Annotated in this window: 51 protein-coding genes (2 of these 51 running past the window's edge); 28 read left to right on the top strand and 23 right to left on the bottom strand. The window is 62.1% G+C overall.

Annotated elements, in window-relative coordinates; genetic code table 11:
• The 7 genes from A6D6_RS04110 to A6D6_RS04080 all read left to right on the top strand — a co-directional run.
• Positions 1 to 1,799, top strand: part of the annotated coding region (locus tag A6D6_RS04110; RefSeq protein WP_159660013.1) for a T6SS effector BTH_I2691 family protein (this coding region is incomplete at its 5' end). 1,482 nt of the annotated region lie to the left of the window's left edge; 1,799 of its 3,281 annotated nt are in view.
• Positions 1,799 to 2,953, top strand: a complete 1,155-nt coding sequence (locus tag A6D6_RS04105; protein ID WP_159660012.1) for a DUF6708 domain-containing protein — start codon at positions 1,799 to 1,801, stop codon at positions 2,951 to 2,953. The genes A6D6_RS04110 and A6D6_RS04105, both read left to right, overlap by 1 nt.
• 338 nt (positions 2,954 to 3,291) lie before the next feature.
• Positions 3,292 to 4,296 (top strand): IS110 family RNA-guided transposase, encoded by a 1,005-nt coding sequence (locus A6D6_RS04100; protein ID WP_236563970.1) that lies wholly within the window; start codon positions 3,292 to 3,294, stop codon positions 4,294 to 4,296.
• Between the two features lie 54 nt (positions 4,297 to 4,350).
• Positions 4,351 to 5,148: a hypothetical protein gene (locus tag A6D6_RS04095; RefSeq protein WP_159660011.1), complete on the top strand. Its 798-nt coding sequence runs from the start codon at positions 4,351 to 4,353 to the stop codon at positions 5,146 to 5,148.
• A complete protein-coding gene (locus A6D6_RS04090) occupies positions 5,148 to 6,245 on the top strand; it encodes a DUF6708 domain-containing protein (protein WP_159660010.1) in 1,098 nt (365 codons plus the stop codon). Before A6D6_RS04095 ends, A6D6_RS04090 begins: the two co-directional genes overlap by 1 nt.
• A gap of 196 nt (positions 6,246 to 6,441) precedes the next feature.
• Positions 6,442 to 6,981, top strand: coding sequence for a hypothetical protein (locus tag A6D6_RS04085; protein ID WP_159660009.1), 540 nt, complete (start codon positions 6,442 to 6,444; stop codon positions 6,979 to 6,981).
• A gap of 71 nt (positions 6,982 to 7,052) precedes the next feature.
• On the top strand, positions 7,053 to 7,751 hold the full coding sequence (locus A6D6_RS04080; RefSeq protein ID WP_133491655.1) for a DUF3592 domain-containing protein: 699 nt from the start codon (positions 7,053 to 7,055) through the stop codon (positions 7,749 to 7,751).
• Between the two features lie 25 nt (positions 7,752 to 7,776).
• On the opposite strand, the gene A6D6_RS04075 is transcribed toward A6D6_RS04080, so the two are convergent.
• The 7 genes from A6D6_RS04075 to A6D6_RS04045 form a co-directional block, all read right to left on the bottom strand.
• Positions 7,777 to 8,754 (bottom strand): zinc-binding dehydrogenase, encoded by a 978-nt coding sequence (locus A6D6_RS04075; protein ID WP_236563972.1) that lies wholly within the window; start codon positions 8,752 to 8,754, stop codon positions 7,777 to 7,779.
• A 79-nt stretch (positions 8,755 to 8,833) separates the two neighbouring features.
• Positions 8,834 to 10,150: a TRAP transporter large permease gene (locus tag A6D6_RS04070; protein ID WP_055099848.1), complete on the bottom strand. Its 1,317-nt coding sequence runs from the start codon at positions 10,148 to 10,150 to the stop codon at positions 8,834 to 8,836.
• A 21-nt stretch (positions 10,151 to 10,171) separates the two neighbouring features.
• The gene (locus A6D6_RS04065; RefSeq protein ID WP_133491657.1) at positions 10,172 to 10,687 is read right to left on the bottom strand and encodes a TRAP transporter small permease; all 516 of its coding nucleotides are present in this window, start codon (positions 10,685 to 10,687) and stop codon (positions 10,172 to 10,174) included.
• A gap of 46 nt (positions 10,688 to 10,733) precedes the next feature.
• The gene (dctP, locus tag A6D6_RS04060; protein WP_236563969.1) at positions 10,734 to 11,831 is read right to left on the bottom strand and encodes a TRAP transporter substrate-binding protein DctP; all 1,098 of its coding nucleotides are present in this window, start codon (positions 11,829 to 11,831) and stop codon (positions 10,734 to 10,736) included.
• 79 nt (positions 11,832 to 11,910) lie between these two features.
• Entirely contained in the window at positions 11,911 to 12,717 is an 807-nt protein-coding gene (locus tag A6D6_RS04055) for a 3-hydroxybutyrate dehydrogenase (RefSeq protein WP_133491658.1), read from the bottom strand.
• Positions 12,701 to 14,227 carry a class I adenylate-forming enzyme family protein gene (locus tag A6D6_RS04050; protein ID WP_159660008.1) on the bottom strand — a complete coding sequence of 509 codons (1,527 nt, stop codon included), beginning with the start codon at positions 14,225 to 14,227 and terminating at the stop codon, positions 12,701 to 12,703. The genes A6D6_RS04055 and A6D6_RS04050 overlap by 17 nt, the downstream gene beginning before the upstream one ends.
• A 6-nt stretch (positions 14,228 to 14,233) precedes the next feature.
• On the bottom strand, positions 14,234 to 15,418 hold the full coding sequence (locus tag A6D6_RS04045) for an acetyl-CoA acetyltransferase (protein WP_133491660.1): 1,185 nt from the start codon (positions 15,416 to 15,418) through the stop codon (positions 14,234 to 14,236).
• A 179-nt stretch (positions 15,419 to 15,597) separates the two neighbouring features.
• Between A6D6_RS04045 and A6D6_RS04040 the strand changes: the two genes are divergently transcribed.
• Together A6D6_RS04040 and A6D6_RS04035 are read left to right on the top strand one after the other, a co-directional pair.
• Entirely contained in the window at positions 15,598 to 16,161 is a 564-nt protein-coding gene (locus A6D6_RS04040; RefSeq protein ID WP_022993955.1) for a LuxR C-terminal-related transcriptional regulator, read from the top strand.
• 89 nt (positions 16,162 to 16,250) lie between these two features.
• On the top strand, positions 16,251 to 16,607 hold the full coding sequence (locus A6D6_RS04035; RefSeq protein WP_133491661.1) for a DUF1428 domain-containing protein: 357 nt from the start codon (positions 16,251 to 16,253) through the stop codon (positions 16,605 to 16,607).
• On the opposite strand, the gene A6D6_RS04030 is transcribed toward A6D6_RS04035, so the two are convergent.
• Positions 16,604 to 18,235, bottom strand: a complete 1,632-nt coding sequence (locus A6D6_RS04030) for a Na/Pi cotransporter family protein (RefSeq protein WP_159660007.1) — start codon at positions 18,233 to 18,235, stop codon at positions 16,604 to 16,606. The two genes, A6D6_RS04035 and A6D6_RS04030, sit on opposite strands and share 4 nt — an antisense overlap.
• Positions 18,236 to 18,602: 367 nt before the next feature.
• Between A6D6_RS04030 and A6D6_RS04025 the strand changes: the two genes are divergently transcribed.
• From A6D6_RS04025 to yihG, 4 genes are all read left to right on the top strand, one after another.
• Positions 18,603 to 19,190 carry a YqiA/YcfP family alpha/beta fold hydrolase gene (locus A6D6_RS04025; protein WP_159660006.1) on the top strand — a complete coding sequence of 196 codons (588 nt, stop codon included), beginning with the start codon at positions 18,603 to 18,605 and terminating at the stop codon, positions 19,188 to 19,190.
• A 160-nt stretch (positions 19,191 to 19,350) separates the two neighbouring features.
• Entirely contained in the window at positions 19,351 to 21,237 is a 1,887-nt protein-coding gene (gene parE / locus A6D6_RS04020; protein WP_133491664.1) for a DNA topoisomerase IV subunit B, read from the top strand.
• A gap of 208 nt (positions 21,238 to 21,445) precedes the next feature.
• On the top strand, positions 21,446 to 23,683 hold the full coding sequence (gene parC, locus A6D6_RS04015) for a DNA topoisomerase IV subunit A (RefSeq protein ID WP_159660005.1): 2,238 nt from the start codon (positions 21,446 to 21,448) through the stop codon (positions 23,681 to 23,683).
• A gap of 70 nt (positions 23,684 to 23,753) precedes the next feature.
• Positions 23,754 to 24,674 carry a 1-acylglycerol-3-phosphate O-acyltransferase, YihG family gene (gene yihG, locus A6D6_RS04010; RefSeq protein WP_133491665.1) on the top strand — a complete coding sequence of 307 codons (921 nt, stop codon included), beginning with the start codon at positions 23,754 to 23,756 and terminating at the stop codon, positions 24,672 to 24,674.
• Between the two features lie 163 nt (positions 24,675 to 24,837).
• Here yihG and A6D6_RS04005 read toward each other — a convergent pair whose 3' ends face one another.
• The gene (locus tag A6D6_RS04005; RefSeq protein ID WP_159660004.1) at positions 24,838 to 25,578 is read right to left on the bottom strand and encodes a TIGR04219 family outer membrane beta-barrel protein; all 741 of its coding nucleotides are present in this window, start codon (positions 25,576 to 25,578) and stop codon (positions 24,838 to 24,840) included.
• Positions 25,579 to 25,733: 155 nt separating this feature from the next.
• On the opposite strand from A6D6_RS04005, the gene A6D6_RS04000 reads away from it, so the two are divergent.
• The 3 genes from A6D6_RS04000 to A6D6_RS03990 all read left to right on the top strand — a co-directional run bounded on the left by A6D6_RS04000 (position 25,734) and on the right by A6D6_RS03990 (position 29,608).
• On the top strand, positions 25,734 to 26,270 hold the full coding sequence (locus A6D6_RS04000) for a DUF2058 domain-containing protein (RefSeq protein ID WP_133491667.1): 537 nt from the start codon (positions 25,734 to 25,736) through the stop codon (positions 26,268 to 26,270).
• Positions 26,271 to 26,365: 95 nt separating this feature from the next.
• Positions 26,366 to 27,133, top strand: coding sequence for a helix-turn-helix transcriptional regulator (locus A6D6_RS03995; RefSeq protein WP_159660003.1), 768 nt, complete (start codon positions 26,366 to 26,368; stop codon positions 27,131 to 27,133).
• Between the two features lie 87 nt (positions 27,134 to 27,220).
• Positions 27,221 to 29,608 (top strand): penicillin acylase family protein, encoded by a 2,388-nt coding sequence (locus A6D6_RS03990; protein WP_159660002.1) that lies wholly within the window; start codon positions 27,221 to 27,223, stop codon positions 29,606 to 29,608.
• Positions 29,609 to 29,653: 45 nt separating this feature from the next.
• Here the strand turns inward: A6D6_RS03990 and dapA are convergent, their stop codons facing one another.
• A complete protein-coding gene (gene dapA / locus A6D6_RS03985; protein ID WP_133491670.1) occupies positions 29,654 to 30,532 on the bottom strand; it encodes a 4-hydroxy-tetrahydrodipicolinate synthase in 879 nt (292 codons plus the stop codon).
• Positions 30,533 to 30,894: 362 nt separating this feature from the next.
• Between dapA and A6D6_RS03980 the strand changes: the two genes are divergently transcribed.
• Positions 30,895 to 31,323: a MarR family winged helix-turn-helix transcriptional regulator gene (locus A6D6_RS03980; protein WP_159660001.1), complete on the top strand. Its 429-nt coding sequence runs from the start codon at positions 30,895 to 30,897 to the stop codon at positions 31,321 to 31,323.
• A gap of 143 nt (positions 31,324 to 31,466) precedes the next feature.
• Positions 31,467 to 32,429 (top strand): alpha/beta fold hydrolase, encoded by a 963-nt coding sequence (locus tag A6D6_RS03975; protein ID WP_133491672.1) that lies wholly within the window; start codon positions 31,467 to 31,469, stop codon positions 32,427 to 32,429.
• Here A6D6_RS03975 and epmA read toward each other — a convergent pair.
• Positions 32,361 to 33,299 (bottom strand): EF-P lysine aminoacylase EpmA, encoded by a 939-nt coding sequence (epmA, locus tag A6D6_RS03970; RefSeq protein ID WP_159660000.1) that lies wholly within the window; start codon positions 33,297 to 33,299, stop codon positions 32,361 to 32,363. The genes A6D6_RS03975 and epmA overlap by 69 nt on opposite strands.
• A 34-nt stretch (positions 33,300 to 33,333) precedes the next feature.
• Positions 33,334 to 33,903 (bottom strand): elongation factor P, encoded by a 570-nt coding sequence (gene efp, locus A6D6_RS03965; RefSeq protein ID WP_022993939.1) that lies wholly within the window; start codon positions 33,901 to 33,903, stop codon positions 33,334 to 33,336.
• Positions 33,904 to 33,934: 31 nt separating this feature from the next.
• On the opposite strand from efp, the gene epmB reads away from it, so the two are divergent.
• The 3 genes from epmB (at position 33,935) to A6D6_RS03950 (ending at position 38,318) form a co-directional block, all read left to right on the top strand.
• Positions 33,935 to 34,963, top strand: coding sequence for an EF-P beta-lysylation protein EpmB (gene epmB, locus A6D6_RS03960; protein WP_159659999.1), 1,029 nt, complete (start codon positions 33,935 to 33,937; stop codon positions 34,961 to 34,963).
• A 244-nt stretch (positions 34,964 to 35,207) separates the two neighbouring features.
• The gene (locus tag A6D6_RS03955) at positions 35,208 to 36,146 is read left to right on the top strand and encodes a cyclic-di-GMP receptor FimW-related protein (protein WP_159659998.1); all 939 of its coding nucleotides are present in this window, start codon (positions 35,208 to 35,210) and stop codon (positions 36,144 to 36,146) included.
• A gap of 93 nt (positions 36,147 to 36,239) precedes the next feature.
• The gene (locus tag A6D6_RS03950) at positions 36,240 to 38,318 is read left to right on the top strand and encodes an EAL domain-containing protein (RefSeq protein ID WP_159659997.1); all 2,079 of its coding nucleotides are present in this window, start codon (positions 36,240 to 36,242) and stop codon (positions 38,316 to 38,318) included.
• A gap of 130 nt (positions 38,319 to 38,448) precedes the next feature.
• On the opposite strand, the gene A6D6_RS03945 is transcribed toward A6D6_RS03950, so the two are convergent.
• Positions 38,449 to 39,345, bottom strand: coding sequence for an ATP-binding protein (locus tag A6D6_RS03945; protein ID WP_159659996.1), 897 nt, complete (start codon positions 39,343 to 39,345; stop codon positions 38,449 to 38,451).
• Positions 39,346 to 39,513: 168 nt separating this feature from the next.
• On the opposite strand from A6D6_RS03945, the gene A6D6_RS03940 reads away from it, so the two are divergent.
• Positions 39,514 to 39,870, top strand: a complete 357-nt coding sequence (locus A6D6_RS03940; RefSeq protein WP_133491678.1) for a DUF6694 family lipoprotein — start codon at positions 39,514 to 39,516, stop codon at positions 39,868 to 39,870.
• Here the strand turns inward: A6D6_RS03940 and A6D6_RS03935 are convergent.
• From A6D6_RS03935 to A6D6_RS03920, 4 genes are read right to left on the bottom strand one after another with little or no spacing between them, the layout of a single operon-like run.
• Positions 39,844 to 40,500 (bottom strand): glutathione S-transferase family protein, encoded by a 657-nt coding sequence (locus tag A6D6_RS03935; RefSeq protein ID WP_133491679.1) that lies wholly within the window; start codon positions 40,498 to 40,500, stop codon positions 39,844 to 39,846. The genes A6D6_RS03940 and A6D6_RS03935 overlap by 27 nt on opposite strands.
• Positions 40,497 to 41,675, bottom strand: coding sequence for a CaiB/BaiF CoA transferase family protein (locus A6D6_RS03930; RefSeq protein WP_236563968.1), 1,179 nt, complete (start codon positions 41,673 to 41,675; stop codon positions 40,497 to 40,499). The genes A6D6_RS03935 and A6D6_RS03930 overlap by 4 nt, the downstream gene beginning before the upstream one ends.
• 22 nt (positions 41,676 to 41,697) lie before the next feature.
• Positions 41,698 to 42,486, bottom strand: a complete 789-nt coding sequence (locus tag A6D6_RS03925; RefSeq protein WP_133491680.1) for an enoyl-CoA hydratase-related protein — start codon at positions 42,484 to 42,486, stop codon at positions 41,698 to 41,700.
• Between the two features lie 36 nt (positions 42,487 to 42,522).
• Positions 42,523 to 44,064 carry an acetyl-CoA acetyltransferase gene (locus A6D6_RS03920; RefSeq protein ID WP_159659995.1) on the bottom strand — a complete coding sequence of 514 codons (1,542 nt, stop codon included), beginning with the start codon at positions 44,062 to 44,064 and terminating at the stop codon, positions 42,523 to 42,525.
• A 280-nt stretch (positions 44,065 to 44,344) separates the two neighbouring features.
• Between A6D6_RS03920 and A6D6_RS03915 the strand changes: the two genes are divergently transcribed.
• From A6D6_RS03915 to A6D6_RS03895, 5 genes are all read left to right on the top strand, one after another.
• A complete protein-coding gene (locus tag A6D6_RS03915) occupies positions 44,345 to 45,757 on the top strand; it encodes a sigma-54 interaction domain-containing protein (protein WP_159659994.1) in 1,413 nt (470 codons plus the stop codon).
• Between the two features lie 219 nt (positions 45,758 to 45,976).
• The gene (locus A6D6_RS03910) at positions 45,977 to 47,062 is read left to right on the top strand and encodes a TRAP transporter substrate-binding protein (RefSeq protein WP_159659993.1); all 1,086 of its coding nucleotides are present in this window, start codon (positions 45,977 to 45,979) and stop codon (positions 47,060 to 47,062) included.
• An 89-nt stretch (positions 47,063 to 47,151) separates the two neighbouring features.
• On the top strand, positions 47,152 to 47,760 hold the full coding sequence (locus A6D6_RS03905; RefSeq protein ID WP_159659992.1) for a TRAP transporter small permease subunit: 609 nt from the start codon (positions 47,152 to 47,154) through the stop codon (positions 47,758 to 47,760).
• 18 nt (positions 47,761 to 47,778) lie between these two features.
• Positions 47,779 to 49,149, top strand: coding sequence for a TRAP transporter large permease (locus A6D6_RS03900; RefSeq protein ID WP_133491685.1), 1,371 nt, complete (start codon positions 47,779 to 47,781; stop codon positions 49,147 to 49,149).
• Between the two features lie 125 nt (positions 49,150 to 49,274).
• Positions 49,275 to 51,272 carry an acetoacetate--CoA ligase gene (locus tag A6D6_RS03895; protein ID WP_159659991.1) on the top strand — a complete coding sequence of 666 codons (1,998 nt, stop codon included), beginning with the start codon at positions 49,275 to 49,277 and terminating at the stop codon, positions 51,270 to 51,272.
• A gap of 261 nt (positions 51,273 to 51,533) precedes the next feature.
• Here the strand turns inward: A6D6_RS03895 and A6D6_RS03890 are convergent, their stop codons facing one another.
• Positions 51,534 to 52,448, bottom strand: a complete 915-nt coding sequence (locus A6D6_RS03890) for a LysR family transcriptional regulator (RefSeq protein ID WP_159659990.1) — start codon at positions 52,446 to 52,448, stop codon at positions 51,534 to 51,536.
• Positions 52,449 to 52,584: 136 nt separating this feature from the next.
• On the opposite strand from A6D6_RS03890, the gene A6D6_RS03885 reads away from it, so the two are divergent.
• A complete protein-coding gene (locus A6D6_RS03885; protein ID WP_159659989.1) occupies positions 52,585 to 53,574 on the top strand; it encodes an aldo/keto reductase in 990 nt (329 codons plus the stop codon).
• A gap of 82 nt (positions 53,575 to 53,656) precedes the next feature.
• On the opposite strand, the gene A6D6_RS03880 is transcribed toward A6D6_RS03885, so the two are convergent.
• From A6D6_RS03880 to A6D6_RS03860, 5 genes are all read right to left on the bottom strand, one after another.
• Positions 53,657 to 54,655 carry a LysR family transcriptional regulator gene (locus A6D6_RS03880; protein ID WP_159659988.1) on the bottom strand — a complete coding sequence of 333 codons (999 nt, stop codon included), beginning with the start codon at positions 54,653 to 54,655 and terminating at the stop codon, positions 53,657 to 53,659.
• Between the two features lie 4 nt (positions 54,656 to 54,659).
• Positions 54,660 to 55,457, bottom strand: coding sequence for an enoyl-CoA hydratase (locus A6D6_RS03875; protein ID WP_159659987.1), 798 nt, complete (start codon positions 55,455 to 55,457; stop codon positions 54,660 to 54,662).
• A 29-nt stretch (positions 55,458 to 55,486) separates the two neighbouring features.
• Complete coding sequence (locus tag A6D6_RS03870; protein WP_133491691.1) at positions 55,487 to 55,948, bottom strand: OsmC family protein; 462 nt, start codon at positions 55,946 to 55,948, stop codon at positions 55,487 to 55,489.
• 173 nt (positions 55,949 to 56,121) lie between these two features.
• On the bottom strand, positions 56,122 to 56,607 hold the full coding sequence (locus tag A6D6_RS03865) for a hypothetical protein (RefSeq protein ID WP_133491692.1): 486 nt from the start codon (positions 56,605 to 56,607) through the stop codon (positions 56,122 to 56,124).
• On the bottom strand, positions 56,604 to 56,642 hold the 3' portion of the coding sequence (locus A6D6_RS03860) for an ElaB/YgaM/YqjD family protein (protein WP_133491693.1). 231 nt of this gene lie beyond the right edge of the window; the window shows 39 of its 270 coding nt (coding positions 232-270); its start codon lies beyond the right edge, outside the window — the gene reads right to left on this strand; its stop codon occupies positions 56,604 to 56,606. The genes A6D6_RS03865 and A6D6_RS03860 overlap by 4 nt, the downstream gene beginning before the upstream one ends.

The following is a 56,642-nucleotide window of genomic DNA, read 5'->3' as shown; positions in this document are numbered from 1 at the left end:
TGCATGAGGGGTATGCCGGGAAGAAGGCGGAAGGTTTGGTGGGGCAGAATGTCCGTGCCTGGGAGGCCGCCCACGGCAGTATGGACGTGCGCCTGCACCAATTGGACGCGAGAGAGCGACAACTGCGGCGTGTCCACGGTGACCGTGTTTATGAAGAGAGGTATGCGGACCAAATCGCTCAAAGCAGGCAGCTTATCCTGCAGCGCCGACAGGAAACCGAAGAACAGGCCCAGGACCGCGAATATACCCTCGAGCGCCAGGCGGCCTATAAAGCGGAGTTCGAGCAGGACTATCTGTCCCGGCTGGATACCGACGCGATGGATCAGGTGCAAACCGCTTTTGCCCAGCACAGCCAGGACGCGGAAACGGAGATGGAAAACCGTGCTCCGGAACAGATTGCGGTACTGCAAAGCGATTATCTGCAAGGCGCCCTGCACGCCTATGATCCGGATGAGGACAATCCGGACAGCGGTCTGCGCTTTGCCGCCCAGACCGGATTGTGTGTCCATGGCCTGACCGGTTGTATGAGTGGGCGGCAGCTTCTGGATGACTGGTGGGCAGCCCGGACGGTGACGGCAGAGAACCTGGCGTTGCGCAGCTACGCCTTCAACCAGACCCCGGTACAACAGTCAGTACAGGCACTGTTGACCAACCCGCCGGATCCGGAGACGGCCTCCTTTGACCCGGTGACTCCGGTTAAGGATCTATTGGGTTACTTTGAGCGATTGGACAGCGCGGCGACGGCGATGGAAGGCCAGGTCGCTTTAGGGGCAGCGCTGGCGTGGCAAGTGAGCCTGGGGCAGTCGCTATTGCGTGCCAACTCGCCGAACGTAGCCGACAAGGCCATGGCGAAGGGGCTGGGTGCCCTGATGCGGTCCACCATCGGCAAAGAAGCGATGAAGCTGCAAGAGGAACAACTGGCCTACAAGGCCAAGGCTGGGAAGTTCGGTGACACCCGGAAGGGACAACGCCGGCAACAGCAGACCGCGATGTCCTCACGGCAGCTTCAGCGCAGCGTTCAAGGCAATGTGGATGAGGCCATGCTCAAGCAGATGGCCGACAGCAAACACAGCAACTTCTACCAAACCCGGCTCTATGGTGGACTGCTGTTCCTGGAAGCCATCGGGTTCTTCATGAAAGCCCGCCAGGAAGGTCCTGAAGCCAACGCCTGGGATCTGGCCGCCTCGGGCCTGGTGGCGACGGCTGCCGGCACCCGGCTTCTGGCCGCTGGCGCGGAGCTGGCCGCCACCAGCTTCAATGAAGTGTCGAGTACCGCTCTGGCGAGCAGATTGGTTCATGGTGGGTTGCGGTTGGCGTCCGGTACTCTGGCGGCGGTGGCCGGTGGGGTTTGGGTGGGGATGGATGCTGTCGAAGCCAAACAAGCCATTCAAAACAGAGAGGTCGTAGCCTTTGCTTACATCGGGCGGGCAGTCGCAGGTGCTGCTTTGATTGCTGGTGAAGGTGGTATGGCTATGGCGGCCTCCAAGCCATTCTGGGAAGCCATGGTCAAGAAAGCAACGGCGCGAGGTTGGACCCAGGCTGTAGGTTACTTCAGCATGGGGGCTAATGTTTCGGCGAAACTGGCTTCCAAGCAAGCCCAGCTGATACTCGGCCGCGTTTTGAAAATTGGTGGGCCGGTAGTGTTTGGCGCCACCATTGCCATTGAGGTGCTAAGCCCGGATGCGTTGGAGGCGTGGTGCGACAAGAGCGTGTACCGGAAGGGAAATCGGGATGGCTATGATGATCAGGAAGAAGAAATGACAGAGCTGTTAGTCGCCATTGAATTGGTGACACGCTGATGTATTTGGTTGAGTGGATGCATTGGCAAGGCCAAATCGCCGAAGAAGGCAGCTGGCTATCTCAAAAAGGGAAGCTGCCAGGGTTTACCACCCAAGAAGTGTCGGATGACAACAAACGAGCGAACAAGGAGAGGAAAGAACGGCAAAGCGATACTCCGCGTCTTCGCAGCCCCGTATACGCCTATAACGACACCTACCTGGAGATGCGGGCGGGGTGCATGGAATATGCGCGGGGATTGATTACGGTAATTTCAATTTTTACTTGGTTTTTGGCGATCAGTTTTGCATCCATGACATCAATATCGGTGTCTAGACTGATCGATGGATCGAGCCGTATTCTTTTTGACCTTAGCGCGATGCTTGTCACTGGTAGTCTCGTCCTTCTTTTCCTGTGGGGGTACAAGAAATATGGCCTCCAAATCACCCGTTTCGAAATGCTGACCCAGCGCCGTCTGTTGATCCGCTTTAACCGTAAAACCCGGCAAGTTTATCTCCATCGCCCGAAGTATGCGGGCGGTATCGTGACATTACCCTGGGACGAGGCGCAAGGCATATACGATCTGGGCGGCAGCCGTTTTCCGATTCTACTACTCTGGCCCTCCCGGCCGAATCGACCGCAAATGGAGGGAGTGCACGTCGGCAAAGCCTGCGCCACCAGTGAACCCATGCGTGACGAATGGGAGTTCATTCGCCGCTACATGGAGGAAGGGCCGGAAGGTTTGCCTCAGCCGCGTATCCGCAGTAAATGGCCCCTGCCCTGGCACGCCTTCGAACCCGTTTTCGGTGGAATGCTGGGGCTGTTGTTGGGGCGACGGGAAGGGAAACCGTCTTCGGGTTCTGCTCTGGATACGCAGCAAATCGGCAAACGGCTCCTGGGCCGGCTGTTGATGTTGGTGATCATCAGCCCCGCCCTTCTGACGCTGGGACTGGCCAACTGGCTCTCCCAACTGCTGTGCTGGGAGCCTCGCTGGCCCAAGGTCATCCGCGAAGCCGGCCAACCCGGCAAACCTATTCCCAAACTGACTACGGCGGAAGACTATGATCCGGAAACCTGCCGCCGTTTGTATTTGAATGCGGACCTGTGGGTGCCCAAGGACCACGATTCGGACGCGTCCGCCGAAGATGAGAAATCCGGCTCTCAGTGGTTGCCTTGACATCAAGCGTGGTTATGGGGAAGGCGAAAATGGTTGGTCGTCAATCACGGTTTTTGGTGTGAGCCCTTATGGGAAGCTATCGGGGCAAGATCTTGTCTTTTGCTTTTTTCGAAGAAAGCCCTTGGAGGATGGCAAAAGACAAGACCTCGTATCTTGAACAAGCCCCGTCAATTCAGGAAGCTACTCCTGATGATACGGCCGAGCCGGCTGAGGCTGACAAGACTTTAGGCGCGATAGCCTGTGGGTCAGATAAGTCCGTCGGCTCGTTATCTCGTTCATCCATTTCGAAGGTAACTTAGGCCGGGCCGCCAGCCCAGAGCCTGGATGCGAGGAAGTACATGATGAATGAGCACGCCGTTGGCATTGATGTATCCAAGAAGAAACTCGATATCTGCGTCGCCAGCGGCGACAAGATCAAAACGAAAGTCCTTAGGAACACACCCGCCGGTCATGCGGAGCTTGATGATTGGTTGAAGCAAAGGGGGCTTCCTTTAACAACACCTATTGTACTGGAAGGCACAGGGCCCTACAGCGAAGCCGTCGCAATAGTGTTAGCTGATGCAAACTGGGCAGTTAGTGTTGTCAATCCAGCTCGTATTACAGGCTTTGCTCAAAGCGAGCTCAGCCGTAATAAAACAGATAAGGTGGACGCCAAGCTCATCGCCAGATTCGCCCAAAGGGCTAAGCTTGAGCTTTGGGAGCCGCCAAGCATCGCGGTCCGGGAGTTGCGCGCTTTAGTCGACCGATTGCAGGCGTTAATGGACATGCGCCAGCAAGAGTTAAATCGGCTGGAAGCTCTGGGTCAAGGCACGCCGTCCAGTGTTCAAAACATGGTAAAAGAGCACGTTGACTGGCTGAACGTACAGATCAAACGACTCCAGTCTGACATCGACGACCATATCGACGGCAACCCAGAGCTGAAGCATGACGCCGATTTGATGCAAAGCATCCCGGGTATCGGCCGGCGGGCTTCGGCCCAGTTCCTGGCCTACATTGGCGATGTGCGGCGCTTCAAGAGCGCCAAAGCTCTGGCCGCATTTGTGGGTGTGACACCGAGGCAGAAGCAATCTGGCACGTCAGTTAAGGGCCGAACTGTGATTTCCCGAGCGGGGCATCGGGCCGCAAGAAAGTCGCTTTATATGCCAGGGTTAGTCGCCAAGCGCTACAACCCAGTGATCGTAGCAATGTCGAAAAGACTTGAGCAAAAGGGCATGAGACCAAAGGCCATCGTCGGTGCCAGCATGCGGCGCCTAGTTCATATGATCTATGGCGTAATCAAGTCAGGAACACCGTTTCAAGCTGATATTCCATTGGCAGGGCTTGAAGTTCAAGAGGGTATCTGACCCTAGTGGTGCAATCCAGTCGCGCGTACCGCGCCCGGGTTGGTCGAAAAACTGGTGCGACAATCCGAACCCCCTGTGGGTGCGGCAAGAAGCGCCCAGGCCGGGCTGGACAGCTTCATCACTCAGCCGAAGGCCAGTGAAGTACGTTATGGGCGCGCCCTGTCGGTACTGATCGCCGCCGAGGCATTGATGCTGTTGTTCAAGGCACAAAGCCTGGGCTCTGGAGACCAGCGGGTTTACATGGAGGCCATGGCCGGGGTGATGGCGGGTGCGGCTTGTGGGGCGGAGCTGCTGGCCAGTTCCGCCGAAGCGGCGGCCCAGCGTGCCGGGCCCGGCGCCCAGGGTGCCCGCATCCTGCAAGGCAGCCGCAAGCTGTGGGCGGCATCGTTGGGTACCGTGGGTGGGGTAGTCTTGGCGGTGTACGATTTTGGGGATTTCTGGGATGCCAGAGGGCAAGGTCAGGGTACGCTGGCAACTGCCTATCTTGCCCGAGGGCTTGCTGGTATTGGCTTGGGTGGCGCGAGTTCTTTACTGGCCGTTGCCAGCGCCGGACCATTCTTTGAGCATTTGGCGAAGACGTCCACAAATAAACGAGCACAGGCCTTTGCTAAGGCAGGCGCACGCCTCGCAACATGGCTCAGCGCAGAGGGCGCTCAAAAATGGCTGACGCGTGTCTTGGTGGGCAGCAATACGGCGTTTTGGGTGGCCACAGGGGTGTGGTATCTGGTGACGCCGGATGCCCTGGAGGCTTGGTGCGATAAGAGTGCCTTTCGGAAGAACGATGGCGAAGGCTTTGATGATCTGAGCACAGAGCTTTCCGAGTTATGGCAAGCCGTCGCCGAGGTGGCCTGATGTACTTTTTTGAATGGATGGCGTGGTGGGGAGGGACTCTGGATGAAAAGGGCAAAGCTAAGGTTTTTGGCAAAGAGTTCATGGAGGAACGCCTCCAAGACTTTAAAGAATTGTTGGAAGAGGAGCGCCCACCTCTGGATCAGCCGGTCAGCGATAGCCCCCGAAGCAGGGGGCCGGTGTACGCATTCAATGATGCGTTCCTGGAAATGCGTTGCGGGTCCCTGGAACATTATCGGGGGCTGCTTACGCCATTGGCCTTGACCCTCTTCCTGTTCGGTTTCGGTGGGGCTTATGGTGCAATTGATTTGCTGCTTAGAGGTCCCAACCACAATGGGTTTATAGATTATCTTGTCGGCGTGATTGGCGTGGGCGGCTTAACTGCCGGGCTTTGGTACTGCTTCTTCAAATTCAAATTCTACATCCCCATCCGCTGGGAGTTGTTCACCCATCGCCGTTTACTGATCCGCTTCAACCGAAAAACTCGGCAGGTGTATTTGCACCGCCCCAAATACGCGGGTGGTGTGACCACCATGTCGTGGGACAAGATTGTCGCCGCTCCAGAGGGAGTGGGTATGCCCCTTTTGCTGTTCTGGCATCCTCTGGATACCGGTTTGCCGTTTGCCACCTACACCGCCGTCGGTAAACGAGCAGGCACCGCCCAGGACCTGCTCGACGAATGGGAATTCATCCGCCGCTACATGGAAGACGGCCCCGAGTCCGTGCCCAAACCCCGGGTGCGGAGTAAAATCCCCTGGCCCTGGTACAGCCTGGAACCCCAATTCGAAGGGCTGTGGCCGATTCTGCGTCATGGTGATTGGAAGCTGTGGTTGGGTAAGCTGCTGATGAGTCCCGCCTTTCTGATTTTGGGTGCCGGTCATTGGGTTTCTCAGTTGCTGTGCTGGGAACCTCGCTGGCCGAAGATCATTCGTGAAGCAGGCCAACCCGGCAAACCTATCCCCAAGCTGACCACAGCGGAAGATTACGACCCGGAGACCTGTCGTCGTTTGTATTTGAATGCGGACTTGTGGGTGCCCAAGGACCATGATCCGGACGCGCCTGCCAAGGAAGAAGAATCCGGCTCTCAGTGGCTGCCGTGATGTGGTTTTTTTTATTGGACGACGAGGGAAATGCTCTGGTCTTCGCTCGTATCCTGGGTGGACTATCGGGCGGCTTTTTTTCCGATGGGCGATCAATTCTCGTTTTTCTGGTAAAAAGACCATGGGCGTCGACCGGCGCCCACCGCCGCCCTGTGTTTAAATAAGGCGCATGATGTCCACCAAAGGAAGGGAGTTCATGCTCAGGACTTCCCCGAAATGCGCCGCCTGCAACAAAAAAGTGACCACCGATAAAGTCGTCGCCAGCGAGAACGGCCGCCTCTTCTGCTGTCAGGCACATCACGACTGGTTCTTTGCGGGACCGGATAAGCCGCCTCTGGATCCACGAAAAGCGCCTGGTGTATATCGGCGAACTCCGGCCCTGGTCACATGGGGGCTCCTGGTGGTTTTTCTGGTGTGCCTGGGAGTGTTTCTTTGGGATGGTATTAATCTTTGGCTTGGCAAGCCGGTGGATGAGGTTCTCTTTGCCGTGATGGGCGTCTCGCTTTTGGGCGCGGCCATTTTATACGGGTTTATTTGCCGTTGGCTGCGTGCGTTTGAAGTGGTGATGGCGCATCGTGAGCCGGGTATGAGTGACAGGGATTTTGCCGGTCATCTGGAAAGGCTGTATCGCAAGAAGCAGTTGAGTAAGCGGGAATTGCTCTGGGGTGCCCGGCAGATAGCGAGCCCGGAGCTGGCGGCGGTGGTGAGGAAAATTCGCTCCGGGGAGATACGCTGAGGGCGGAGCACGGTGGATATGAGAGGACGGGAATTGAGGAAAGGATGGCGCAGTGCGGGTGCGATTGAATCATGACCGTTCGTGGGCTCTTCAAATACTTTTTTGCGGCTTTTGGCTTCGCCGCGATTGTTATGGCGGTCGTGTTGTATCTGGATACGGCCTCTTTCATGAAGGAGGCGGTATCAGGGCAAGGAGTGCTAGAGAACGTTCGTGAGCGGCGTGTGGACGAAAAGACCGTATGCGAATGGGTAGTGCGATTCCATACGGAAGAAGGGCGCCTGATTGAGTTCTCCACCAAGTCGGGGACGCGTTGTTCTGGAGCGCGGATTGGCGATACTGTGCCGATCCTGTATTCGTCGGCCAGGCCTGAAGAGGCCCGTATTGATAATTTCTTTGCGCTCTGGGGCGGTTCGATAATCGGTGGACTGATCGGGCCGGTATTCCTTTTGATCGGCGGTATCTGGATTGCGGCCGGGCGGCGCAAGCGACGCCGGGTGTCTGTGCTGAAGCGTGAAGGGCGGCGGATCGAGACCGAGCTGGAGCGCGTGGAGCATGTGACTTCGGTGAAGGTGCAGTATCGCCATCCTTATCGGGTGGTGACGCGGGGACGCGATCCGTTGAGCGGGGAGAGCCGCCGTTTTCTCAGCGATTACTTATGGTACGACCCTGCCCCTTATTTGCAGGACGTGAACGTGCCGGTGTTTGTCGGGCGTGACGACCCTCGCCGCTATCACATGGATTTGTCGTTTCTGCCCGGGTCTCCGAAATAGCCGCGCCCGAGCCTGCCCTGAATGATCAAGGCGTGACCTGGAGGATGACCTTGCCCAGGTGATCATTGCCGGAGACAAGTTCTTGTGCCGCTCTAACTTCCGTCCAGGGCAGCACCCGGTCGATACGAGGCTTCAGCTTGCCTTCGGCCAGGGCGTTGTCCAGATCCTCACGCATTGCCTCGACGATGCGGACCTTCTCTTCCAGACTGCGGGTGCGGAACGTCACGCCAATGATTTCCACTCGTTTGAAGGCCAGGGCTTCCAGGTCCAGGGTGCCTTCGGCGCCGCCGAGACGTCCCACGCCGATGAGGCGCGCCTGAAGCGCCGCGGCTTTGATGTGGTCCGCCAGATAGGGGCCGCCCACATGGTCGACGATGATGTCCGCGCCTTGCCCGTCGCTGGCGTCGAGTATCCGCTCAGCGAATTTTTCGGACCCGGTGTTGATGACCGCGTCCGCGCCGAGTGTTTTGAGCAGAGCGTCTTCCCGGTGAGTGCGGACGCCGGCGATGATCCGCCCGGCGCCCAGATAGCGCGCAATCTGGATCGCCATCTGACCGACCCCCGAGTTGGCGGCATTGATGAACACGGCGTCGCCGCCGCGAAGTCGCCCGGCGGTACGAAGCGCGTTGTGTTCGGTCATCAGGGCGACGATGGCGCCGGCGCCTTCCTCGAAGGTCCATGGGGCCGGTAGAGGAACGGGGAATCGTGCATCGATGGCGATGTACTCCGCCAGCCCGCCGCCCACCATGGTCATCACCCGGTCGCCAACGCTGAATCCGCTATCCTCATCGGCTTCGACAACGGTGCCGGCGGCATCCAGACCCACCACGGCGGGGGCGCCGGCGGCTCCGGGAGCGGCATGGGTGCCAGCCAGAACCGCCAGATCGGCGCGGTTCACCGAAGCGGCCTGGACCCGGATCAGCACCTGTCCCCTGGCCCGGGAAGGGGGCTCGATGTCACCTTGACGGATGGCCGGTGTCGCGCCGGAACGATCGATGATCATGGCTTTCACGGCATCTCTCCTATGCACGAACGCCTGTGCATGAACGCTGTTGTTTATTCGACCCCCAATGATCCGACCTTCAGCCGAGCATGTTGGCGGGCAGCCAGGTGACAATGACCGGAAAGAAGAAAATCAGCAAGGTGGTGACCGCTTCCATGATCATGAACCAGCCGGCGCCGCGGAACACGTCCACCAGCGGGGTGTCGCGGTCGATGCCGGCGGTGACATAGACGTTCAGGCCCACCGGCGGGGTGATCAGGCCGATCTCGCACATTTTCACCGCCAGAATACCGAACCAGAGCGGATCGAAACCGAGTGACTGCACCGTGGGGAACAGAATCGGCAGTGTGATTACCAGCATCGAGAACGCGTCCAGGAACATGCCCAGCGGCAGATAGATCAACAGCAGTAAACCGATGATCAGCAGCGGCGGCAGATCCACGGTGGTGACGGCCTCGACGATGTATTGCGGCGCGCCCACCAGGGTGAGGAAGTAGCTGAAGATGCCGGCGCCTAGCATGGTCATGAGGATCATCACCGTGGTGCTGATCGAGGAGCGGAAGCTGTCCTTCAGGTTGCCGCCGAGGTTGGCGCGGGCCTGGCGTGAGCACAGCAGCATCACGAAGGCGGCGAAAGCACCGATCGCGCCGGCTTCGGTGGGGGTGACGAAGCCCAGATAAATGCCGCCGAGCACGACCACGAACAGCACGATCACCTGCCAGGCATCGCCCAGGGAGGCAAAGCGTTCCCCCCAGCCATAGTGGGGCTGGGTCTGGTGGCAATCGGGCATGATTTTTTTGCTGACCACCACGATACCGGCGATGAACACCAGAGTGGACAGTAACCCGGGCAACACCCCTGCCACCAGCATGGCGCCGGCGGAAACTTCGGTGAGCGCGGCGTAGAAGATCAACAACACGCTCGGTGGAATCAGCACGCCCAGCACACCGCCAGCCGCCACCGCGCCGGTGCTCAGCCGACGATCGTAACCGGCCTGTTTCATTTCCGGGATGGCGACGGCGCCGACGGTGGCGGCGGTGGCCACGCTGGAGCCGGAGGTGGCGGCGAACCCGGCGCTGGTGAGGACGCTGGCGATGGCCAGGCCGCCGGGCAATTGCCCGACCCATTTACGCGCCACACTGAATAGCCTTTGCCCGACACCGGCTTTTTGCGCGAAGTTCCCCATCAGAATAAACAGCGGGATTACGGTCAGCAGATAGACCGCGGTCTGGGTGTAGGAGAAAGCCTTGAGGCGGTTCAGCGCGAAGTCCAGATCTTCCACCATCACCACACCGGCCACGCCGGCCAGGGCCAGGGAGGCGAAGACGGGAACACCAGTGGCCAATAGTACGAAGACCAGGCCAATGGCCAGCAGGGTAGCGGTCATTTCATCCATAACGGGTCTCTTGTTGGCCTGTCAGTCGGTGGGCTGGTCTGATGCAGCAGGGTGGTCCCGGCCTAGCAGGGCGAGAACGGAATACAGCAGCATTTGCGCGGTGGCGAACCAGAGGCCCACGGCCAGGGCGATCTTCGCCCACCAGATCGGGAACTCGATATAGCCCCAGCGGAACTCCTTGATCTGGAACGAATGAAGGGCGTCCAGGGTCGAGGGCCAGGTAAGCAGGGCCAGTGCCAGTGCGGCGGCGGCCCAGGAAAAGGCATTCATGGCCCGGGCCACTGGCGGTGGCGCCAGTTTCACCAGGGCGTCCACGCGGATATGAGCGTGTTCCATCTGGGTCCAGCCCAGACCGAGGAATACGATCAGCACCAGGGCGATCTCCGAAAGCTCGAAGATGCCGGTGATCGGCCGGTCGATCAGGGAGCGCACGGTGGCATCCAGAGTGATGGCCACCATCAGAAAGGCGAGTGAAACCAGTGCCACACCGCCAAACACATTGGCCAGGGCCCGGAATGGCCGTTCAAGGAAGGTCATGATTACCTCATTATTGTTGTCATCCGATGCGCCGGTTGGGGCGGAGCTACAGCTCCGCCGCCAGTTCAATCGGCCGCTTCAGGGTGCCATTGGCGTCGTGTTTGGCGATCGCGGTATCCACCAGCGCCTGCATCTTGGCGCCGTCGATGTTGGCTGGTTTGGCTACCCGTTCGATCCAGCCCTCCACCTGGGCCGGTTGGATCAACCCCTTGGCTTCGGCTTTCTCGGCATCGCTGAGCGAGGAAAATTGGGCACCTTCCTTGAGCGCGGTTTTCATATACTCCCGGGAAGTGGCACCGTAGATTTCGGTGTACTTGCCAGCATAAATCTCTTCCACCAGCTCGTTGCAGATACCCTGCACCTTCTCCGGCAGCTCGTTCCAGGTGCTCATGCTCATGATGGTGGCGGCGGGCGCGTGGGGGCCGTCGCCAAGGTCGGTGAAATAAGGCGCGATCTCATGCAGCTTGTAAGCAATGGAGGTCATGAAATCGAAACCGTAGACGCCGTCCAGAACACCCCGTTCCAGCGCGGTGTAAACTTCCGGCGCCGCCATCGGCACGGCGGTGCCGCCCAGGCGTTCGATCACTTCCGTGGCCACACCGTAGCCGCGAATCCGTTTGCCCTTGATGTCCTCCAGGGAACGGATTGGTTCCCGGGTCACCAGGGGGGCGTAATACCAGTTGGTCCAGTACATCACCTTGGACCGGTGCCGTTGCTCCCATTCCTGACGCAGCGGCTCGAACTGCTGGTACAGGTCGCGGCACACCAGCTGTAGAGCATCGGCGCGCTGCATGCGGAAGTACCAGTCCAGTCCCCGGGTCACCGGCAGTTCCGCCTGGTAGTAGCCGGGGGAAATCAGCGACATTTCGGACGTGGCGTCGCGGACCGCCGCCAGATGCTCGCCAACCTTGTTCAGCGATTGGGCCCAGAAACGGCGAATTTTTACCGCGTCGCCGGCCCGTTTTTCCAGTTCGTCGAGGAACCAGCCGTCCAGGCGCGAGGGGCCGGCGGTTTCAGAAATGTAGGTGTCGAACTTGATGCGGGTGGCGGACGCGGACCACACCGGTACCGACAAACCGCTCAGCATGCCGGCGCCGGCCAGGGCGGCGCTGCCTTTGAGGAAATCCCTTCTTTTTATTGTCATCACGTGTCTCCTGTTGTTATCAGTGTTGTCTTATGGGCAGGTGTCATGGTTTTCGCGACGCGCAAAAGCGCGTCGATGTTCATTGCGCCGTCCAGCCGCCGTCCACCGGAATCGCCGTGCCCGTGAGGTTGTGAGCCACCGGGGCACTCAACCACAGTGCGAGTTCAGCGATTTCCTCGGGGGCGGACATGCGCCCGGAAGGCTGTTTCTCAGCCAGCATCTTCCTGATGCCGGCCGCCCTGTCGCCACCCTGTTCGGCGGCGCTGGCGTCGATCTGTGGGTCAAGGATGGCGGTTTCCGTCCACCCCGGGCAGAGGCAGTTGACAGTGATTCCGCCGGAGGCTTTGTCGCCTTTGTCGGCGTATTCCAGAGCGGCGACTTTACTCAGCCCGACCAGTCCGAACTTGGAGGCGACGTAGGGGGACTTGTGTACCGAAGCCACCAGCCCGTGGACCGAGGCGATGTTGATGACGCGTCCGTAGCCGCGGCTGGCCATGGTCGGCAACGCCAATCGCATGGTATGGAAGGCTCCCGAGAGATTGATGGCGAGAACCGTGTCCCAGATCGCCGCCGTCGCCTCCGCCAGCGGGACGGTATGCTGGACGCCGGCATTGTTGACCAGAATGTCAGCGCCGCCCCATTCGGAAACGGCATCCATCATTGCCTCGATCGCTTGGGGCTCGCGCATGTCCGCTGCAAAAAAACGGGCCTCCGGCGCCCCGGTGGCTTGAACCTCCGCGCAGGCCGTCGCCGCTTGAGCGGGATCAGCTAGTCCATGGACGGCGATGCGGGCGCCGGCCCGTCCAAGCGCCTTGGCAATGGCAAGGCCGATACCCTGGACGGAACCGGTGACCAGTGCGGTTTTGCCGTCAAGAAACCGTTCCATCGCTCAATACCTCTAATTGTTTTCTCAGCTCGGTCTTCAAAATTTTTCCGTAGCTGTTTTTCGGAAGATCGTCGCGGAAATAGTATTTCTTCGGCTTCTTGAACGAGGCCATGCGCTCGCTGAACCACAGGTTCAGCTCCTCTGCCTTGATGTTGTCGTCAGCGACCACGAAGGCCACCACGATTTCGCCCCATTCCGGGTCCCGTTCACCGATCACCGACACCTCGGTGATGGCCGGGTGCTGCGCCAGCACCTCTTCCACCTCGCGCGGGTAGATGTTGGTGCCGCCGGAGATGATGACGTCCTTGCTGCGATCGGTGAGGGTCAGAAATCCCTGCTCATCGAGGAAGCCGATATCCCCGGTGCGCAGCCAGCCGTCCACCAGGGTGTCGCGGCTGGCATCGTCGTTACGCCAGTAACCCGCCATGACGGTCAGGCCGCGTACCACCACTTCACCGCTTTCTCCCGGGGGGAGGGGGCGCATTTGAGCATCGACCACCCGTACGTCGACGCAGGATTGCGCGCGCCCCACGGAGGCCAGGTGGCGTTCCCAGTCGGGGGCTTCATGGTCGGCGATGCGTCGCCGGTCCAGGGCGGTGATGGTCATCGGGCTTTCGCCCTGGCCGTAGATCTGGATGAAGCGCGGTCCAAGTACGGAAAGGGCCTCGCGAATGTCCGCGGTGTACATCGGCGCGCCGCCGTAGACCACGCTTTTCAAGCCTTCTCCGTGCTCGCCCTGGCGGCGCGCTTCCGCCACCATCCGTTTGACCATGGTCGGCGCCGCGAACAGCGACACCCGGTCGAGCCGCCGGGCCAGATCGAGCACCTCGGCGGCGTCGAATCCCCGCGACACTGGCAGAACGTGGCGGGCGCCGGCGCGAACAAAGATAAAGTTATACAGGCCGGCGCCGTGGGACATGGGCGCGGCGTAGAGCAGGGCGTCGTCCCCGGTTACCGGCTCCACATCCACTGGGTAGCACAACGCCATGGCGACCAGATTGCCGTGGGAGAGCATGACGCCTTTGGAGCGGCCGGTGGTGCCGGAGGTGTAGAACAGCCAGGCCAGGTCTTCGGCGCGGCGGGGATGCGGGGGCTGCGTGCGCGCGGTTGGTGTGCCGCTGGCAACCAGATCACCGGCGGCCAGCTCGACACCGCTCTCCAGCGACGGGTTCTGAAAAGTGCGGCCGTCATCGGTAATGACCAGCTTGCTTTCCGCGTTGCCGGCGATCCAGGCCGCTTCCGCGGCGTGCAGTTTGGCGTTCACCGGCACCACCACGGCGCCGGTCCACCAGATGCCGTACATCAGCGGCAGGTAGTCCACGCCGTTTTTCATGAACAGCGCCACCCGGTCGCCGGGGACCACGCCGTGGCGCTCCCGCAGCAGGCCGCCGATGGTGGCGGCGTGGTCGGCGAAGGCGCGGTAGTCCGCCACCTGTTCGGCGCCGTGGAACAGCGCCGGACGTTGCGGATGGCAGCGGGCCTGATCGTGCAGCCAGTTTGCGATATTCATCGGTGATCAGGTCCTCTTCGCCTGCAGCACCGAGGCGTAGTTGGCCACGGCGGCACCGCCCATGTTGAAAATCAGCCCCATCTCGGCATTGGCGCGGGCCCGCCCGACGGCCTGGCCGGTGAGTTGCCGGAACGCCAGGGCGTGCATGGAGACGCCAGTGGCGCCCACCGGATGTCCTTTGGCCTTGAGCCCCCCGGACAGATTGACCGGCAGGCGGCCGTCGGCGAACACGGTGCCGTCTTCCAGCGCTCGGGCACCCTGCCCGGCGGGGGCCAGCCCCATGGCTTCGTAAATCAGCAGCTCGGCGATGGTGAAACAGTCATGGACCTCGGCGAAATGCAGATCCTCCAGGGTCACCCCGGCTTGTTGGTAGGCCTGGGACAAGGCCCGGCGCGGGCCCTCGAAGGCGAGAAAATCACGGCTGTTCATCGGCAGCAGATCGTTCACTTGCACTGCTGAACGGATCGCCACCTGGCGGGGGAAGTCCCGGGCCCGCTCCGGCGAGGCAAGCACGATGGCGGCGGCGCCGTCGGTGATCAGCGAGCAGTCGGTGAGCCGCAGCGGGTCGGCGATCAGCGGATTTTGCTCCGAGACAGTATTGCATTCGTCGAAGCTGAGCGGACGGTGCATCTGCGCCAGCGGGTTTTCCATGGCGTTGCCGTGGTTCTTTTCGGCGATGCGGGCCATCGCCGCCAGCGGATCGCCGTAACGCTCCTGATAGGCGCGGGCGGCGATGCCGAACACCTGCGGAAAGCTGAGCCCGGCCTCGCGCGGATCGTTCTGATAGCCGGCGCCGCCCAGGGCGCGGGTAACATCGGCGGTGCTGTTGGCGGTCATTTTCTCCGCGCCCACCACCAGCACCATCTCGGCGGCGCCGGAACGGATCGCGTTGATGCCGGCGAACACCGCCGCGGCACCAGAGGCACAGGCGTTTTCGCAGCGGTTGGCCGGGGTGAAGCGCAGACCGGGATCCGCCTGCAATACCAGCGAGGAGGGGAAGCCGTCCGGGACCATGCCGGAGTTGAAATGGCCGAGGAAAATCTGATCGATGTCGCTGGCGTCCACACCGGCGTCGTCGAGCGCCTCGCGGCTGGCTTCGACGATCAGGTCTTCCAGGGTGGTGTCGTTGAGTCGGCCGAAGCGGGTGTGGCCGCTGGCGACAATGGCGACGGAGTGGTCCTGCTGAGTCATGAGGCACCTGCGTTGTTGTTGTTCGCGGGGTTCGCGGTACAGGCACTTGCCAGACCGCCGGTTCTATTTACAATGTGGTCCATTCCCGTCCCGTACCGCTATTCGTGCAACTACGTACGTGACTAAGAGCCTGTTCACGGCCCCAATGCCTGTGGGGGCTGACTGCGAGAGGTGTCGCGATGCACGATTCCGTCACCACCGAGGATCTGGAACGTCTGGCCTTTCGTGTTTCGCCGGCGCCCCAGGTGATCACCCGGCAGCGGGCCATGCTGGATTTCAACGAAGCGTTCAACGCGCTGTTCGGCTACTCCAGGGAGCAATTGCTGGGCCAGCTGATTCTGCGTTTGTACCCCTCCATGGCGGATTTCCAGGCCATCGGCGACCGCTGTCTGAGCTGGTTGCAGCGCAACCGTTCCTATTCCGATGAACGTTTCATGCAGCACCGTTCCGGCGAAGTTTTCTGGGCCCGCGCCAACGGCTACACCTTGACCCCCGAGTCGCCTTTCGAACTGATGGTGTGGCACTTCGAACGCATCGATAATCCGATCCAGGCGACGGTGAAGCTCACGCCCAGGGAACGGCAGATTTCCGCTTATATCGTCAACGGCCTCACCTGCAAGGAGATCGGCCGCAAGCTGGGGATTTCCCATCGCACGGTGGAAGTCCACCGTGGCCGTCTGATGAAGAAACTGGAAGCGAAGAACACCGCCGAACTGGTGTCGAAAATCATCGTTTTGAGGTGACCGTGGGTGTCGATCCTGAAACGGCTGGTTCGACCAGGTCAGGAAAACCCCTAGAGACCTTAAACAGGCGCTTGATCAAGGAGACAGCGATGCATTACGTGGACGGTTTCATACTGCCTTTGCCGCAAGAAAATCTGGAGGCTTACCTGGAGATGTCCCGCAAAGCCGGGGAAGTGTGGAAGGAATACGGTGCCATCGATTACGTGGAATGCGTGGCCGATGACGTACCGGACGGTGAAGTCACCTCCTTTCCCATGAGCGTCAAACTGGAGCCCGGGGAGGTGGTGGTGTTCTCCTGGATCACCTACGCCTCGCGGGAGGAACGGGATCGTATCAACGAGCAGGTGATGAAGGATCCGCGCATCGCCGGTATCGATCCGACCACCATGCCCTTCGACGGCAAACGGATGATATGGGGTGGGTTCCGGCCGGTATTGAGTCTCTAAAAGCGGGACTCGCCGGCCGGTCGCTCCCGCTCCACCGGTTTCAGCGTGGCGGCACAGAACAGGGAGTTCAGCCGTTTCATGTCGCCCAGCAGATCCAGGTGCAGGGAGCTGGTTTCCAGGCTCTGCACCACCTGATGGCGCAGCCGTTCCAGGTGGGCGTGGGCCAGTTGCCGCTGGCGCGTCTGAAACCGGCGTTTTTCCTCCAGCAGGCGGCCAATGCTGTCATCGTCATCGTTGAGAAAGACCGACAGGCCAAGACGCAGATTGGTTGTCAGGCGCTGATGCAATTCCAGCAGCTCCCGCAACCCGGCGCTGGAAAATGAACGGCGGCGCGCGGTCTTGCGGTCACGCACCTTGACCATCATCCGTTCGATCAGATCGCCTCCCTGTTCCAGGCTGATGCTCATCTCCAGCACCAGCCCCCAACGGCGCAGTTCGGACCGGGTCAGTTGTTCCCTGGGCAGCTTCGCCAGATAGAGTTTGATCGCGGTGTGCAGCGTATCCAACTGGTCGTCCAGTTGAGCGGGCGGAGCCTCGATTTTGGTGGTCTCGTGGCGCAGGCTGTTACCCAGGGCTTCCAGCATGGTTTCCACCAGGTCCCCCATGGCCAGCACCTCGCGGCTGGCGTTGGCCAGTGCCAGAGCAGGCTGATCAAGGGCTTGAGGGTCCAGATGGCGAGGCCCCTGGCGCGGCTCGGGCGTGGCCGGGTCCGGCAGCAATAGCCGGCACAGCCGGGCCATTGGCTGGGTCAAGGAAAGCATGATCAGGCAGCGGCTGCCGTTGTAGGCCAGATAGAAGCCGATCACCAGATCCTGGGGCGCGAAGGACAGGGTGGCCAGCCAGCGCGCGGTGGGATCCACGAAGGGCAGCATCAGGATCAGCCCGGTCAGCTTGAACAGCAGGCTGCCGAGTGCCACGCGGCGGCCGGCGGTGTGGTAAAAGCCGCTGTTAAGGAAAGCCAGCACGCCGCTGCCCACGGTGGCGCCCATCACCAGACACAGCGCCACCGGCAGCGACAAGACACCGGCCGCGCTCAGGGTGGCGGTGAGCAGGACCGCCGCCAGACTGGAGTAGGTCAACATGGCGAACAATGCGCCGACCACCGCGTCCAGCAGCAGATCACCGGTGAGGGACTCGAACAGAACGCGCACGCCGCGGGCTTCGGTAACCGGCGCCATGGCCTCGATGATCAGCGTCAGGGCCAGCAGCATCAGGCCCAGTCCCAGCGCCACCCGTGCCAGTTGCCCGGCCTTGCTTTGCTTGCGGGACAGGAACAGCGGAACGCCGATGATCAGTAGCAGCGGGGAAAGCCAGGACAGATCCAGGGTAAGCACGCGGGCCATCAGGGCGGTGCCCAGATCGGCGCCAAGCAGGATCGCCAGACCGGTGGCGAGAGGCATCAGGCCGTCGGCGACGAAGCCGCTGACCAGCAGCGCGGTGGCGTTGCTGCTTTGCACCAGCGCAGTAACCCCGGTACCGGCGGCAAAGGCCAGCAGCCGGCGATCCAGATAGTGACTCAGCCAATGGCGCAGACGGGCTCCGTAAACCCGCAGAACGCCGGTGCGCACGATATGCGTGCCCCACACCAGCAACGCCACGGCGGACATCAGATGCAGCAGCACCTGCATGGCGACCCTCCCGATAATGAACGGTCAGGATGGTTGTTTTCGTTATAGCACGGTTGCCATCGCGGCGCTTGACCTGCTGGCATCCCATAATTCGTTCACCGCAACACGCTGGACGTGTTTGCGCAGCCTTGTAGATATGAATTCGCGTTGTATTCGCTGGCAAGCCAGCTTCCCATAAAGGGAACTAAGGAACTGCTGTGGGAAGCTGGCTTGCCAGCGAATCGGCGTGCAGGCGTGCCAGCGGGCGGTTCCACAACCGTGGCACAGCTGGGGTGCTTGACGCTGACCGGCAAACTCGGGAGCCTTGAGCCCTGGTTTGGCCCAGCGGGTGGGGGCAACCGTAAAACATCATGAACGGCGGAAGGCCATGAACGAAACGTCATTGATCTACATTCACGGCTTCAACAGCTCGCCTCAATCTCATAAAGCGGGGCTGTTACGTCAGGTGTTCGAGGCCGCCGGCGCCGGGCATCGCCTGCATATTCCGACCCTGGAGCCGCAGCCCAAGCGGGCCATGGCCGCGCTGGAAACGGAAATCGCCGGTGCCGGTCCGGTGGCCCTGCTGGGGTCATCCCTCGGCGGTTTCTACGCCACCTGGCTGGCGGAGCACCACGATTTGCCCGCGGTACTGGTGAATCCGGCGGTTCGGCCCTGGGCACTACTGGACAAATACACAGGTATCAATCATAACTACCACACCAACCAGGCCTATGATTTCGATCCGGCCTGGCTCGATGAACTCAAGCGCTACGAGGTGCCGGAGGTCAGCAAGCCCGAGCGCATGCTGCTGCTGACGCAAACCGGGGATGAGTCCCTGGATTGGACCGACGGCTGGGAATACTATGCCGACTGCCACCGCTACTGCGGGCTGGGCGGCAGCCACGGGTTCGATGACTTCGATGCCTTTATTCCGTTAGTGTTGCGCTTTTGTGGAATAGAGTTAAAGCACGCCTGACGCTCGACGCCGAACGCTGGATGCCGAACACCAAACCCCGGGACCACCAAAGCATGCGTCTTGGCCGTAACGTGCAGGTTACCCCGCAATGGCTTCGGCCAAGGCATGTAAAAGCGTCCGGCGTCTGGCGTTTGGCCTCAGGCGTTTGTTTAGGAAATCTATGACCAACACCTATACCTCAGAGAATATCGAGGTCCTTTCGGGCCTGGAGCCGGTGCGCAAGCGCCCCGGCATGTACACCGACACCACCCGTCCCAATCACCTGATCCAGGAAGTGGTGGACAACTCCGTCGACGAAGCCCTGGCCGGGCACGCGCGCAGTATCCGCGTCACCTTGCTCAAGGACGGCGGAGTGGAAGTGGAGGACGACGGCCGCGGCATGCCGGTGGATCTGCATCCGGTGCAGAAGAAGCCCGGCGTTGAAGTGATCCTTTCCACGCTGCACGCCGGTGGCAAGTTCTCCAACAACAACTACCAGTTTTCCGGCGGTTTGCACGGCGTTGGGGTTTCGGTGGTGAACGCGTTGTCCCGCAAGTTGGAGGTCCTGGTCAAACGGGATGGCCAGCTGCACCACATCAGCTTCGCCGGCGGCGAGAAGACCAGCGACCTGGAAGTGGTCGATACCGTCGGTAAGCGCAATACCGGGACGCTGCTGCGGTTCTGGCCGGACGAGAGCTACTTCGATTCTCCCAAGGTCTCCGTGGCCCGCCTGCGTCACTTATTGCGCGCCAAGGCGGTGCTGTGCCCGGGGCTGGCGGTGACCCTGGAAAACCAAGCCACCGGCGAGACCGAGAACTGGCGGTTCAGTGACGGCTTGGTGGAGTATCTGCTGGAAGGGACCCGGGGTTGGGAACGGGTACCGGCGGAGCCCTTCGATGGCGCCATGAAAGGCGACACTGAAGCAGTGGACTGGGCGGTGCTGTGGCTGCCGGAAGGCGGCGAGCTGATCACCGAGTCCTACGTGAATCTGATCCCCACGCCCCAGGGCGGTACTCACGTGAACGGGTTGCGTTCCGGTTTGCTGGACGCGCTGCGCGAATTCTGTGAATTCCGCAATTTATTGCCCCGTGGCGTGAAACTGACCCCGGAGGACATCTGGGACCGGGCCTGCTACGTCCTCAGCGTCAAAATGCAGGACCCGCAGTTCGCCGGCCAGACCAAGGAGCGGCTCAGCTCCCGGCAAACCGCCAGTTTCGTCTCCGGGGTGGTCAAGGATGCGTTCTCGCTGTGGCTCAACCAGCACACCTCCGAGGCGGAGCAGTTGGCGGAGTTGTGCATCAGCAACGCCCAGAAGCGTCTGCGCGCGGCCAAAAAAGTCACCCGCAAGAAAGTCACCAGCGGGCCGGCGCTGCCTGGCAAACTGGCCGATTGCACCAGCGATGACCCGGCGCAAACCGAGATTTTCCTGGTGGAAGGGGATTCCGCTGGCGGTTCCGCCAAGCAGGCCCGCGACCGGGTTTACCAGGCGATCATGCCGTTGCGCGGCAAGATCCTGAACACCTGGGAAGTGGATCCGGCGGAAGTGCTGGGCAGCCAGGAGATTCACGATATCGCCGTGGCCCTGGGCATCGAGCCGGGCGCCGACGACCTGTCCGGTCTGCGTTACGGCAAGATCTGCATCCTCGCCGATGCCGATTCCGACGGCCTGCACATCGCCACCTTGCTGTGCGCGCTGTTCCTGCGTCATTTCCCGGCGCTGGTGCGCGAAGGGCACGTGTTCGTGGCGATGCCGCCGCTGTACCGCATCGACATCGGCAAGGACGTCTATTACGCCCTGGACAAAGAAGAGCGGGAAGGCGTGCTGGATCGCATCAAGGCCGAGAAAAAGCGCGGCAAGGTCAGCGTGACCCGCTTCAAGGGCCTCGGTGAGATGAATCCAATGCAACTGCGGGAAACCACCATGGCCCGGGATACCCGCCGCCTGGTGCGATTGACCATGACCAGCGACGACGACACCCATCAGCTCATGGACATGCTGCTCAGCAAGAAGCGCGCGTCCGACCGCAAGAGCTGGCTGGAAGAAAAGGGCAACCTGGCGGAAGTATAAAGACGCCTACACGCAACACGCTTCACGCTTGCACGCGAAAAGATATTTTTTGCATGTTGGGGAAGGCGGGTTGGCCTGGCGTTTTCTGGATTTTTAAGAATTGTAGATAGAGGTTGGTGCCTGGCAGCAATGGTTACAGATCGCGATATGCCCAAGCGTGTTGCGTGTTGCGTGTTAGCGTGCAAGCCCACGAGTGAAGCGAATCATTATGGCCGACGATTTCGAGAGTTTCTCCCTCCGGGACTACACCGAAAAAGCGTACCTGGATTATTCCATGTACGTGATTCTGGACCGGGCCTTGCCGCACATCGGCGATGGTCTGAAACCGGTGCAGCGCCGCATTGTCTATGCGATGAGCGAGCTGGGACTGAAGAACACCGCCAAGTACAAAAAGTCCGCCCGTACCGTGGGCGACGTGCTGGGTAAGTACCACCCCCATGGCGACAGCGCCTGTTACGAAGCCATGGTGTTGATGGCGCAGCCGTTCAGTTACCGCTATCCCCTGGTGGACGGGCAGGGCAACTGGGGCAGTCCGGATGACCCCAAATCGTTCGCCGCCATGCGTTACACCGAGTCGAAGCTGGCACCCTATGCCGAGACGCTGCTGGCGGAACTGGGCCAGGGCACGGTGGAATGGGTGCCCAATTTCGACGGCACCATGGACGAACCAAAACTGCTGCCGGCGCGTCTGCCCAATGTCTTGCTGAACGGCACCACCGGCATCGCCGTGGGCATGAGCACGGATATCCCGCCGCATAACCTGCGTGAAGTGGCCCAGGCCTGTATCCACCTGCTCAAGGACCCCGGCGCCTCGCTGGATGATCTGATGGAATACATCCAAGGGCCGGACTTCCCCACCGAAGGGGAAATCATCACCTCCCGCAACGACATCATCCGCATGTACTCGGAAGGCCGGGGAACGCTCAAGCAGCGCGCGGTTTACGACCGGGAAGAGGGGGATATCGTGGTCACCGCGCTGCCTTATCAGGTCTCCGGCGCCAAGGTGCTGGAACAGATCGCTGATCAGATGCAGAAGAAAAAACTGCCCATGGTCAGTGATTTGCGCGATGAGTCCGACCATGAAAACCCCACCCGCCTGGTGATCACGCCGCGCTCCAACCGGGTGGACGTGGAACAGCTGATGGCGCACCTGTTCGCCACCACCGATCTGGAGAAGAATTACCGGGTCAATCTGAACATGATCGGCATCGACGGGCGGCCGCAGGTGAAGAGCCTGGACGTGATTCTCAACGAGTGGCTGCAATTCCGCATGGTCACCGTGCGCCGCCGTCTGCAGCATCGACTCGACAAGGTACTCGATCGCCTGCACATCCTGGAAGGTTTGTTGATCGCCTTCCTTAATATTGATGAAGTGATCGAGATCATTCGTCGCGAGGACGCGCCCAAGCCAGTATTGATGGAGCGCTTCGGGCTTTCCGACAAACAGGCGGAAGCGATCCTGGAGTTGAAGCTGCGTCATTTGGCGAAGCTGGAAGAATTCAAGATCAAGGGCGAGCGAGACGACCTGTCCCAGGAGCGCGATAACCTGGAAGCGACCCTCGGTTCCATGGCCAAGATGAAGAAGCTGGTGGCCAAGGAGCTGGAAGAAGACATCGCCACCTATGGTGACGACCGCCGCTCCCCGCTGGTGGAGCGTGGCGAAGCCCGGGCCATGGACGAAGCGGATCTGCTGGGCTCGGACCCGGTCACCGTGGTGTTGTCCGAGAAAGGCTGGGTGCGTGCCGCCAAGGGCCACGATGTGGACGCGGAGGGGCTCAGCTATAAATCCGGTGACGGCTTCCTGGCCGCCGCCAAGGGCAAGTCCAACCAGCCGGTGTGTTTCCTCGACTCCACCGGCCGCAGCTACTCACTGCCGGCCCACACCCTGCCCAGCGCCCGCAGCCAGGGTGAGCCGCTGTCCGGGCGGGTTAATCCGCCTTCCGGTGCCCAGTTCGTGGCGGCGGTCATGGGTAAGGAGAAAGACGCGTTCCTGATGAGTACCGACGCCGGTTACGGTTTCGTGGTGCGTTACGGGGATCTGCTGGCCAACAAGAAAGCCGGCAAGACGGTGCTGACCGTGCCCAAAGGGGCCAGGGTGATGACGCCGAAGCCGATGCCGGCAGTCGAGCAGGCGCTGATCGCGGTGGTGTCCAACGAAGGCCGGCTGTTGGTGTTCCCGGCGGCGGATCTGCCGGAGATGGCGCGTGGCAAGGGCAACAAGATGGTCTCCATTCCGTCCGCGCGGGTGGCGGACCGGGTGGAGTTCGTGCAGGACATCCAGGTGCTTGGCCCCGAGGATGCGCTGGTGGTGCGTGCCGGCAAGCGTCATCTGAAACTCAAACCCTCGGATCTGGAGCACTACATGGGAGAGCGGGGACGGCGTGGCGCCAAGCTGCCACGCGGTTTCCAGAATGTGGACGCCATGGATGTGGAGTCCCGCGACTGAGCCAGGGGGGCGCCCGGATCGCCGCTTTTGGTTATGATCCGGGCGTTAAGTGAAAAGGAGTTGCCGCGTCATGCGTGCCATGTTGACCGGTGTTACCACCGCACTGTTGTTGCTGCTGAACACGCTGATTCTGATCGGGCCGATGATGGTGATCGCCCTGCTCAAGCTGATTCTGCCGGGCAAGGCCCTGCGTAACCGCTGTTCCCGCGGTGTCATGTGGGTCGCGGAGACCTGGGCGGCCATCTGCAAGGGGATCTTCAACGTAATGACGCCGACCCGCTGGGAGGTGCGCGGCGCCGAGGGGCTGCGCCGGGACACCTCCTATCTGGTGGTCAGCAATCATCAATCCTGGGTGGATATTCCGGCGTTGGTTCAGGTGCTCAACGGCCGGGTGCCGTACTTCAAGTTCTTCCTCAAGAAAGAGCTGATCTGGGTGCCGTTCCTCGGTCTGGCGTTCTGGGCGCTGGATTACCCCTTCATGAAACGCTACACCAAGAGCTATCTGAAAAAGCACCCGGAATTGCTCGGCAAGGATCTGGAGATCACCAAGGCTGCCTGCGAAAAGTTCAAGGACATGCCGGTGACCGTGGTCAACTACCTGGAAGGTACCCGCCGCACGCCGGAGAAGCAGGCCCGGCAGAATTCCCCGTTCAAGCATCTGCTCAAGCCCAAGGCCGGCGGTGTTGCCTTTGTACTGGCGGCGTTGGGAGACAGCCTGGACGCCTTGCTGGACGTCACCATCGTTTACCCGGACGACACGCCGCCGGGATTCTGGGCCTTGATCAGCGGCCAGGTTGAGCGGGTGATCGTGGACCTGCGCATGCGTGAGCTGGATCCGGCCCTGTGGCGGGGGGACTACGAGAACGACCCCAAATTCCGGACCGTGATCCAGCGCTGGGTCAACGACTTGTGGCGGGAGAAAGACGCGCTGATCGATGCACTGGCGGAGCAGAATCGCAGCGTTGGCGCCGAAACCCGGGAGCTGTCCTGAGAAAAGCGGCGTTACTGCGCTCCGTGGACCGGTGCCGTCTCACCATTCGCTGCTAAAGCAGCTTCCCACTGCGACTCTTTAGCCACTGTGGGAAGCTGGCTTGCCAGCAAATACGGCGTGTTGCGTGTAAGCGTGTCTCCCCAACCGTGGGACAGCACTGACCCTAAAAACGCAGTGTCGCCGCCAGATAAGGCCCGCCGATCTCCAGGTCGGTATCCACGCCGCTGATGTCATCCAGTTCCACTTCCAATCGGCTGTAGCCGGCTTCCACACCAAGCAGGAAGTCGGACTGCCAGCCCACCCGGGCGGTATAGTCGCGCATGTCACTGCCATCGTAGGTAATCGCGTTGACCTCCCCGCCCACATACAAACCAGTGAGTGGCAGATTGACGCGGGCCGCCAGGTAGCCCATGGGGAAGGTCTTGTTGGCGCTTTCCGAAGCGCTGCGGCCAAGGCCGCTCACTTTAAAGTCGGCTTCCATGCGGCGTACCGTCACCCCGAGATCCAGCTTCACCACGTTATTCAGCGGGCTCCAGTAAAGGGTGCCGTCGAGCAGCTCCAGATCCAGGTCGCCGCTGACCTCCTCGCCAGCCAGAAAGTCCTGGCCGTTGAAGGAGATGCCACGGCCCAGGGTATGGCTGCCGCCCTCGGAGAATTCCATATGCCGGATGCGCGCATTGGGGATCAGGGGAATGGCGTGCTCCACGCCCACGAACAGCACGTTCTCGCGGCTGTCATCCAGCCCCAGATCGTGTTCCACATCAATGTTGCCGCCGCCGGAGGCGATGTCACCGCTGATTTCCGCGTCCCAGGTGTAGGCGCCGAAATAAGCGTCCACCAGCGGGGCGGCCTGAGCCAGGGGCGTCGCGCCCAGTACCAGGGCGCCAAGCATCAATCGTTTCATAATCAGGGTATCCTTGTTGCATGTGAGGGCTGCGTTTGAGGCGCAGTATTGCATCGCCTTCGCCGCGGACCAACCCCGGAAAAGCCGCCGCGCCGATGGCCCCGGGCGCCCTTCACGGCTATCCTAGTGGGTTCGGACAGACCGGGAACAGAACCATGGCCAATTCCCTGCAACAGCAGTTAATGAAAGCCGGGCTGGCGGATAAGAAGGCCGCCCGCCGGGCCAAGCAGCAAAAACGTGAGGACGCCAACCGTGCCCGGCGCGATGGGGGTGATGAAGACGCCGCGGAGCGTGCCCGCCGCCAGCGCCAGGAGCAGGCCGAACGGGACCGCCAATTGGAGGTTCAGCGCCAGGCCGAGCGCGAGGAAAAGGAAAAACGGGCACAGTTACGGCAACTGATCGAAACCCACCGTCTGCCCCGCGAGCAGGGCGAAGTGGGGTTCCGGTTCGTGCAGGAACGCAAGGTGAAAACCGCCTATGTAACCGCTGCCCAGCAAGCCCAGCTGGCCAATGGCCGGCTGGCCCTGGTGGCGCTGGGTGAAGGCTATGAGCTGGTGCCCGCCGAGGTGGTGGACAAGATCCGGGAACGGGATGAGGGCGTCGTCCTGGTGTGCAATGCCCCGTCCACGAAGAAGCAGGACGAGGACGATCCCTATGCCGGCTACGAGGTGCCCGACGATCTGATGTGGTAGATCCCGGGCATCGGCGAGGCGGCCAGGGCAAGGCCGCCTGAAACGCGGTTTATTACACTGCTTAATAAAATGGACTATAACAACGAGAAGCCGAGATGGGATTTCCCAATGTGCTTTATGTCTGGGACGACCGCTTTTTATACCTGACCGAGGGGATTGCTTCCGGTTATACCCAGCGTCATACCGTTACCTTGCTGCTGTCATTGAATGACCAGCCCTTCACGCTGTGTGAATCGGACGGCGCCGCGCAGCCCTATCATGCTGCTTTGGTGGGCAAACAGGTGACCCGGTCGCTGGATGCCGGCTCGGTGCCCTTGCTGTCGCTGAATTTCGACCCGCAGAGTTATGAATATCATGCGCTTTCCGCCTTCCTGGGGGAGGAAGGGGTCAAGGCGGTGACCCTGGATGACGAGGCCTTGCCATCGGACTGGGTGCGTCGCTGTACCTGTGAGGCTTTCGAGGACGCGGCGTTTTTCCGGCTCACCACGCAGTTGCCACGCGCCATCATCGGATACCAACCGATTCGTATGCCCATCGACATGCGCGTCATGCACATCGCCCAGAAGATCAAAAAGGAATTGCCGCTGACCAGTACGGTGGCGGAGCTGGGGGAAGAAGTCGGGTTGTCCCAGGACCGGCTGACCCATCTGTTTTCCGAATCTCTTGGTATTTCCATAAAAAGCTATTTGTTATGGGCGAGGATGCGCCGGGCGGTGGAGTGCATTGCCCGTGGCGACACCCTGGTCAGCGTGGCCCATGATGTGGGCTTCTCCGATTCGGCTCACCTTACCCGAACATTGAAGGCGTTTTTTGGGCTGACGCCGTCGTTTCTGGCGCGGGGCATGCGCCTGCATATGAAATAGCCGCTGCGTTCAAGCCTACCTGCCGGTACGTCCCTAGACTCCGTTATTCAATAACGCTGTCTTAATAACAAGAATGGGAGTGCTGTAATGCCTTTTCCTGACCTTTATCGTCGCTACAGGGGCAGTTTGTCTGCCGCTTGCGTGTTATCCGTCGCGGTCGCCTTGAGCGGCTGTGGCAGTGATTCCTCTTCCAATCGGTCCTCGATTTCCTACAACGCCACCATCGAGCGCACCACCCAGGGTATCCCTCATATCAGTGCTGACGACTATCGTGGCCTTGGGTATGGCCACGGCTATGCCATTGCCGAGGATAACCTGTGTGTACTGGCGGACGCCTATGTGACTTTCCGTGGGGAACGGTCACGGTATTTCGGCGCGGATGACCCGGCGGCGGTCACGGGGACGTTCGGGACGCCGTCGAATCTGGAAGCGGATTTCTTCTTCCGTTTTGTCGTCAATGACCAGCAGGTCGAGGATTTCATGGCGGAGCAACCGCGGGAAATGCGCGATCTGTCCGATGGCTTCGCGGTGGGTTATAACCGCTATCTGAATGAAATCAAGGCGGGCCAGCATGCCGGTCGCCATGCTGATTGCCGTGACGCGGAATGGCTTGACGAAATCGATGAGAAGGCGGTGTTCCGCCGTCTGGTGGCACTGAATCTGGCGGCCAGTTCCGCCAACTGGGTCGAGGAAATCGTTGCGGCGGCGCCCCCTTCAGCGCCGGAGCAGCAGCGTCTGCGCGGTAATTTCAGTGACGGTGACGGCGAGATCGATTTGGATCCGGAGCGGTTCCAACTGGGGCGTGAATTCGGTATTGGTAGCAACACTTATGCCTTTGGCGGCGATTACACCGAGGATGGCCGGTCGCTGAATTTCGCCAATCCACACTGGTATCTTGAAGGCGTGGATCGCTTTTATCAGATGCACATGACCTTGCCGGGCAAACTCGATGTGGCCGGGGTGTCCATCATGGGCGCGCCCATGGTGCTGTTGGGCTTCAACAACAATGTGTCCTGGTCGCATACGGTGTCCACCGCGCGGCGGTTCACGCTTTATCGTCTCGCCTTGAAGGACGCCGACCCGACCACCTACATCAAGGATGGCGTGGAGCAGCCGCTGCAAGAGGAAACCATCACCGTTCAGGTGCTGCAGGAGGACGGTTCTCTGGCGCCGGTGTCCCGCACGCTGTATCGTTCCGAGTACGGTCCGATGATCAACCTGTCGTCGCTGCATCCGGCGCTGGCCTGGAGTACCAGCCAGGCGTTCACGCTGCGTGACGTGAACCTGGAGAACACTCGCTCGTTCAAGAACTTCTTCGCCTTCGGCCATGCCGGCTCGCTGGATGAGTTCGTCGCCGCCATCAAACAGTACGTCGGTATCCCCTGGGTGAATACCTCCGCTATCGGCCGTGACAACAGCAACGCACTGTATTCCGACGTCACCGCGGTTCCCAACGTCCCTGACAGCATGTTGGCGGGTTGCCTGGTGCCCACCCTGGGGCCGGTCATCATGCAGGCGGTACCAGGGCTGCCGCTGCTGGATGGCAGCCGTTCCGAATGCGACTGGAAAACCGATGGGGATTCCGCCGCGCCGGGGACCTTCGGTCCGGCCAATCTGCCGATGCTGCTGACCACGGATTACATCGCCAACATGAACGACAGCTACTGGCTGAGCAGCCCGGACCAGCCGCTGACCGGCTATGCCGGCATCATCGGCCAGGAAGACTATGAGCAAAGCCTGCGTACCCGTATGGGGCATATTCTGGTCGAGGATCCGGCACTCGGAAATGGCGGGCTTGGCACCGGTAATGCCAGCAGTGAAACCATCCGGGATCTGGTATTGAACAGTCGTAACCTGAGCGCCGAACTGTTGAAAGCGGATGTATTGCCGTTGGTTTGCCCGGGTGATACCGCCGATGAAGCTGAAGCCTGTACCGTACTGACTAACTGGGATAACACCGGCAACCTGGATGCGGCTGGTGCTCATATCTGGAGCGCGTTCTGGCTCAAGATCCGCAACCAGGATGAACTTTACGCCAATCCGTTCAACGCGGAAGATCCGATACACACACCGAATGGTCTGAATACCGGTAACGCGGATGTGGTTGCCGCCGTGGAAGCCGCTTTCTCCGAGGCCGTGCAGGAAGTGGTGGACTCCGGCGTGGCTCTGAACGCCAAGGTCCGTGACTGGCAGAAGTACGCCAAGACTGGCACCGACATTCCACAGTTCGGCGGTGAAGGCTATGAAGGCTACTTCACGGTGCTGCGCAACACCTACATGCACGTGGTGGACTTCCCGGAAGGCGAACCGGTGCGGGCTTACACCATGCTCACTCACGCGGTGACCACGGACCCGGCCAGCCCCTATTACAGCGAGGCCACCGAGGATTATTCCGAGAAAACATGGCTTGAGTTCCCGTTCACCGAGGAACAGATCAAGCAACAGAGCATCTCCATCACCGAATTGAGCCAGTAAAACGCGACGGCGCGGACGGATCGACCGTCCGCGCCTCGCTGCCTTTCACCAATCCTCCTGTAACCACGGTTCCAGCGCCGCCCGTATCGCCTGGCGGCCAGGCTCGTCCAGCGCCATCATTGGCGGCCGGCATTCCTCCGTGCACAACTCCAGCAAGGAACAGGCGTATTTCACGCCGGCCGGATTGGGGGCGAGGCTCAATGCCTGAATCAACGGAGTCAGTGCTTGTTGCAAGCGGGTCGCGGTGGCGAAGTCGTTGTCGCGGCAGGCGTCCTGCAATTGCCGGCTTGCGCGGGGCAGGATATTGGCGATAACGCTGATCACGCCCTGTCCCCCCATGGCGTTATAGGCCGCCGAAGTGCAGTCATCGCCGGAAAGCCAGATGAAGTCGTCGCCAATGAGGGCACGTTCCTGCGCCGGCCGGGCCAGGTCGCGGCAGGCATCCTTGACGCCGATCACCCGTTCCAGGACAGCCAGGCGTGCCATGGTTTCCGGTTGAATATCGACGATGGTGCGGGGAGGAATGTTGTAAATCAGGAGGGGGAGGTCGCTGTTGTCATGCAGGTATCGGAAATGGTGGTACAGCCCCTCCTGATTGGGCCGGTTATAGAATCCGGTGGCGCAGAGTGCCGCATCCGCGCCGCACTCCCGGGCGATGTTCACCCACTGCAACGCGGCTATGGGATCGTAGGACGTGGCGCCGGCGATGACCGGTAGCCGGCCCGCCACATATCGGCACACTTCCTCCAGCAGCTGTCCGTATTCCTGCTTTGACAAAGTGGGCGCCTCACCGGTGGTGCCGGCGATCACCAGGCCTTCGGTGCCGCCAGTCAGATGCAGATCGAGACAGCGCCGCAAAGCGGGGACGTCGATCCGGTAATCCTGAAAGGGAGTGATCAGCGCGACCAGGGAACCTTCAAACATATCGGAAATTCCTTGTGTTAAGGATCGGGGGCGCTGGCAGGCAATAAAAAACCCGGTCGCGCCATCCGCGACCGGGTTTTGTTTAAGATCTGACGTCAGTGGTGATTCAGACTTCTTCCATGCGGCACCCGGCCCGGACATCGGAGGTCCGTTTCTTGGCTTGGCGTTTATTGGAGAAAGTCGGGTGCATCGGTGTGAGTCTGAATTGACACTGTCGAGGCCCGACTTTAGCAGTGGCCGGAACGATCGGTCAATCGGGATTGCCGGCGTCGCGCGCTTCCCGATGGGGGCTTTGATAGACTTGGTCAATAATTTCGGATGGTGACGGGGCCGATCGGGAACCGCGGCAGGAGGAATTCGGCTTGGATGTATTGAATGAGCTGTCTCAGGCTCTGGACGGCGTGTTGATCCGTCTGCGTCGGGAGCTGCGCGACGGGTTGCGCCGCGAGGGCATACGCTTGCCGCCACCGGCGGTGCAGGTGCTGTTGCTGCTGCAACGGCGCGGGGCGATGGGGATGCGCGATGTGGCGGCGTGCTCCGGCAGGGACAAGGGCCAGTTGACCCGGTTGGTGACCGCCTTGGTGGAAGAGGGGTTGGTGGAACGCCAGGTGAATGACCTGGACCGCCGCGCCGCCAGGGTCTCGCTGACCGCCAAGGGTTTGAGCACGGCATCTCTTTGCGCCCGCATCGAGCGGCGCGCGCTGCACCATCTCTGTGAGCCGTTGTCCGCTTCCGATCAGGCCTCCCTGACGCGGCTGCTGCGTCGCTGTCTGCAGGAAGATGAAGGCTGAAGGCCATGCCGGCGGGGCCAAACCGATGGGGATGGCTTGTTGACCTTCCCGGCCTTGCTTACCCTTTAATCCGTTATCGCGTCGGCGCTCCGAGATCGGGGGCGGGACGAAAGTAGTGTGAACAGGTCCTAAGGAGCGTCCAGGTGTCATCCGGAATCATCAAAAGCAATGGTATGGAGCTGTACTACGACGCCCGCGGGCCCGAGGACGGCGAGCCGATCCTGTTCATCATGGGGTTGTCCGCCCAGTGGGTGTTCTGGCCGGAGGCGCTGCTGAATGATCTGGCGCGACGCGGTTACCGGGTGATCGCTTTTGATAACCGGGACGCGGGGATGTCCACCGCCATTCGCGCGCCGATCCGGCAGGGGCCGGTGGGCGCTATGGCGCGTTATATGCTGGGGATGCCGGTGGCGGCGCCGTACACGCTGGTGGATATGGTGGCGGATACCGTCGGCCTGCTGGATGCTCTCGGCATTGCCAGGGCGCATTTGGTGGGCGCTTCCATGGGCGGCATGATCGCGCAGCTGACCGCGGCGACCCGGAGTGACCGGGTTCTCAGCCTCACCTCGATCATGTCCAGCAATAACAGCCCGTTTCTGCCGCCACCGAAGCCGGCGGCGTTGAAGACCCTGGTGGCGCCGAAAGTGAAAGTGGAAACCCTGGACCAGTATCTGGCGTTTGGCCGTGACATGATGAGCAGGATCGGCGGCACCCTGCCGCAGGATCAGCAGGACCTGGAGCGGGCGTTTCGGCAGAGTTGGGAACGTGGCTTGAATCCGCGCGGCATCCGTAATCAATTCATGGCCATTCTCGCCACCGGCAGCCTCAACCGGTATTTGCGCCGGGTCCAATGCCCGGCGCAAATCATTCATGGGGGCAGTGATCCGCTGATCCGCCCCGCCGGCGGCAAGGCCTCGGCCAAGGCGATTCCCGGTGCCCGACTGGCGATTCTGGAAGGGATGGGCCATGACCTGCCACCCGCCGTGTTGCCGCGTGTCGGAGAACTGATTGCCGCCACCGCGCGCCGCGCCGGGGCATCACGCCCGCTGGGTGGGGAAGGTGAGCACCTGGCGGATGTCGCGGTATCCGTGGATGGCCATCAATAGCCGTTCCACCCCCATGGCCACGCCACTGCAGGGGGGCAGGCCGGCTTGCAGCGCGGCCAGAAGATGCGGGTCCGGTGCCATGGCCTGGTCACCGTGTCCGGCACGCTGTTGGTTGTCGGCGGCGAAGCGCCGGGCCTGCTCGCCGGCGTCGGTCAATTCCTGATAGCCGTTGGCCAGCTCCAGGCCGCCGTGGTAAATCTCGAAGCGCCGTGCCACCGGCACGCCGTCCTCATCCTCCCGCACCTGAGCCAGCGCCGCCGCCCAGGCGGGGAAGTCGGTGACCACGGTGAGGGTGGCCGGATCCAGGGCGGTTTCCACTTGTGTCGCCATCAGGAAGTCCGCTGACTGGCCGTGATCCAGACCGTGCGGCGCGCCGGCCTCGACGGCGGCGGTCACCAGCGCCGCTGGCGGACAGGTCAGTGGATCCAGCCCGGTCACTTCGGCGAACAGGTGCCGGAACGGGCGGATGGTGTGGGGACAGCGGAGCCACTGGCCTAACAGCGCAAGGCACTCGTCGATCAATTGTTCCAGAGAGAAACCGGGCCGATACCACTCCAGCATGGTGAATTCCGGATTGTGGCGGGGGCCGGCCTCACCGTGACGGAACACCCGGGACAACTGGTAGATCGGGCCGCTGCCGGCGGCCAGCAGCCGCTTCATGTGGTACTCCGGCGAGCTCTGCAGCCAGCCGTAGCCGGGCACTTCGATGCAATGGATGTGCGGGTCGGTGACGCCGTGAGTGGCCAGGGCGGGGGTTTCCACCTCCAGCACGCCACGGTCGGCAAAAAAAGCGCGCACCGTGCTCAACAGCTCGGCGCGCGCTTTCATGGCCTCCAGGGAGGCGGCGGGCTGCCAGATCCGGGATGACATGGTTATCCGGCGTCAGGACACGGCCAGGCGATGCTCAGCCTTTGATCCGACCGACGTATTCGCCGGTGCGGGTGTCCACCTTGACCACCTCGCCCACCTGCACGAACAGCGGCACCCGGACCACCGCGCCGGTGGTGAGGGTGGCGGGTTTGCCGCCGGTGCCGGCGGTGTCGCCTTTCAGGCCGGGATCGGTTTCCACGATCTCCAACTCGACGAAGTTGGGCGCGGACACCGACAGCGGTTCACCGTTGTAGAGGGTGATTTCGCACAGGTCCTCTTCCTTCAGCCACTGCTTGGCGTCGCCCACGGCGGCGGCATCGGCGGCTTTTTGCTCGAAGCTCTGCGGATCCATGAAGTGCCAGAACTCGCCATCGCTGTAGAGATACTGCATCTCCACGTCCATGACGTCGGCGCCTTCCAGGCTGTCCCCGGACTTGAAGGTCCGTTCCCAGACCTTGCCGCTTTTCAGGTTGCGCAGTTTGACCCGGTTGAATGCCTGGCCCTTGCCGGGCTTGACGAACTCGTTCTCGATGATGGAACAGGGGTCCCCATCAAGCATCACTTTCAAGCCGGACTTGAATTCACTGGTAGAATAGTTGGCCATAAACCCTTTCCGTTGATTCAGGAATCTTTCGATGGCGTTACAAAGGTTGGCCATGATAACGCAGGAGGCCGACGGTTGGCAGGTGCCGGAGTGGCGCCGGCAGCAAGCGGATCTGGTCACTGATCTGGACCGCCTCTGCGAACTGCTGGAACTGGACCGTGCCGAACTGGCCGCCGGGGCCGATCCGGACAGTGATTTTCCCCTGCGCGTGCCACGGGCCTATCTGGACCGGATCGAAAAGGGCAATCCCAAGGATCCGCTGCTGAGGCAGGTGCTCGCGCACCGCGATGAACGCCGCGAGGTGCCGGGCTACGGGCCGGATCCGCTGGATGAAAGCGTGCATACACCGGTGCCGGGGGTGCTGCACAAGTACCACGGGCGCGCCTTGCTGGTGGTGACCGGCGCCTGCGCGGTGCACTGCCGCTATTGTTTCCGCCGTCATTTTCCCTATCAGACCCATCTCAGCGGCGGACGCTGGCGGGCGGCGCTGGATTGGCTGGCGCGGCGTGAGGATATTCAGGAAGTGATTCTCAGCGGCGGTGACCCGCTGACCTTGAGTAACGACCGGTTGCGGCGGTTGCTGGATGAACTGGCGGCTTTGCCGCATCTGCGCCGGCTGCGCGTGCACACGCGCACGCCGGTGGTGCTGCCGGCCCGGCTGGATCAGGAACTGATCGAATTGCTGGCCCGGCCGCGCTGGCGTACCACGGTGGTGTTTCATGCCAATCATGCCCGGGAGATCTCTCCAGAACTGGCGGTGGCCTGTGCCGATCTTGGCGCGGCGGGGGTCACCCTGCTGAACCAGTCGGTGTTGCTGGCCGGGGTGAACGACGACAGCGATGCCCTGGTGGACTTGTCCGAGGCCTTGCACGAGGCGCGGGTGCTGCCCTATTACCTGCACCAGCTGGACGCGGTGGCCGGCGCCGCGCATTTCGCCGTGGACGACCGGCGGGCCCTGGCGCTGGTGCGGGAAATGCGTGGGCGCTTGCCTGGTTTTCTGGTGCCGCGGCTGGCGCGGGAGGAGCCCGGGGAGGACGCCAAGACGGTATTGGCGGGGTGAGTCCAGTACGCATACACGCAACACGCCAGCACGCTAAACCCAAAGACGATGAAAACGTCATGCCGGGCGGGTTGTGCCACAACGGTGGGGCGGCATTAATCCAGGCGCCGTGGCGAGTTTTACATTTTCTTTTTATTCAATTAAATTCTGTGATGTGAGTCACAAATAATTGTTGGGTTACGCCGCAAAGCTCGAATCAAGAGGCCCTGAATCAAGGGCCTCGAATTGTTGGGGAAGCACCGTCATGGATGAGGTCATCTGGACCATACCGGCCGAGGAACGCGCGCCGGACCTGGATCGCTTGCCGTTCGCCAATCACCGCCCCCGCCGTCTGGCCGCCTGGCTGGCGAAGTTACCCATGGAGGACCCGCTGGAAAGCGTGGAGCTTTTGGCCGCGGTGCTCTCTGATCTTTGCCGCCTGCGGGCGGAGGCCCCCTTGCGGATGACCCTGCTGGAATTGTGCCGGCCACGAGTCCGGCAATGCCGTCAGGCTCTGGACGGTGACTTACTCAATTTACCGTTGTCTCCGCGCGGCACCGATTTGGAAGTGTTGTATCTGGGGGTACGCCTGCATGATCGCCTGGCGCTGGGGTATCAGGGCGTGGCACGTTCGGTGTTGGCGGGGCGTGGGTTGCCATCGCGTCAGGCCGCGGCCGTGGCGCTGCAACGGACCCTGGAGCAACTGGGGCACGGTCTGTTGCTGTATTTGCTGCTGCACCGTCCCCCGGAGCCGGGATTGTGGCGGCGTCTGCACCGGCTCTACGCGGTAGCCGAGCACCAAGAGCTGGAGGCCATGGCGGTGGATGACGTGGACTGGCCGGGGCGGGAAACCACGGTGGCGGTGACCTACGGCCGTCTGGTGCTGCTGGCCAGCGCTCAACCGGGGGCCTTGTCGCGACCCGCCGTGCTGGCGTTGTATCGGGCGGCCGCGCAATGGGCTCGCTGGCTGACCCTGGAGCCGCTGGAAGGACGGGCCTTGTTCCGGGTGGAGCTGGATTCCGACCGGCCGCCTTCCCGCGCCGATTCCGGTGGCGGCTTCAACACGCGTTATTTCGACCCCCGGCCGCTGGCGGCGGCGCTGACCCGGCGCGGCGGTGACGAAGCGCGGCGTTTGCACGACCATTTGCGCTGGGCCTGGGAACCGGGGCCGGTGTCCAGACCCTCCGCGCAGGATTGCGGTTGATCCTTTTTCACACGATCGAAGGATCGTTTTGGAGAACCCGAAAGGGTCAGGCACAATAGTTCATCTACGAATAATGGATGAGTGAATGCGCCGATGAGTTACGCTCTCGATACCCTTCGCCTGCTGATCGCGCACGATTCCCAGGACGACGCGGAACAACTGATGAACGCCCTGCGCAATGCCGGGCGTGCTACCCGGGCCCATCTGGCCCTGAACGATGAAAATCTGGCCCAGGCCCTGAAGGGCGGCACCTGGGAGTTGATGCTGTGCCGGCCCCGTTTTGGCGACGGCAGCTTTGAGCGGGCGCTGGAGCACATCAATCGCCTGGGGCGGGCCTTGCCGGTGGTGCTGCTGTGCGATGATTACTCGGCGGACCGGGTGCGTACCGCCATGATGGCGGGCGCCCGGGCGGTGGTGCCGGTGGACGATCGCGAACTGCTGATGTTGATGGTGGACCGGATGATCGAGTTCCTGCGTCTGCGCCGGGAATTGCAACACTCGGAGATCATTCGCCACGAGGCGGAAAAGCGGCTGGCGTTGCTGATGGACCAGAGCCGGGACGCCATTGCCTATGTCCTCGACGGCATGCATATTCACGCCAATGACAACTATGTCTCGATGTTCGGCTATCAGAGCGCGGACGATCTGGCTGGCGTGCCGATCATGGATCTGATCTCCGCCAGCGACCACGCCCGTCTGAAGCAGTTGCTGCGTGGCCGCGCCGCCGACGCCAGTCAGACCGACGAACTGCAATGCCGGGGGCTGCGTACCGACGGCGAGGAGTTCGACGCGACCTTCGTGTTCTCCCCCAGTACCTATGACGGCGAGACCTGTACCCAGATCGTGATTCGCGTCAGCGAGGTGGATGAAAACGCGATTCAGGCGCGGTTGGATGAGATCGTGCAGACCGACCAGGTCACCGGCTTGTACAGCCGTTCCTGGTTCATGGAGCAGTTGGACCAGGCGGTGGCGGAGGCGGTCCGCCAGGGGCAACTGGCGGCGGTGCTGTATTTGCGGGTGGATGACTTCGAGCAGCACCAATCCGCTCTGGGCGTGGAGAACGCGGATCAGGTGTTGCGGGCGGTGGCGGACTGGCTGCGCCGGCATTGCGCCGACGCCAAGTTGGCGCGCATGGATGGTGAGGACTTTGCCGTGCTGCGGCCGGTCAACGACATCGATGAGGCGCGTGCCATGGCGGAGTCGCTGTGCACCGGCATCGCCGGACTGATGCCGGAAGTGGCTTCCCGTACCGTTCATATCAGTGCCAGTGTCGGGCTGGCTTTCGCCCGCGAGGATGCCCGCAGCAGTCACTCGATCCTGACACTGGCCTTGAAATGCTGCCATCAGGCCCAGCGCGAAAACGGCGGCAAGGGTAACGCGGTGAAGGTGCACGATCCCATGGACGACGTCGCTTCCGGGTCTCGGGAGGCGATCGTGCTGAGTCTGCGCGAAGCGTTGGAGCACAACGGGTTCCAACTGCGCTATCAACCTCTGATGAACCTGAACGATGATCGTGAGCAGCTGTTCGAGGTGTTCGTGCAGATGCCGCAACGCCAGGGGGAGCCTCTGGCCGCCGCCGAGTTCATGCCGGTGGCCGCGGAAATGGGCATGGCCGGACGGGTGGATCGTTGGATCATACTGAACGCCATGCGCGCCGCCGCGACACAATCGCGGGTACCGGGGCTGTTGATCAACCTCAGTGGCTTCTCGGTGGGCGAAGCCGGTTTGGTGGACTGGTTGGCCAAAGCCTTGCGCGCGGCGCGGTTACGCCCGGCCCAGGTGACCTTCCAGCTCACCGAGGGGGATGCGGTGAATCACTTGAAGCAGGCGGCGGCGTTTGGCCGGGACCTTCGCAAACTGGGCTGTGGTCTGTCGATCAGCCGGTTTGGTGGCAGTCTGGACCCGTTCAAATTGCTTGAGCATTTACCCGCCAGCATGGTCAAGTTCGAGGGGTCGTTCACCCAGGAACTGGGCAAACCGGAAAGCCGTGACCGTTTCGCCGATCTGGTCAAACGGGCCGGCGAGCAGGGGTGCCGCACGGTGGTCGGATTCGTTGAATCCGCCGCGCAGATGCAGGCGCTATGGACTCTGGGCGGGGTGGATTACCTGCAGGGTTACTACCTGCAGGCGCCCACGGAGGCGTTGCTGGTGACGGAAGCCGAGGAGGAGTGACGCGGTATTCGCTAGCAAGCCAGCTTCTCACAGGGGGCTACGAAGCGGCTGTGGGAAGCTGGCTTGCCGGCGAACAGTTTTGCGTCCAGGGCTGTTCTTCCAACTGTGGGGTATCAATGTCCACGGGCGATCAGCCCCGCCGCCCGGCCTGGTCGCGGGCGAATTGCCAGGCGATGCGTCCGGAGCGGGCGCCGCGGGTACGGGACCACAGCACCGCCTCGTCGCGCAACGCCGCCGCTTCCGCATCGTTGAAACCAAAATAGTGAAGCCACTGGTCCACGGCGCGCAGGTAATCGTCCTGGGTAAAAGGATAGAAACTCAGCCACAGGCCGAACCGCTCCGACAGCGACACCTTTTCCTCGGTGGTGTCACCGGGATGGATCTCGCCGTTTTCGCCAGGACGGGCCTCCAGGTTCTCGCTCATCTTCTCCGGCAGTAAATGACGGCGGTTGGACGTGGCATAAATCAGCATGTTGGCGGCGGCGCCGGTCAGCGAACCGTCCAGGGCGGTTTTCAGCGCCTTGTAACCGCCTTCTCCTTCCTCGAACGAGAGATCGTCGCAAAACAGAATGAAGCGTTCCGGGCGTTGGCGGATCAGGGCGACCACCTGGCGCAGGTCGGCGAGATCTTCCTTGTCGATTTCGATCAGACGCAGTCCTTCATCCTGGAAGGCTTGCAGGCAGGCCTTCACCAGTGATGACTTGCCGGTACCCCGGGCGCCAGTGAGAAGAACGTTGTTGGCGGGGCGGCCGGTGACGAATTGCCGCGTGTTGCGTTCGATCGCCTGTCGCTGGCGGTCGACGTTGCGCAGATCGTCGAAGCGGATCAACGCGGGATTCTCGATCGCAACCAGGCGGCCGCCGCCGAACGGCCCCTGACGGCGTTCCCAGCGATAGGCCGACGCCTCTTCGGGGAAGGACACCGGAGCGGTGCCGGTGGCGGTTTCCAGAGCGTTGGCGATGCGCCCGAGCTGGTGATGCAAAGCGGCCAGCAGCGCCTCGTTGGACGAGGGTGAATCCTGAGACATGATGACTCCGTCAATGGGGCTAGGATGAAACTCCTATGATGGCGCAACCTGATCTGGTGCGGTTACCTGAAAACCGCCTAATACTAGCGCGAATACGACAGACAAACCTCTCCGCCGGCGCTATTCTGAGCCGGTTCGACAATCGTGCGGAAGTAGCTAAGGAACAACATGTCGATCTGGAAACTACCCGCCGCCATGATCGTGGTGGCGCTGGTAACGGGCTGTGGCCCGTCCGATAATCCATCCGCGGATGCTTCGGCGGATGTGGCCTCCGATAACGCCGCCAGTGCGGATCAGGCCGGCTCTTCCGGCCGGAGCGCGCCGGTGCTGGATACCCGCACCGAGGTTTCCCTGCAAGAATCCCTGGGCCGGGTCCGCTCGTCACTGCCGGAAGAACGACGCATTGAGTTCGACCAGTCGGTGAAGCTTATTATGGATGTGGCCCCACAACGATTGCAGGGCATGACCGCCGAGCAGGTGCTGGCGGCCGGGCGCGAACTACACCAGCGGATTAACGGCGGCTGAGGATGGCTGATGCCGGTCCTGGGAGCGCTGGGCCCGCAGGTAGGCGGGCTCCTGCTGAGCCCGTTGCCAATAGGCGCTGACGCGTGGCGGAAAGTACTGGGACAGGTCGAGTCGCTGCGCCAGCAGCAGTGCATAGGCCACGGAAATATCGGCGGCGGTGAAGCGGCCGGCGCACAGCCAGTCGCGGTCGCTCAGAGCCCTCTCCACACCTTTCAAACGCGATAGAAACCAGCGCGTATAATCCTCCGCCACTCGCGGCAGTCGCCGTTCTTCCGGTTCCAGTTGGGTGTAGCGCAGTACCAGTGTCTGCGGGAAAGTCAGGGTGGCTTCGCCAAAGTACAACCCGTTGATCCAGGCGCCGTATTCGGGATGGTCCGCCGACAGTGCCAGTGACGAATCCGGTCCATAGCGGCTTACCAGATAATGAACAATGCCCGAGGATTCGGTCATGCGGGTGTCGCCGTCCACCAGCAGCGGAATGGTGCCCAGCGGGTTTTGCTGCAAGTAATCCGGGCATTCAACACGCGGCGGGAACGGCATCATGTTGAGTTGGTAGGGTAATTCAAGCGCTTCCAGGGCCCACAGGCAGCGGAACGAGCGGGCGTTGTGGCAGTGGTACAGTGTGATCATCGCGGGGGCTCCGTGATTTTATATTCGGCCAGCACTTCATCGGTGTGCTGACCCAGGTGTGGTGCCGGCCGGGCCGGTTGTGGCGCCCGCGCACTGAAGCGAGTGGGCAGCGGCATTTCCACGTAATCCCCTTCGCTGGGGTGGTGGCGGCGCTGGAACAGGCCGGTGGCCCACAAGTGCGGGTCTTGCAACACGCGGTCGAAGGCGCACACCGGCATGGCCGGAATCGACGACGCCCGGCACAGTGTCATCCACTCGGCGGTGGTTTTTTGCGGCGTGCGTTGCGCCATTTCCTTGTAAAGCAGGGAAATATTGGCGCGGCGCTCGGGCTGGCTGCTGAATTCCGGCCGTTCGGTGAGCTCGGGGCAGCCGAGCAGGTCGAGCAGCGTCAGCCAGCAATGATCGTTGTGGGGGACGATGCTGATGTGGCCGTCGGCGGTGGGAAAGGGATTGCGGTGCGGGTCCAGCTGTCGGAAGTAACCGGCGTCCTCGCTGGTGGGCGGCTCGAACGCGTGGCCGAACAAGTGTTCCTGGAACAGAAACTGGGTGAAGGCCTCGAACATGGGGATCTCCACCTGCTGGCCTTCGCCGCTGCGCAGCCGGTGCACCACCGCCGCCAGCACCGCCTGGCTGGCGTACAAGGCGCCCACCTTGTCGGCGATCACCGAAGGCACATAGCGGGGCTGGCCGCCATCGCCGTCGTAGCGGCCGACCAGATCGGTCATGCCGCTGGCGGCCTGGATCACGTCGTCGTAAGCCTGCAGGCCGGCATAGGGACCGCTGGAGCCGAAGCCGACACAGTGAGCGTAGATGATGTTCGGGCGCAGCGCCTTGACGCTGGGGTAGTCGAAACCGAGTCGGGCGATGGCATCGGCACGCACGTTGTGAATAAAAACATCGGCGTCACCCAGCAGGGCCGCCAGCGCCCGCCGGTCCCGTTCCTGTTTCAGATCCAGCACCACCGACCGCTTGCCGCGATTGGTGGTCACGAACGCCGGCCCCATGCCCGGTGTTTTCGCCGGATTGCCGGCGATGCGCATGAGGTCGCCGGCGGGCGCCTCGACCTTGATCACGTCGGCGCCGAGATCGGCCAGCATCTGGGTGCAATAAGGGCCGAAGATCATCGTTGTCATGTCGATGATGCGTATGCCCTCGAGCATGCTCTGGGACATCATGAATCTCCCGAAGAGTGGGCGATCAGCGGCCGCTCCAGACCGGTTCCCGTTTCTCGATGAACGCGCGCGGCCCTTCCTTGTAGTCCTCGGTGGTCACCAGATAATCGCGGGCCTTGTCGCCGGCGGCGATCAGGGCGGCCTCGTCCAGGTCGTGGGTAAGGCGGGCGATGACCAGGCTTTCCTGCACCGCGATCGGCGCGTTGGCGGCGATGGTTTCGGCCAGTTCCCGGGCGGTGTCGAGAACCCGATCCGCTTCCACCAGCCGGTTTACCAGGCCGAAGTCATAGGCGCGCTGGGCGTCCAGCGTGTTGCCGGTGGCGATCAGTTCCAGAGCGATGGCCCGGGGCAGATTACGGGGCAGGCGGTAAAGACCGCCGGCCAGCGCTACCAGCCCGCGTTTCACCTCCGGCAAACCGAACGCCACCCTGGGGGACGCCACGCGCAGGTCACAGGTCAGAGCGATTTCCAGGCCGCCGGCCAGGGCCAGACCATTGAGCGCGGCGATCCACACCTTGCGGCGTGGCGCATGCACAAATCCGGCGAAACCGCCTTCCCGGGTAACCAGCCGGTGGGCGTTGCCGGCGGAGATTTCCTTGAGGTCGGCGCCGGCGCAGAACACCTTGTCGCCGCTGCCTTGCAGGATCACGGCACGGATGTCGTTGTCCGCTTCGGTGGCTTTGACCGCGGCTTCCAGCCCTTGGGCCACGTCACCGTTGACGGCGTTGCGGGCTTGCGGGCGATTGAGCGTGACCAGGGCAATGTGATCACCCAGGCGTTCCAGGGTTACGGCGTTATTGGTGTTATCCGTCATGTGTGTGTTTCTCATCCAGGTCTTGGGGGTTGGCGGCTATACAGCCTCTCTGGTGTTGGTCGTCCGCTGCGAGGTCACGCGGAAGTTCAGAAGGTCGCCTTCTCCCGGCATGGCCTCCCCGGCCAGGCCAATGGGGCTGTTTTCCGGGTCGAGCAGGGCTTCCAGGGTGGCGCGGTCGGTGCCCGGAACCCGGGCCATCAAACGCTCGCCGGCCGGTGTCAGCGCCAGCACCACGGCGTAATCCACCTCGCCGGCACGGTTGAATAGCGCGGTGAACGTCTCCAGCGTGGCCGGGCCCTGATAGCGTTCCCGCAGGGGCGGCACCGGTCCGCGGCGGGCATCGGCTTGCGCCTGGACGCTGTAGTCCTCGGCCAGCGGTGCCGGTGGCGGCCGGTTGGAAAGCACCACGGCATGGTGTTTGGTGACATATTCCCCCTGGCCATAGAGCAACCCCTCGCCCGGGGCACTGTCACGCAGGCGGCGCACCATGGCGGCGGCGGCATGAGTCATGTAGTTGTTCATCGGCGCGCCGAAGAAGCTCAGGCCGCCGGTCACGCTGGGCTGGAAATCCTCGTCCAGACCGAGCGTGCGGCGAGCCATTTTGGGCACGCAGGGAAAGCAGCTGTATAACTCCATATGGCGGAAGCCGCCAACGTCGCCGCCGGCCCACTGCAGCACGGTTTCCAGCACGGTGTCCTGGGCGTGGGAGCGGTGGAACTGATCCCGTTGCAGATAATCCTCCGGCTCCACCGCCGCCGCTCCACCCCACAGGTGGATCCAGCGTTTCTCGGGAATGCCCATTTCCGCGGCCACGGCGGCGCTGGTCAGCAGCAGGGCGGCGCCCTGATTGACCATCGGATTGGCCACCTGCCATTTGGTGTACGGCCAGGCCACTGCCCGGTTTTCCGCTGTCGGGGTAATGATCTCCTCGGCGCTCGGCGTGCGTTCGGACCAGGTATGGGGATTGTTCGCCGCGATGCGGGCCATTCGCGCCCACAGACGGCCGGACTCCTCCATGGCCGCGCGGGGCGTCTGGCCATAGCGGTGAGGCAGAGCGTTTTCGTAAAATGGGTACACTGTGGGCGGCATCAGAATGCCGTGCTTGAGCGACAGCGGATGCAGAATGTCCTTGCCGCGCCGTACCTTCGGCGCAGGATCACGCGGTGGCCAGGGCAGATCCAGATTCTGTTTCGCCGCCCGTTCCGTGGTATGCCGGGATTCGGCGCCGACCACCGCCGCCACCCGGTATTCGCCCCGTGCGATGGCGAGTGCGGCCTGGTGAAGGTAGCGCAACGGCGACTCCCCACCCATGGGGCCGAGTTCCACCCGCCGTGGGTGGTGTCCCAACCGTTGGCGGAGTTGCTCTTCGGTGTCGGGGTAGGGCCAGGACAATTGATAGACGATATCCACCGAATCAAGCTGATCCAGCAGGGGCGCGCCACTGTCCTGTTCCGCCTGGCGCAAGGCGTGTTCCATCAACGCCAGCGGCTCGAGTCCCCGTTCCAGATGACGGGGACGATCAAGCACTTCACCCACGCCCACAAGGACGGGAAGACAGCGCGGGTCGGGACTGCTCATGTAGAATCCTTTGTTTCGATATAAAAAATCGCCGGGAGCGATTTTCGATGTGGCTTGGGCGACAGCCCCAGCAAATCCATCCTTGAGTGTTCCTTAGTGAGGATTGGGGATATTCGTCGATTCAGACGAAATTGCTCCAAACCGGACCTTTCATCCGGCTGCGTCCGGTTGTGTCGGCGTTTACCCTGTTCATGCCGCCCCCCTATACTTTCCGCAATCCCGCCTGCCGCAGCCCCGCGATGGCGTGGGTCCATCCATGAGTGTCTCCGGCGGTATTTGCATGACACAGCTGTTCAGCAATAACGATAAGAGCGGGTTGACCCGCGACCTGATCGAAGCTCTGTTTCCCATGTTCGAGCAGGCCAGCGCCGGGGGCATCGCGGTGGATCGGCAGGCACGGATTACCTGGATCAATGCCAACTATGCCTCGTTGCTGGGGATCGAGGATCCGGCGGCGGTGATCGGTGAACCGGTGCGCCGGGTGATCCCGATGACGCGCATGCCGGAAGTGGTGGAAACCGGCCGCCCTCTGTTGTTGGACATCATGGAGTACGAGTCCCAGCAACTGGTGGTGACGCGGCTGCCTTACTTCGATGATGGCGGCAGGGTCATGGGCGCGGTGGCTTTTGTGTTGTACGACGACCTGCAGCCACTGACGCCGCTGGTCAGCAAGTACCGCCGCTTGCACCAGGATCTGGTGGCCGCCCGCAAGGCGTTGGCGAGGAAGAATCGGGGCACCCGTTACAGCCTGGGGGATTTCGTCGGCGCCAGTCCGGCGGCCCTGGAGGTCAAACGCCGGGCCCGCCTGGCCGCGGGTCGGGATACGCCGGTGTTGTTGCTGGGGGAAACCGGCACCGGTAAGGAAGTGCTGGCCCAGGCCATCCACGCGTTGTCACGCCGGGCGGGCCGTCCCTTCGTCGGCGTCAATGTGGCGGCGATACCGGAAAATCTGTTGGAGGCGGAGTTCTTTGGCGTGGCTCCCGGCGCCTACACCGGTGCCGACCGGCGCGCCCGTGACGGCAAATTCCAATTGGCCAATGGCGGCACCCTGTTTCTGGATGAGGTGGGTGACATGCCGCTGGCGCTGCAGGCCAAGCTGTTGCGGGCGCTGCAGGAAGGGGAGATTGAACCTCTGGGGTCCAACAAGGTGGCGCCAGTGGACGTGCGGGTCGTCGCCGCCACCAGTCGTAATCTGGAAACCATGATGGCGGAGGGCCGCTTCCGCTCGGATCTGTATTACCGGCTCAATGTGCTGGAGATCACCATCCCGCCGTTGCGGGAGCGCCTGCCCGATCTGGGCGTGCTGTGCGAAGCGATCCTGGAGGATATCGGGGCGGGTCTGGAACTGCGTGCCGAGATCACCGATGCCGCGGTGTCGGCTCTCAGCGGTTATGACTGGCCCGGGAACGTTCGTGAGCTGCGAAACGTGCTTGAACGGGGGCTGACCATGGGCGAGGAAACCGGCCTGTTGGACGCCGATGCCATCTTCAAGGTGTTGCCGCGCAAAAGCGGCCGCCTGCAACCGGTGGGGGCGGCGCATCCGGCCCGTCCGTTGGCCCAGGTGCTGGCGGAGGCGGAACTTCAGGCGATCGAAGCGGCGCTGGTGGCCTGTCGTGGCAATCGTTCCCGCGCGGCGCGGATGCTGGGGATTTCCCGCTCGGCCCTGTATGAAAAGCTGAACAAACTGTCCTGATATCAGGACAGATGTTCTTTTTTCAGGACAGATTCGTTCGACGTTTGTCTGGCTTTGTCCGGATTTCAGGACATTTTTCCCTGGAAGGATCAACTGGGAATCTCTATCTCTTTGTTTTGTAAAGGTTTTTTTGTCTGGCACGGTGCCTGCTAGTTGGTGTGCGCGGAAGGTGGGAACAACCACCAAGACAATCGCACAACAACAAGAAGGATTCTCTCCATGTCGATCAAGCAACAGCTCTCGAATCTCGGACGTGGCGCCACTTTCGCGGCTCTGATGTCGGCAAGTCTGATCAGCGGTCAGGTGGCGGCGGAGGAAAAAATACGCTGGCAGGTACCACTGGCTTTTCCTTCCCACCTGGTCGGCCTGACCACTCCGATCAAACACCTCTCTGACAATCTGAAGGCGATTTCCGGCGGCGACATTCAATTGCGTTACTACGAGCCCGGCGAACTGGTGCCGCCATTTGAAATCATGGACGCCGTGAGCGAGGGTAAGTACCCGGCGGGCTACACCTGGGTCGGCTACGATCAGGGCACCATTCCGGCTCTGCCCCTGTACTCCGGAGCGCCGTTCAATATGGAACCGCCGGCCTATCTGGCCTGGTATTACGAAGGTGACGGCAAGGCGCTGCTGGAAGAAATTTACGACGAGCGCAACATCCACCCGATGCTGTGCAGCATCATCGGTCCCGAGGGCGCGGGCTGGTTCGCCAAGCCGATCACTGAACTCAAGGACATCGACGGACTGCGGATCCGCTTCGCCGGTATCGGCGGCAAGGTGCTGGAAGAACTGGGGGCCTCGGTCACCATGATCCCGGGCGGCGAGCTGTATCAGTCGCTGGAACGCAAGACCATCGACGCCACTGAGTTCTCCCAGCCCGCCATCGACAAGATGCTGGGCTTGGATCAGATCATAAAGAACTACGTAATGCCGGGTTGGCACCAGACCCTCACCACCTCCCATTTGCTGGTGAACAAGGACGCCTGGAACAAGCTCAAGCCGGAAAGCCGCGCCTTGATTGAAATGGGCTGCGAATCCGCTGTTCTTAAAGGGTTTGCCCAGAGCGAATGGGCGCAGCCCTCCGCCCTGCGCGAATACGAGAAGGAAGGCGTAACCGCCCAGACCCTGCCGGAGCCGGTGCTGCGCGAATTGGAAAAGGTCACCAACAAGGTGCTCGATGACATGGCCGCCAAGAACCCGATGTTCAAGCGCGTGCTCACCAGTCAACGTGATTTCATGAAGCACCACGCCATCTGGCACAGCAAAGGGTATCTGCCGCGGGACTTCTATCAGTACGACTGAGCAGTACCACTGACCCGAACCGGATAACCCCGGGGCAGGCACTGTCCGGTGCCTGCCGACGTCATTTGCTATCCGATGCAGAGGTGATCGTGACCGACAAGCCCGTTTCTCCCGCTGCCGCCACTCCCGCGGCCAATGCCTTGCCTTACAACCGGTTGTCCTGGCGGCTGGATACGTTCGTGGCCGGAGTGGGGCGTCTGTGCTCCTGGCTCTGGCTGGCCGTCCTGGCGGTGGTGTTGAGCAATGTGTTCAGCCGTTTCGTGATGAATGAGGGCTCCATCGCCCTGGAAGAATTGTCCTGGCACTTATTCGGCGCCGCCATGATGTTGACCCTGGGCTACGCCGTGGTGCGGGACGATCACGTCAGAGTGGATGTGTTGCGGGAAAAATTTTCCCTGAAAGCCCAGGGGTGGATCGAACTGGTGGCCATCGTCCTGCTGGCCCTGCCGATTCTTTATTTGATGATCGACGCGCTGGTGCCCTACGCCTACAAGGCCTACACCTTCAGCGAGCGCTCCCAGGCCCCCAGTGGGCTGTCGCACCGGTTTATTTTCAAAAGCGTTTTGCCTCTGGGGTTGATGCTGGTGGCCGTGGCGTTGTTCTCCCGGGGATTGCGCTGCGCCACTTTCCTGTTCCGTTTTCCTCGTCAAATCCAGCCCGGCACGGATGAACACGATGGTGCTCATCCCCACCCTTGATCGAGAGGCACCACTATTATGGGTCTGGAACAAACTCTGGTTATTGCCATGTTCGCCAGTTTCATGGGGTTGCTGCTATTGGGCTTCCCCGTGGCCTGGGCGCTGGCGGGCGTGGGACTGTTGTTCGCTGTCATTGGCAGTGTATTGATTCAGTATTTCGACGCCGATCTCTGGTTCACCTGGGCCGGAACCATCGGCGTGCTGGATGCCCGCATATACGGCATCGTGGCCAATGAACTGATGGTGGCGCTACCGCTTTTCATCTTCATGGGCATCATGCTGGACCGCTCCGGCATCGCCGAGAAACTGATGCACAGTCTGGTACGGGTACTCGGGCCGTTGCGCGGCGGGTACGCGATCACCGTGGTGGTGGTGGGCATTCTGCTGGCGGCGTCCACCGGCATCGTCGGCGCTTCCGTGGTGTTGTTGGGCATGTTGTCGCTGGGACCGATGATGCAGGCCCAGTACAACAAATCGCTGGCCGTGGGCACCGCCTGTTCGGTGGGCACCCTGGGTATTCTGGTGCCGCCGAGCATCATGCTGGTGTTGATGGCGGATCGCCTGGGTACCTCCGCGGCTTCCGTCGGCAAACTGTTCATGGGGGCCTTGATCCCGGGCATGATGCTGGGGGCGATGTACATCCTCTACATCATCACCGCATCGTGGTTGAAGAAGGATCTGGCGCCAGCGCCGAAACATCAGGAACGTCTGGACGGGCGCGCGGTCCGGGATCTGTTCTTGTCGGTGGTGCCGCCGCTGGCGCTGATTATTGCCGTGCTGGGCTCGATCTTTTTTGGTATCGCCACCACGACGGAAGCGTCTGGCGTGGGCGCGGCGGGGGCTCTGTTGATGGCGTTGCTCAGCCGGCGTCTGAATATGACGGTGCTCAGGGACGCGCTCTATCAAACCAGCCGTACCACGGCGTTTATTTTTGGCATCTTCATCGGCGCCACGGTGTTCGCGGCGGTGCTGCGCGGATTGGGCGGCGATGATGTCATCCGCGCGGCGATCACCGGTTTGCCGTTCGGCACCACCGGTATTGTGCTGACCATTCTTCTGGTCACGTTCCTGCTCGGTTTTTTTCTGGACTGGGTGGAAATCACCTTGATCATTCTGCCGCTGGTGGCGCCGGTGGTGTTCTCCCTGGGCGTGGAGCCGGTGTGGTTCGCCATTCTGTTCGCGCTGTGTCTGCAGACCTCGTTTTTGACCCCTCCGGTGGGCTTCGCGCTGTTCTATATCAAGGGCGTGTGCCCGCCGGGGATCACCACGCGCCATATCTATCTCGGTGTATTGCCGTTCATTCTGTTGCAACTGCTGGGGTTGGCGCTGGTGTTCTGGTTCGAGCCGCTGGCCACCTGGCTACCCAACGAAATCTACGGCGGGCCTTAGGGCACCTCTGACAAACACCCCTTCATCCCGGGCTTGACCCGGGCTCTCCCTCCGCAGGGCGCGTGGCTCCGTGGAAGGAGATGCCGGATCGAGTCCGGCATGACGTTTTTTAATAGGAGAAATGAATGAGCAAGATGGAAGATTCCCCGATGGTCTGGTCCCCTTCGGCGGATACCCTGGCCAACTGTCAGATGGGACGTTTCAAAACATGGCTGGAAACACGGGGGTTTGGCCCCTTTGCCGACTATCACGCCTTGCATCAGTGGTCGATTGAGGAATTGGAGTCGTTCTGGCGGCAGCTGTGGGACTATTGCGGGCTGATATGCGAGGTGCCGGCCAAGAGGGTGCTGGGAGGTCATGGCATGCCCGGCGCCGAGTGGTTTCCCGGCATGCGCATGAACTTCGCCGCCAATCTGCTGCGTTTCGCGGAAGGAGAGCACGCCGCCCGTGAGGCGGTGGTGGCCTATTGCGAAACCCGGCCGGTATTGCGCAAGAGTTATGCGCAACTGAAGGCGGATGTGGGGGCTCTGGAAGCCTTTCTTCGTGCCCGGGGCATTGTTCGGGGGGATCGTGTCGCCGCGGTGGTGACCAACGGTTATGAAGCTCTGGTGGGGATGCTGGCGGCCACCAGCCTGGGGGCAATCTGGAGCTCCGCCTCCCCGGACTTCGGCACCGGCGCCATCCTGGATCGCTTTAGCCAGATTGAACCCGCCGCCCTGATCGTGGTGAACGGTTACGGCTACGGCGGCAAGGTATTCCCGCGTCAGGAGGACTTCGCCGGGTTGATCAGGGAACTGCCGGGCTTGCGTTGCGTGGTCAGCGTCGAACAACTGCCGGATCAGCCGGCCGTGGCCGGTGATCTGGTCACCTCCTGGCCAGCGGCGCTGGCCGAGGGCGAAGGCCAGGCCCCATCGTTCACGCCGCTGCCGCCGGATCATCCGGTGTACATCCTTTACTCCTCCGGCACCACCGGTAAACCCAAGTGCATCGTCCATGGCGCCGCCGGGTTACTGGTCAACCATGCCAAGGAATTGATGTTGCACGGCGATGTCGGGCCGGAGGACCGTTTCCTCTATTTCACCACGTGCGGCTGGATGATGTGGAACTGGCAGGCTTCAGCTTTGCTTACCGGTGCGGCGGTGATCACCGTGGACGGCTCGCCCGGTTATCCGGATCTGGACATGTTGTGGCACCGGGTGGCGGACGAACGGGTCACTCACTTTGGCACCAGTGCGCGCTTCCTGGCGGGATGCCGCAAGGCCGGGCTGGCGCCGGCGAGGACGCTCGACCTGTCCGCTCTGCGCGTGTTGTTCTCCACCGGATCGCCGTTGCTGCCGGAGGATTATGACTGGGTCTATGCCGATGGCGCGCCCGGTGTGCTGCTCGGTTCCATCGCTGGCGGCACCGATATCTGCGGCTGTTTTGTCGGCGCCACGCCGCTGTTGCCGGTGCGCCGGGGGGAGATCCAGTGCCGTTTCCTGGGCGTGGACGCGGCGGCTTACGGGGACGACGGCGAACCGGTCAGCGAAGGTCGGGGTGAACTGGTATGCCGACAGCCGTTGCCGTCCATGCCGGTGGCGTTCTGGGGTGACCCGCGGGGCGAGCGTTATCGTGCCGCCTATTTCCAAACCTTCCCCGGGGTCTGGGCACACGGCGATTTCATTCACTTTACCGAACACGGCGGCGCGGTGATTCACGGTCGTTCCGATGCCACTTTGAATCCCGGTGGTGTGCGTATCGGCACCGCGGAGATCTATCGTCAGGTGGAAACCGAGGGGCGGGTCAAGGACAGTCTGGTGGTGGGGCGTCAGATCGACGGTGATGTGGAAGTGGTGCTGCTGGTGGTGGCGAATGACGACGGGGAACTGAGCGAGGAACTGATACAGCGTCTGCGGGCAAGGATACGCACGGGGGCCAGCCCGCGTCACGTTCCCAAGCACGTTATCGCGGTGCCGGATATTCCCTATACCCGCAGCGGTAAGAAGGTGGAACTGGCGGTGGCCGCGCTGCTCAACGGTGCCGCCCGTAGCGATAATCGCGATGCCCTGGCCAACCCGGAGGCACTGGATCGGATTCGTGACCGGTTGCGTCAGGCGAACCTGCTGGAAGATCGCGGCTCGTGAGCCGCTGCTGTCCCACAACTCGCTGGCACGCTTACACGCCAAACCCATGACCCGCTTACGCGGCCTTGTAGACATGAATCCGCACTGTATTCGCGAGCAAGCTCGCTTCCCACGGGGGACCTACGAAGTCGCTGTGGGAAGCGAGCTTGCCAGCGAATCCGCGTGCGGGCGTGTCAGCGTCCGACGTCTGGCGCCATTCCAAAAACCATGGGAAAACAGTGGCCCGCGGATCGCGATGTCGGCCTGCATTCATCCTGGTCGTTACCGAGGATGACGCTCCAGACCGGGAAGGTCGCGCAGTGTCTGCTCCAGCCAGTCGACGAAGGCCCGGACCTTGGATGAGCGGTGTCGGTGGTGCGCATACACCACCGACACCGGGCTCGGCACCGGCCGATAGTCCGCCAGCACTTCCACCAGCTCGCCGTTGTCGAGATGGGGGCGGACGCTGTACAGCGGCACTTGCACCAGGCCGAAGCCGGCCAGGGCGGCACTGATGTAAGCCTCTGAATTGTCCACGGTCAGGCACCCGTCCGGTTGGCACTCGTGGACCCGGCCGTGCTCGGTGTATTCCCAAGGCAGCGGCCGGCCGGTGCGGCCGGAGTGATAGTTGACCACCTGGTGACGGGAAAGGTCTTGTGGGGTTGCTGGTGTGCCGTACCGGGCCAGGTAAGTGGGCGAGGCGCAGCTGATCTCGGTGAGGTAGCCCAGACGACGGGCCACCAGGCTGGAGTCGGATAACTCACCTACGCGCAGCGCGCAGTCCACGCCTTCCTGGACCAGATCCACCAGCCGGTCGTTGATGCCCAATTCCAGGTGAATGTCCGGATAAGTCTCGGAAAACGCCATCAAACGGGGCAGGATCACCAGCCGTGCCGGCCGGGCCGGCATGTTGACACGGAGCCGCCCGGCCGGTCGGTGGCCGTCGGTGAACAGCGCCTCGGTGTCCGCCAGTTCCTCCAGCAAGTGAAGGCTGCGCTCGTAGTAAGCGCTCCCATCCAGAGTCAGGGACACCCGCCGGGTGGTGCGGTGCAGCAACTGGACACCAAGATGGTCTTCGAGTTGCCGCACCGCCGTGCTTACCGTGGCTTTGGGCAGTGACAGGGTTTCCGCGGCCCGGGTGAAATTACCGGCTTCCACCACCCGGACAAAAATTTCCATGGCTCGCAGACGGTCCATGAGACGATCGCCACTGTTCAGAAATGATGAACAGAGTTAATCACGAATACCTGTTTATCGGCCAGGATTGAACGAACACACTTTGCCGGTCTGTTTTCTTTCATTGCAAAGAACCTATCCGTCGAGGAGTTCGAAGATGCAACAACGACGACTGGGCCGGGACGGTCCGCTGGTCTCGGCTCTGGGCCTGGGCTGCATGGGCATGAGTGACTTCTATGGTGATCGGGACGACCGGGAATCCATGGCCACCTTGCACGCGGCTCTGGAGAAGAACGTCACCCTGATCGATACCGCCGACATGTATGGACCGCACACCAATGAAGAACTGGTGGGGCGCGCCATCGCCGGCAAGCGTGATCAGGCCTTTCTGGCCACCAAATTCGGCATTGTCCGCGATCCCTCGGATCCGCACGCCCGTGGTATCAATGGCCGCCCGGATTACGTGCGCCAGTCCGTGGAAGGCAGCCTGCGCCGTCTGGGCGTGGACACCATCGACTTGTATTACCAGCACCGGGTGGATCCGCAAGTGCCGATCGAGGACACCGTTGGCGCCATGGCCGATCTGGTGAGGGAAGGGAAGGTCCGCTACCTGGGATTGAGCGAGGCGGCGCCGGAAACCCTGCGCCGGGCGCAGGCGGTCCACCCCATCAGCGCGTTGCAGAGCGAATACTCGCTATGGACCCGTGATCCGGAAGACGGGGTATTGGGTACCTGCCGTGAGCTGGGCATCAGCTTCGTCGCCTACAGCCCGCTGGGCCGGGGATTCCTGACCGGCGCGATCCGCTCGCCGGGGGATTTCGAGGAAGGGGATTTCCGTCGCCACAACCCACGTTTCCAAGGTGAGAATTTTCAACGCAATCTGGACCTGGTGGATCAGGTGCATGCGCTGGCGGAACAGAAACAGGTGCTGCCATCGCAGCTGGCGCTGGCCTGGGTACTGGCCCGGGGTGAGGATGTGATCGCGCTGTTCGGCACCAAACGCCGCCGTTATCTGCGGGAGAATCTGGCGGCGCTGGAGGTGCGGCTGAGCGACGACGAACTGGCGCAACTGGATGCGATCTTTCCCCGCCACGGTGCCGCTGGCGAACGTTACGGCGAGGAAGGCATGCGCACCGTGGGGAACTAGGGCCTTGTTCACACTACTTGCGTCCCGCCTGCTTGCCCTTTTTGCTTCCAACTAGGCGGGATGCAAGTAGTGTGAGCAGGCCCTAGCGGGCCGAGGCGGTTCCGGGTTCTGGTCCGTTGGCCGGACAGCCTTCATCCAGCAGCCAGTCGTGGAAGTCGGTGACGATGGACCGGGGGGAGGCGCGCTCCGGGCTGACGATGAAGTAATGGAATCGGCAGGGCAGCGCCACTTCGCTCAACCGGCGCAGGGTGCCCGAGGCCAGCTCCGTTTTCACCAGTTCGGGGCAGACCAGCCAGGCGCCCTGGCCGGTCAGGGTGGCCTCCAGAGCCAGCAAGCCGTTGCCAAAGTGATGCTCGCGAGCGTCGGCGGGAAAAGGTTCGCCGGCCGCTTCGCACCATTCGCGCCAGCCGAACCGCTCGCTGGAGCGGCCAGCGGTATTGTCGGTAAGCAGGGCGCCGTTATCGAGTACTTCGGTGATGGTGTTCCGGCCCGCTCCGGGGGCGGCCACCGGTACCAGGGCCACTTCCAACAGCGGTGAACTGTGCATGTCGGGATATTGGCCGTAGCCGAAGCGGATGGTCAGATCGATGCCGGCGCGGGAAAAGGCGGACGCGGTGACCGGTCCGCCGGGGGCGGTATCCACGGAATGCAGACTGGCCTGCAGCCGCACTTCCGCCTCCGGGTGGCGGGCGTAGAAGCGGTGCAGGCGCGGCACCAGCCATTTGGTGGCGAACAGCGGCTCGGCGCACACCGTGATGACGTTCCGGGCCTCGCCCTGGCTGCGCAGTTCATCGACGGCATCGACCAGCGCGGCGAAGCCGTCCTGTAACCGGGGAAGGATGCTCAGGGCCGTCGCCGTGGGCGTCACCCGGCGATGGTGGCGAATGAACAGAGCGACTCCGAGTTGTTCTTCCAGGGCCTTGATCTGATGACTCACCGCCGCCGGGGTCACACTCAGTTCCTTGGCGGCGGCGGCGAAACTGCGGGTGCGCGCCGCCACCTCGAAATAGGCCAGCGCCACCAGTGGTGGCAGGCGCCGCATGAAGCCGGCGGGCAAAGAGGTCCGGGTGTGCTCGTTCATCCGTTTAGTATTGCCATTGCGCCGACCGTTTGTTGAGGAAGGCGTCGATCCCTTCGGCGGCGTCCGCTTCCATCATGTTCCGGGCCATCACCTCGCCGGCGAAACGGTAAGCCTCGTCCAGGGGCAGTTGCCGTTGCCGGTAGAACATGGCCTTGCCATGGCGGATCGCCGCCGGGCTTTTTTCCATGATCGACGCGGCCAGGGCGGTTACCGCGCCGTCCAGTTCCGCCTCTGGCACGGCTTGATTGATCAATCCCCAGTCGGCGGCGGTGGCGGCGTCGATGAAGCGCGCGGTCACCAGCATCTCGAAGGCACGCTTGGCCGGGACATTGCGGGACAGCGCCACCGAAGGCGTGGAGCAGAATAGCCCGGCATTGATGCCGGATACAGCGAAACGGGCGCTGTCCGTGGCCACCGCCAGATCGCAACTGGCGACCAGTTGGCAGCCGGCAGCGGTGGCCACGCCCTGAACGGCCGCGATCACCGGTACCGGTACCGCCAACAAGCTTTGCATCACGCCGCTGCAGGTGGCGAACAATTGTTGGTAGTAGTCCTGCTCGCCCAGATGCCCGTGCATCTGACGCAGGTCATGGCCGGCGCAAAACGCCTTGCCCGCCGCCCGCAACACCACGCAGCGCAAGGTCTCGTCGTTGGCCAGGGCATCCAGTTCGGTTTTCAGCGCCGCCAGCATCTCCTCGGACAAGGCGTTGTAGTGGCGGGGCCGGTTCAGGGTCAAAGTGACCAGGCCATCCTGGTCTTCTCGCAGTATCAGAGGGGCATTGAGATCGGCTTGCGCGCTCATCACGATTCTCCTTGTTTTGCGTTATCCGCTCAGGCTGCCGCGGACTGGGTGCGCAGGCGCACCTTGGTTTTCAGCGAATTGCCGATAAAGCAATTGCGGTGGGCGCCGGCGTGAATGCGTTGCAGCTCAGCCGGTTCCGGTGTCTGGCCGCCGGCGAACTCGATAGCGGGTTGCAATTCCACCCGGGTCACCGCCAGTCGGCCTTCCTCGTTCTTTTCCAGAAAGCCCACCGGCGTGTCCCGGTAGCTCTCCACCTGGTAACCCTTGGCATCGGCGATGGCGAGGAAGAACAGCATGTAGCAACTGGACACGGAGGTGATCAGCAGCTGCTCCGGGTCGGCGCAGTTGGCGTCGCCCTGATAGTCCACCGCGGCGGAGACCCGTATGGTCTGGTCGCCATTGAGGGTGGCCAGATGGTTGCGGGAGTAGCTTCCGCCGCCGTCCGGATGGGCGGCGCGAGTCCAGGCAATGGCGGAATGGTGTTCTGACATCGGCTTTGCTCTCTTGTTAAATCGGGCTGGATTCGAAACAGGCCGGGGTGCCCCGGTGAGCATTACCATTGCATCAGCCCTGCTTAATGAAAAGCGATGTTTTCTAGGGATTTGACATAGTCAGGCTAAGTCAAAAGAGGGGCGCCAACCTGGAAGGCGGTTGGCGCCGTGGGTCAGTCTTCCTGATTAAAAGCCCGCCAGGTGTCGACGGCCTTGCGTGTCACCACCGGGCCGGCAACCCGGGTCAGGCCGCGGCGCAGAGTGGGGCTGGCGGCGATCGCCACGCCAGCGGTGAAGGCGCCGATCATCAACAGTCCGCTATTCCGGCGCGCCCACTCCAGAGTTTGATCGCCCACCAGAGGGCGCAGGCCGGACTCCAGGACGCTTTCCGTCGGGCCTGGCGCCGGCGGTGGCGCTTCATCGCGGGCCGGAGCGGGCCGATTGGCGCGAACCAGTCCGTAGCCGAGCGCGCCGGCCACCACCAGCAAACCGGCGCCGCTGATAAGCGCGGCCAGGGCCGCGCCCAATGGCGGCGTCAGCGCGATCCAGGCCGCCGCTGTCAGGCTCAACAGCCCCGCCAGACTGATCAGCGTGATCAGCCAGACGATTGCATTGAGACCGAACAGCCCGGCCAGCTTGCCGCGCAGTTTTACACTCAACGGCCGAACAGCTTGCCGAGCAGCAGGCCCACGCC

Source organism: Alcanivorax xiamenensis (assembly GCF_009846745.1).
In the GTDB taxonomy this organism is placed as follows: Bacteria; Pseudomonadota; Gammaproteobacteria; order Pseudomonadales; family Alcanivoracaceae; genus Alloalcanivorax; species Alloalcanivorax xiamenensis.
The sequence above is the reverse complement of the archived record's forward strand: the minus strand, read 5'-3'. Positions and strand labels throughout refer to the sequence as shown.

Excerpts from the sequence above, each read along its gene's own strand:
- A6D6_RS04105 (WP_159660012.1), top strand. The coding sequence starts at position 1,799 with ATGTATTTGGTTGAGTGGATGCATTGGCAAGGCCAAATCGCCGAAGAA.
- A6D6_RS04100 (WP_236563970.1), top strand. The coding sequence starts at position 3,292 with ATGATGAATGAGCACGCCGTTGGCATTGATGTATCCAAGAAGAAACTC.
- A6D6_RS04090 (WP_159660010.1), top strand. The coding sequence starts at position 5,148 with ATGTACTTTTTTGAATGGATGGCGTGGTGGGGAGGGACTCTGGATGAA.
- A6D6_RS04085 (WP_159660009.1), top strand. The coding sequence starts at position 6,442 with ATGCTCAGGACTTCCCCGAAATGCGCCGCCTGCAACAAAAAAGTGACC.
- A6D6_RS04080 (WP_133491655.1), top strand. The coding sequence starts at position 7,053 with ATGACCGTTCGTGGGCTCTTCAAATACTTTTTTGCGGCTTTTGGCTTC.
- A6D6_RS04075 (WP_236563972.1), bottom strand. The coding sequence starts at position 8,754 with ATGATCATCGATCGTTCCGGCGCGACACCGGCCATCCGTCAAGGTGAC.
- A6D6_RS04070 (WP_055099848.1), bottom strand. The coding sequence starts at position 10,150 with ATGGATGAAATGACCGCTACCCTGCTGGCCATTGGCCTGGTCTTCGTA.
- A6D6_RS04065 (WP_133491657.1), bottom strand. The coding sequence starts at position 10,687 with ATGACCTTCCTTGAACGGCCATTCCGGGCCCTGGCCAATGTGTTTGGC.
- dctP (WP_236563969.1), bottom strand. The coding sequence starts at position 11,831 with ATGACAATAAAAAGAAGGGATTTCCTCAAAGGCAGCGCCGCCCTGGCC.
- A6D6_RS04055 (WP_133491658.1), bottom strand. The coding sequence starts at position 12,717 with ATGGAACGGTTTCTTGACGGCAAAACCGCACTGGTCACCGGTTCCGTC.
- A6D6_RS04050 (WP_159660008.1), bottom strand. The coding sequence starts at position 14,227 with ATGAATATCGCAAACTGGCTGCACGATCAGGCCCGCTGCCATCCGCAA.
- A6D6_RS04045 (WP_133491660.1), bottom strand. The coding sequence starts at position 15,418 with ATGACTCAGCAGGACCACTCCGTCGCCATTGTCGCCAGCGGCCACACC.
- A6D6_RS04040 (WP_022993955.1), top strand. The coding sequence starts at position 15,598 with ATGCACGATTCCGTCACCACCGAGGATCTGGAACGTCTGGCCTTTCGT.
- A6D6_RS04035 (WP_133491661.1), top strand. The coding sequence starts at position 16,251 with ATGCATTACGTGGACGGTTTCATACTGCCTTTGCCGCAAGAAAATCTG.
- A6D6_RS04030 (WP_159660007.1), bottom strand. The coding sequence starts at position 18,235 with ATGCAGGTGCTGCTGCATCTGATGTCCGCCGTGGCGTTGCTGGTGTGG.
- A6D6_RS04025 (WP_159660006.1), top strand. The coding sequence starts at position 18,603 with ATGAACGAAACGTCATTGATCTACATTCACGGCTTCAACAGCTCGCCT.
- parE (WP_133491664.1), top strand. The coding sequence starts at position 19,351 with ATGACCAACACCTATACCTCAGAGAATATCGAGGTCCTTTCGGGCCTG.
- parC (WP_159660005.1), top strand. The coding sequence starts at position 21,446 with ATGGCCGACGATTTCGAGAGTTTCTCCCTCCGGGACTACACCGAAAAA.
- yihG (WP_133491665.1), top strand. The coding sequence starts at position 23,754 with ATGCGTGCCATGTTGACCGGTGTTACCACCGCACTGTTGTTGCTGCTG.
- A6D6_RS04005 (WP_159660004.1), bottom strand. The coding sequence starts at position 25,578 with ATGAAACGATTGATGCTTGGCGCCCTGGTACTGGGCGCGACGCCCCTG.
- A6D6_RS04000 (WP_133491667.1), top strand. The coding sequence starts at position 25,734 with ATGGCCAATTCCCTGCAACAGCAGTTAATGAAAGCCGGGCTGGCGGAT.
- A6D6_RS03995 (WP_159660003.1), top strand. The coding sequence starts at position 26,366 with ATGGGATTTCCCAATGTGCTTTATGTCTGGGACGACCGCTTTTTATAC.
- A6D6_RS03990 (WP_159660002.1), top strand. The coding sequence starts at position 27,221 with ATGCCTTTTCCTGACCTTTATCGTCGCTACAGGGGCAGTTTGTCTGCC.
- dapA (WP_133491670.1), bottom strand. The coding sequence starts at position 30,532 with ATGTTTGAAGGTTCCCTGGTCGCGCTGATCACTCCCTTTCAGGATTAC.
- epmA (WP_159660000.1), bottom strand. The coding sequence starts at position 33,299 with ATGTCATCCCGGATCTGGCAGCCCGCCGCCTCCCTGGAGGCCATGAAA.
- efp (WP_022993939.1), bottom strand. The coding sequence starts at position 33,903 with ATGGCCAACTATTCTACCAGTGAATTCAAGTCCGGCTTGAAAGTGATG.
- epmB (WP_159659999.1), top strand. The coding sequence starts at position 33,935 with ATGGCGTTACAAAGGTTGGCCATGATAACGCAGGAGGCCGACGGTTGG.
- A6D6_RS03955 (WP_159659998.1), top strand. The coding sequence starts at position 35,208 with ATGGATGAGGTCATCTGGACCATACCGGCCGAGGAACGCGCGCCGGAC.
- A6D6_RS03950 (WP_159659997.1), top strand. The coding sequence starts at position 36,240 with ATGAGTTACGCTCTCGATACCCTTCGCCTGCTGATCGCGCACGATTCC.
- A6D6_RS03945 (WP_159659996.1), bottom strand. The coding sequence starts at position 39,345 with ATGTCTCAGGATTCACCCTCGTCCAACGAGGCGCTGCTGGCCGCTTTG.
- A6D6_RS03940 (WP_133491678.1), top strand. The coding sequence starts at position 39,514 with ATGTCGATCTGGAAACTACCCGCCGCCATGATCGTGGTGGCGCTGGTA.
- A6D6_RS03935 (WP_133491679.1), bottom strand. The coding sequence starts at position 40,500 with ATGATCACACTGTACCACTGCCACAACGCCCGCTCGTTCCGCTGCCTG.
- A6D6_RS03930 (WP_236563968.1), bottom strand. The coding sequence starts at position 41,675 with ATGATGTCCCAGAGCATGCTCGAGGGCATACGCATCATCGACATGACA.
- A6D6_RS03925 (WP_133491680.1), bottom strand. The coding sequence starts at position 42,486 with ATGACGGATAACACCAATAACGCCGTAACCCTGGAACGCCTGGGTGAT.
- A6D6_RS03920 (WP_159659995.1), bottom strand. The coding sequence starts at position 44,064 with ATGAGCAGTCCCGACCCGCGCTGTCTTCCCGTCCTTGTGGGCGTGGGT.
- A6D6_RS03915 (WP_159659994.1), top strand. The coding sequence starts at position 44,345 with ATGACACAGCTGTTCAGCAATAACGATAAGAGCGGGTTGACCCGCGAC.
- A6D6_RS03910 (WP_159659993.1), top strand. The coding sequence starts at position 45,977 with ATGTCGATCAAGCAACAGCTCTCGAATCTCGGACGTGGCGCCACTTTC.
- A6D6_RS03900 (WP_133491685.1), top strand. The coding sequence starts at position 47,779 with ATGGGTCTGGAACAAACTCTGGTTATTGCCATGTTCGCCAGTTTCATG.
- A6D6_RS03895 (WP_159659991.1), top strand. The coding sequence starts at position 49,275 with ATGAGCAAGATGGAAGATTCCCCGATGGTCTGGTCCCCTTCGGCGGAT.
- A6D6_RS03890 (WP_159659990.1), bottom strand. The coding sequence starts at position 52,448 with ATGGACCGTCTGCGAGCCATGGAAATTTTTGTCCGGGTGGTGGAAGCC.
- A6D6_RS03885 (WP_159659989.1), top strand. The coding sequence starts at position 52,585 with ATGCAACAACGACGACTGGGCCGGGACGGTCCGCTGGTCTCGGCTCTG.
- A6D6_RS03880 (WP_159659988.1), bottom strand. The coding sequence starts at position 54,655 with ATGAACGAGCACACCCGGACCTCTTTGCCCGCCGGCTTCATGCGGCGC.
- A6D6_RS03875 (WP_159659987.1), bottom strand. The coding sequence starts at position 55,457 with ATGAGCGCGCAAGCCGATCTCAATGCCCCTCTGATACTGCGAGAAGAC.
- A6D6_RS03870 (WP_133491691.1), bottom strand. The coding sequence starts at position 55,948 with ATGTCAGAACACCATTCCGCCATTGCCTGGACTCGCGCCGCCCATCCG.